Genomic DNA, 56480 nt, shown 5'->3' on the forward strand with positions numbered 1-56480 from the left:
GCATCTTCTTGAGAATGCGCCGAGCTGCGTACAGGCCTACGTACCCACCGCCTACTACGAGGATCCTGGGACGCTCCGTGGTGCTCATGCCATCGAGTATCCACCCGCTCCAGGGGGGTCGCTCGTGCGCCCCTTCACAAGCTTGTGAAGGGTGTGTGCTATCCTCCGCGGCTCGCGTGATCCAGGTCATGGCGCGGAACGGGAACCCGTGTCCACATGATGCCGTTGTCAATGCCGCGTGAGCTGCCTCTCCGGGTTCGGAGGGGCTCCGTGAGGGGTCCGGAACACGCCTTCGCGACGCCTCCGCGAAACGTCCGCACCCGCCTCTTTTGAACACGTTCACACGGGTGTTGAGCCCCCGGAAGGGTCAACCGGGGCGCCCATGTCCTCCGACAGGGCCGAATTCCTTGTGAAGAACTTCACGAACTTTCCCGACGGAGTGTCGCGAGAGCGCGTCGGAGGGGCGCGCGAGGGGCCCGTTCGAGCCCCTCAGGCGCGCTCAAACGGGCTTCGTCCCTGCTCAGCAGAGTGACCAGACGATGCCGTCGAGGATGTCGTGCTCGCTCACGACGACCTCGTCCGCGCCGGTCCGCTCCATGATCGTCAGCAGTACGAGCGCGCCCGCCGCGATCACGTCCACCCGGCCCGGGTGCATCGACGGGACCGCCGCGCGCTCGGCGTGGGTGGAGCGCAGCAGCCACTCGGTGATCTCGCGGACCTTGTCGTACGGGACGCGGGAGTGGTGGATGGCCGCCGAGTCGTACGCGGGGAGTTCCTGCGCGATCGCCGAGATCGTCGTCACGGAACCGGCCAGGCCGACCAGGGTGCGCGCCTCGCTCAGCGGGACCGTCCGCTCGGCGAGGTCGAGGGCCGTCTCGATGCCGGCGCGCATGGCCGCGATCTGCTCGGCGGTGGGCGGGTCGGTGACCTTGCCGTCCACGACCAGGTGGCGTTCGGTCATCCGCACGCAGCCGACGTCGACGGAGCGGGCGGCCTGGACGTGCTCGTCGCCGACCACGAACTCCGTCGAGCCGCCGCCGATGTCCACCACCAGGTAGGGCTTCGCCAGGTCCGCGCGGCCCTTGAGCTCCTTCGTCGCGCCGGTGAAGGAGAACTCGGCCTCCTGGTCGCCGGTGATGACCTCGGGCTCGACGCCCAGGACGTCCAGCACCCCGCGCACGAACTCGTCGCGGTTCTCGGCGTCCCGGGAGGCGGAGGTTGCGACGAAGCGCAGCCGCTCCGCGCCGTGCTCCTTGACGGCGGCCGCGTACTCCCGGCAGGCCGCGAAGGTCCGCTCCAGCGCCTCGGGGGCGAGCCGGCCGGTGCGGTCGACGCCCTGGCCGAGGCGGACGATCGTCATCCGGCGGTCCAGTTCGACCAGCTCGCCCGTGTCCGGGTCGGCGTCGGCGACGAGCAGGCGGATCGAGTTCGTACCGCAGTCGACGGCGGCGACCCGGGTCACCGGGGGTCTTCCTCGATCGGTTTGAAGGCGAAGTGGCCCGCGCCGTCCTCGGACGTCTCCACCTGCCACCCCTCGCCGGCCGGCGGCTGGGCAGGCGTCACGCACGCGCCCTTGCGCCACCACTCCGGGAGCATCGCCAGGGCCTCGTCGCCGAGCGGGTTCACGCCCGGGCCGGCCGCCAGGGAGTGGCCCACCAGCACGTGCAGGCACTTCACCCGGTCCGGCATGCCGCCCGCGCTGGGGAAGTTCTTCAGCTCCTCGATCTCGTCCCGGCGCCGGAGGTAGTCCTCGTGCGCGGCACGGTAGGCGGCGGCCAGCTCCGGGTCGGACCGGAGCCGTTCCGTCATCTCCTTCATCACGCCGTTCGCCTCGAGCGTGCCGATCGCCGAGTTGGCCTTGGGGCACGTCAGGTAGTACAGCGTCGGGAAGGGCGTGCCGTCGGGCAGGCGAGGGGCCGTCTCGACGACGTCCGGCTGACCGCACGGGCAGCGGTGCGCGATCGCGCGCAGGCCGCGCGGCGGGCGCCCGAGCTGCTGCTTGAAGGCCTCGACGTCCGCGTCGGTGGGCTCGGTGCGCGGGGTGGTCGGCGGGGGCGTTTCCATACCTGTCTCTCTAAGTGCACGGTTTCACTGGTGTGTTCACTGCTGGTTCTCGGGTGTCTTCACTGGTCGGAGGCGTCCGACTTGTCGACGCCGTCCCAGACGTTCGAGTACCAGGGGCGGTCGGCCGCCCCGAGGTCGGCGCGGGACTGTCTGGCCGCGTCCGGGTCGATCACGACGTAACCGGTCTCCCCCGGCAGCACGTAGTGCAGCCGCTGCCGGATCTGCTGCTCGGCGTACGCGTCGTCCTGCCAGCGTGCCTTGAGGTCGCGCAGTTGCTCGACGCGCTCGCTGGCCTGCTGCTTCTCGCGCTCCAGGTCGGCGATCTCGGCGCGCTGGGAGACGTACTGGCGCATGGGGTAGGCCAGCGCCACGATCAGCGTGCACAGGACGAGGGCGAGCAGCGCGGCGCGGCCGGTGAGGCGGGAGCGGCGGGCCTGGCGTTTGGTCTGGGAGCGGTAGACCCGGGCCGCGGTCTGCTCCCCGAGCAGCTTGATCCTCGTCGCGGTGGAGAACCGGTCCCGGTCCTTCACGGCCATGTCCTCCGCCTCCCGTCTCCCACGTGCGTACGTCCCCGCACACGGTACGGGACCGAGTACGGGGACGTACGTACGACGCTGCCTACGCGGCTATACGGCGGTGCTGCTGTACGGGCCCTCAGCCCTTGAAGCGGGGGAAGGCGCTGCGGCCGGCGTACACGGCGGCGTCGTCGAGGATCTCCTCGATGCGCAGCAGCTGGTTGTACTTGGCGACGCGGTCCGAGCGGGCCGGGGCGCCGGTCTTGATCTGGCCGCAGTTCACCGCGACGGCGAGGTCGGCGATGGTGACGTCCTCGGTCTCGCCGGAGCGGTGGGACATCATGCACTTGAAGCCGTTGCGCTGGGCCATCTCGACGGCGTCCAGGGTCTCGGTCAGCGAGCCGATCTGGTTGACCTTGACGAGCAGGGCGTTGGCCGAGCCCTCCTCGATGCCGCGGGCGAGGCGCTCGGGGTTGGTGACGAAGAGGTCGTCGCCGACGATCTGGACCTTGTCGCCGAGCTTGTCGGTGATGGTCTTCCAGCCGTCCCAGTCGTCCTCGTACAGCGGGTCCTCGATGGAGATGAGCGGGTACGCGGAGACGAGCTCCTCGTAGTACTCGGTCATCTCGGCGGCCGTGCGGGACTTGCCCTCGAACTCGTACTTGCCGTCCTTGTAGAACTCGGACGCGGCGACGTCGAGCGCGAGACCGATCTGCTCACCGGGGACGTAACCGGCCTGCTTGATCGCCTCGATGATGAGGTCGAGCGCGGCGCGGTTGGACTCCAGGTTCGGGGCGAAGCCGCCCTCGTCGCCGAGGCCGGTGGACAGGCCCTTGGTCTTCAGCACCTTCTTGAGGGTGTGGTAGATCTCGGCGCCCCAGCGCAGCGCCTCGGAGAAGGACTCCGCACCGATCGGCGCGATCATGAACTCCTGGATGTCCACGTTGGAGTCGGCGTGCGAGCCGCCGTTCAGGATGTTCATCATCGGAACGGGCAGCAGGTGCGCGTTCGGGCCGCCCAGGTAGCGGAAGAGGGGCAGGTCGCTGGCCTCGGAGGCGGCGTGCGCGACGGCGAGGGAGACGCCGAGGATGGCGTTGGCGCCGAGCGAGCCCTTGTTGTCGGTGGCGTCCAGGTCGAACATGGCCTGGTCGATCAGGCGCTGCTCGGTGGCGTCGTAGCCGACGAGCTCCGGGCCGATCTGCTCGATGACGGCGAGGACGGCCTTCTCGACACCCTTGCCGAGGTAGCGGTTCGGGTCACCGTCGCGCAGCTCGATGGCCTCGAAGGCGCCGGTGGAGGCACCGGACGGAACGGCGGCACGACCCGTGCTGCCGTCGTCGAGGCCGACCTCGACCTCGACGGTGGGGTTGCCTCGCGAGTCGAGGATTTCCCGGGCTACGACGACGTCGATGGACGGCACGAGCATCTCCTTCTTCGGATGTGACGCTGGAAGTGCGGGGCGCGCAGGCCGTGATGAGCCCTTGCAGAGCCTTGCGACTAGAGCCTAACCGCCCGAGGGACGTCGGCAGCCGACCGACCGCCCTATGGACGGACTGACCCTACCTATTGTTCCAGTCCGGAACAAAGGGGATGGCCGAGAAAGACGGACGGGACATGTCGAACAGGCGACATCGGGATATCGGCATATCGGGATATGCAGAACAGTCGGCATCTCGGAACAGGCGGCATGCCGGGCGGGCAAAGAGAAACCCCGCTCCGGTGCGTACGGGGGAACACGCACCGGAGCGGGGGCCCCGTGGGGACGGGGGGTGACCCTCACGAGGTCTTCAGTGTGCCGACCTGGGTTGTGAGGGCGCTGTGGCTTCTCTGGGAGCCGGTTGTCACTTCAGGTGGAGCTGCTGGCCCGGGAAGATGAGGTCGGCGTCGTCGACGATGTCCTTGTTCAGCTCGAACAGCTTCTGCCAGCCGCCCTCGACCTTGTGCTTCTCGGCGATGGAGCTGAGGGTGTCGCCCTTGACGACCTTGTACTCGCCGTCGCCCTTCTCGACCTTCTGGCCGGTCGGGGTGGTGACCGTCTTGGCGGCGGCCGGACGGTCGGTCGAGCGGGTGGCGCTCTGCTGCTCGGTCGAACGGGTGCCGGCGCTGCTGTCCGAGCTCTCCGAAGAGCCGGAGCTGCTGGAACCGCTGGAGCCGTTCGAGCTGCTCGACGAGGACGAGTCGGAGGAGCTGCCGCCGCTGTAGGCGGCGCCGGACAGGCCGGTGCCGCAGACCGGCCAGGCGCCCTTGCCCTGGCCCGCGAGGACCTTCTCGCCGATGGCTATCTGCTGGGACTTGCCGGCCTGGTCGGCGGTGGAGGCGTAGGCGGTGCCGCCGTACGCGGCCCAGGTGGAGGCGGAGAACTGCAGGCCGCCGTAGTAGCCGTTGCCGGTGTTGATGGACCAGTTGCCGCCGGACTCGCACTGGGCGACGGTGTCCCACTCGGAGGCGGTGGCGGCGGAGGCGTTGCCCGCCACCATCAGCGGGGCGGCGATGGCGACGCCGGTCACGCCGGCCATGGCGGCGACGCGGGTGGCTTTGGACGGACGGCGGTGCTTGCCCTTACCGGAAAACAGCATGGTGGATCCCCTCACCGACGCCTACGAGGTGAGCTGTCGGGTTCGGGCCGGTTGAGTTGCCCGGCCGCGCTCTCGCTTTCACGAGGCACGGCTTCACCCCAAGCCACTCCGGTCAACTGCCCGGTGCGGCACTTACCTTGGGTCCCCCGCTCCTGCCTACGGCGCTTGACGCGACGACTGTTCCCGGGGCGCCGCTGGCAGGATTCGGCGTTGCGACGGCCGGGGCTCGGGTTGCCGAGCGGCCTCGACCGTAGACACGCGATCGGCCGAATTCCAAAGACGATCAGGGCTTCTGAGACTCATCCCACACTTTCACCAAACCGGACATTCGGCGCGAAGCGTGACGCGAACTCCCGCTGTTTTTCTTGGGCTTTGCGCCCTATTAAACCCCTGTGTCGAGGGTCTGACCGGGGACGATGTCGCTCGGGTCGGCGCCGATGAGGTCCTGGTTCTCGGCGTAGAGGGCGCGCCACCCGCCGTCGAGGCCAAGGGAGTCGGCGATGGAGACGAGGGAGTCGCCGGCCTGGACGACGTAGGTGGCCGCGGCATGCCGACCGGTGGAGGCGGCCGCGACATCGGTGCCGTCCGCGCCGCCGGCGGGGGCGGCGGGGGCGGTGGGGGCGGTGGGGGCGGCGGGGGCGGCGGGGGCGGTGGGGGCGGTGGCGCGCTTGGTCGTGACCTTGGCGGCGGCCTCGGCAGCGGTCTCGTCGGCGGTGACGCCACGATGACGGCCGGAGCCGAGGGTGCTGGTGTCGACAAGGCTCCAAGAGCCCACATCCTGGAGCGCCTTGTCCGAGTCATCCCGATTTGGGGTGACTGTGGGCGAGCTGTCGGAACCCTGCGCGTCACCCTTGCCGACGGAGCCGCCCTCACCGGCGGAGGAAGAGGGCGAGGAAGGCGAAGGAGATGAGGGGGACGAAGGGGACCTAGATGGCGAACTCGATGAATCACCGGACGAGTCGGATGATCCGGAGGATTCGGTCGAACCGTCGTCGCCACCCGAAGAGTTCGAGGAGCCCGAGGAGTCGGACGAGTCGGATGATCCGGAGGAGCCTGACGAGCCGGATGACTCCTTGGACAGGTCGGACAATCCGGAGGATATGGACGAGTCGGACGAGTTGTCCGCCACGCCGGTGTCCACGTTCAGCGCGCCGTTCTGCTGGGTGAGCCCGGAGGTCAGCCCACAGGTGCCCCAGGCGCCGATGTTCTCGGCGGCGAGCAGCTTCTGCGCCACGGCGATCTGCTGGTTGCGGCTGGCCAGGTCGGGGCTCGCCGCGTAGTCGAGCCCGCCGTACGTCTCCCACTGCTTCTGGGTGAGGCTCAGGCCGCCGTACTCGCCGTCGCCCTTGTTGGCGCTCCACGAGCTGCCGGTCTCGCACTGCGCCACCTTGTCCCACACCGTGCCGTCGGCGGCGCTCGCGCCGGAGGCGGCGAGCAGCGGGATGGCGATGGCGGAGCCGGTCACTCCTGCCGCGACGAGGAGGGCCGGGGCCTGACGGGGGCGACGGTGACGACCGTTCCCGGAGAGCATGCGAGGGCCTTTCTCTGGACAGCGGTGACCGGCGCGACCAGTGGAACCGAGGCGTCGCGCTGACGAGTGAACGTATCGGCACACGATCACTTGTCACAAGTTAATGCCGCGCAGATCACGTGAAGATCACAAAGTTGAGGGCCGGTCACCTTCCATCCCCCGAATGGTCACACCCCGGCTGACAAGCGATCAGATGTGCGATCAGATACACACCCGTTATGGACCAGATTGCTCCGGAGTGAACTCGACCGGCAACGTCCGCAGGCCGCGCATGATGAGCCCGCCGCGCCACCTCAAGTCGGCCGGGTCCGCCGCCAGTCGGAGGTCGGGCAGCCGGGTGAGGAGGGTGGCCAGCGCGGTCTGGCCCTCCAGGCGGGCCAGCGGGGCGCCCAGGCAGTAGTGGATGCCGTGGCCGTAGCCGAGGTGCTGGTTGTCGCGGCGGGAGAGGTCGAGCGCGTCGGGGTCCGTGAAGCGGGCCGGGTCGCGGTCGGCGGCCGCCAGGACGACGAGGACGGGGTCGCCGGGCGCGATGTCCTGCCCGCCGATGGTGAGCGGCTCGGTCGCGAACCGCCAGGTGGCGAGCTCCACGGGACCGTCGTAGCGCAGGAGCTCCTCGACGCCGGTTTCGAGGAGGGTGCGGTCGCCGCCGTCCTCGGTGAGTGACCGCTGAAGGCGTTCGCGCTGCTCGGGGTGGGTGAGGAGGGCGTAGGTGCCGTTGCCGATGAGGTTGACCGTCGTCTCGAAGCCGGCGAACAGGAGGATGAAGGCCATGGCGGCGGCCTCGTTCTCGGTGAGGTGCTCGCCGTGGTCGGAGGCGCGGATGAGGCCGGAGATGAGGTCCTCGCCGGGGGCCGGGTCGGCGGGGAGCTCCGCACGCTTGCGGTGGATGAGCTCCAGCAGATAGCCGCGCATCTTCTTCACCGACCGCGCGACCCCGCCACGCGGTCCCCCGCCGTGCCGGATCATCATCCCGGCCCAGTCACGGAAGTCGTCCTGGTCCTCGCGCGGGACGCCCAGGAGGTCGCAGATCGCGTAGATGGGGAGCGGGAACGCGAAGTCGTGGATGAGGTCGGCCTCGCCCTCGGCGGCGAACCGGTCGATGAGCCGGTCCGTCAGTTCCTGGACGCGGGACTCGAACTCGGCGACGCGGCGCGGTGTGAACGCCTTGCTGACGAGCCGTCGCAACCGGGTGTGGTCCGGCGGGTCGATGTTCAGCAGATGCGTCATCAGCTCGGCCTTGCGCTCACCGGGGATGCCGGTCTTGCCCTTGGCGTGCGCGGGCTCGTCGTGGTGGGCGGGGTTCTTGGAGAGCCGCTGGTCGGCCAGGGCCTGTTTCGCGTCGGCGTAACGCGTGACCAACCAGGCCTCGACCCCGCTGGGCAGCCGGGTGCGGTGCACGGGCGCGTGCTCGCGCAGCCAGGCGTAGGCGGGGTAGGGGTCGGTGGCGAACTCCCAGGTGAAGAGGTCGGGGGCGGGCGGGGTATCGGCCGGCGCGTCAGTCGGGGGATGGGTCGGGGAGTGGGGCTGGTTGGTCACTCGTCGACGGTAGCGGGGTTCTCGCCGAGCCCCTTCGCCGCGAGGGCCTTCTTGGCGGCGGGGTGCCCCATGTCGGCGGCTTTGCGCAGCCAGAGGGCGGCTTCGGCGGGGTTGTTCTGCTTTTCGAGGAGGAGGGCCAGGCGGTAGGGGGCGTACGCGTCGCCGTTCGCGTACCCCTGCTCGTAGTCCTTGCGGGCCTGCTCCACCAGCCCCATCTTCTCCAGTACGGCGCCGTGGTGGGCGGCGTCCAGCGGGTGGCCGTCGGAGAAGTAGTTCTCGGCATCGTCCAGGGTCTGCCGTGGCTTCTGAGCGTCGTTCAGCAGACGGGCCGCCTCCTTGTCGCCCGCGGCGGTCGCACGGGCGAGCAGCACCTCGGCGACTTCGGTCTCGTGGCACAACAGGAAGAAGACAGCCGCGCTGCGGGCGACCGGCGCGTACCCCTGCACCTCTGCCTCCGCGTAGTAGTGCGACGCCCGGCTCAGGTCACCCCGCCCGAGCAGCAGATCGCCCAGCCGGTGTGCCGCGGCCATGTCGCCCCCGAGCTCGGCCTTGCGCAGCGCCTGTTCGGCCAGCGCCAAGTGGGCCTCGGCGATCAGCCTCATCTCCTGGCCTCCCGGTTTGCCCTCCGCCGCCGCCCGCAGATACGGCAGCGCCTGTTCCGCTTCTCCCCTCCTCAGCAGCAGCTCACCGAGCCGCCCGGACAGTTCCTCCTTGCCCGCGTCCACGGCCTTGCGGAACCAGTCCAGGGCCGTGGCCTCGTCCTCGGCGTCCTCGGCGAGCAGGCCGAGCATGTGCATCGCCTCCGCGTCGCCGGCCTCCGCGCGGACCGCGAAGACGGCGTGCGCGGTCGCCCGTACGGTGCCGTGCACCTCGGAGTCGTACCCCGTGCCGGCCAGTGCGCAGCGCCAGACGGCTGCCGGGACTCCCTTCCCCGACGAGGCTCGCTCGGCGTCGGCGACGAGTGAGCCGTACGCTCGCCAGGTCTCGTCGCTGTCCCCCACTCGGTGCGGTGCCCCGGGCACCAGTAGCCCGGTCACCCCGTGCTGCGGTCGGGCGGCCCAGTCCAGCGCCTCCTGGAACGCCTGCCGTTCCGCCCGCGCCGCCGGCTGCCGTGCCGCGTAACACTGGCAGGCCTCGTGGAGGAGCTGTCGGGGGATGTCCCCGGTGACTCCGCAGCGGGCCAGGTCCGTCGCCGCCCGGATCAGCAGATGCCCGTACAGGTGGCGGCTGTTGGAGAGCCCGGAGCGGTGCCACAGTTCCCAGAGTTCCGAGCCGATGGCCAGGTACTGGGTGACTCCCGTCGCGCCGCGCCGCTGCTCGGCCTCGTCGAGCCGGGCGTCGAACTCGGTGGAGAGCCGGCCCAGTTCCTGGCGGCTCCACCGGGAACTCACCCGCTCCGACCCGGCCAGCCTGAGCACCTGGGACGCCGCTCCCCGCGCGAACCGGTGCTCCTCGTACGCCTCGTCGCTCATCGTGGCCACCACCGGGACGCCCAGCGCCTTCAGCTCGGTCAGCAGGCCCCGGGTCAGACCGTGCTCGCCGAGGTGGTTCTCCAACTCGTCCAGCCACAGCACGTACGTGCCACCCCGGCCGCGCAGCAGGGCGGGCAGTCCGCGCAGGTCCGTGCCGGGGTCGGGCGCGTACACCCGGGTGCGCGGGGCCGCGTCCCGGACGACGGCGGCCCATGCCGTCCTCGACTTGCCGGTGAGCGGTCCGCCCGTGATCACCAGCAGCCCACCCTGCGCGATCCGGCCGCGCAGCCGCTCGTCGATGTCACGGGGGACGTACGGCGGCAGCCCGGGGTCCCCGAAGTGCCGCCCGGTGGGCCGCACGCCGAGCGTCACCGGATCGGCGCCCTCCACCTCTGGCCAACTACCGGGGTCGGGCACCATGAAGACGCCGGGCGGCGAGGCGTAGGTGGTGTGGTTGAGGACGCCCACGGCGAGGCCGTGATACTCCCCGCCGTAGAAGCCGATGGTGTCGCCGGGAGGAAGCCGGGGGACGGCCTCGGGCACTGCCGCTGCCGCAGCCTCCGTCTCCGCCTCAAGCGCCTCCGCAGCCCTGGAGGCCAGCGCTTCCAGCTCGTCCGACCCGTCTTGCCTGCCCATACCAGCCCCCCGCGCCCCGCAGCCAGCTCAGGAGGCCACCGTACTAACCCACCACCCCTTCGGTCGCCCGGATCGCGTCCCGGTAGGCACGGGCCGCCGCCCGCAGAGCCGCCTCCGGGTCCACGCCCTCCGCTTCGGCCCGGGCGGCGAGGGCCAGCAGCTCGTAGCCGATGCCCTCGACACCTATGCCGCCCTCAGCTCCGCTGCCCTCGGCCGTCGGCAGTGGTACGTCCAGGCCCGCCGTCCGGGCGCGTGCGGCCAGTTTCGCGGCGAGGGCCAGGCCGGGCTGGTGGAGGGGGACGCCGTCCGTGACCGACTCCCGTCGCTTCTCGACCGCCTTCATGCGCAGCCACTGCTTCCTCACCTCTTCCGGGGTCGTGGCCGTGGCGTCGCCGAAGACATGGGGGTGCCGGTGGATGAGCTTGGCGACGATCGTGCCCGCGACGTCGTCGACGGAGAACGGTGACTCCTCGTCCTCCTCGGCGATCCGGGCGTGGAAGACGACCTGGAGCAGGACGTCGCCCAGTTCCTCGCGGAGTTCGTCGCGGTCGCCGGCCTCTATCGCCTCGACCAGTTCGTACGACTCCTCCACCGCGTATTTCGCCAGGCCCTTGTGGGTCTGCTGGGAGGACCACGGGCACTCGGCGCGGATGCGGTCCATGACCTGGACGAGGTCGAGGAGCCGGGCACCGGGGAGGTCGTAGGAGGCGGGGAGGAGTTCCAGCTCGGGCATCGACACGCGGCCGGAGCCCGCCAGCCGGGCCAGGCCGTCGGTGAGGGCCGGCTCGCCCTCGCCGGTGGCCACGACCACGACCGTGCGGCCGTCGGCGCAGGCGGCGACCAGTTCCTCGGCGGTCGGGGAGGTCTCCTCGACCGCTGTGCCCGCGTCCCGTAGATAGGGCAGCTGCGGATGCGCGCCGTCCGCGCACAGCACCCGGTCCGCCGTGCGCAGGACCTGCCAGGCGGGCCAGGACAGCAGACCGGGGGCGACGCGGTGACTGGTGGTGAGCAGGACGATGCGGCCGGGGACGAAGGTGCCTTCGGCGTCGGCGGGGCCGTTGGCTACGCCGACTACGCCGGATGCGCCAGATGCACTGGCTTCGCTGGATGCGTTCACACCTCGAACGTAGCCCACACCCGCCGACCGCCTCACGAGTTGTCCACAGGACCGGTAGTTAAGTCATACCGGGCCACTCGTCAGCGCCGAACCGCGCTCGTCACCGCCGTACCGTGCTGGTCAGTACCGCCCGTCCGGGCCGTACACGTCGGGGCCGTACCCGTCCGGGCTGTGCTCGTCCAGGCCGTACCGTCACGTCGTCTGCTGCGTCGGCGCCGTCGCGATCTCGCGGACCCAGGGCGTCTTCGCGTCGACGCGGGCGACCTTCTGCTCGTCCCAAGCGCCGTAGCGCGGGTTGAGGTCGACGCCGAGGGCCTTGGACGCCTTGGACAAGGCGTTCCAGAAGGCGGGCTGGCTGGTGTTCGTGCCGAGTTCGGTGGCGAGTTTCTGGGCCTCCAGTTGGAGGCGGAGGTTCTCGTCGAGGCGCTGCGGCGGGATGCCGTACTGCTGGAGCCACGCCGTCTCCAAGCCCTGCGCGCCGCCCGCCTGCTGTTCCAGGCCGGTCCGCATCTGCTGGACCTCCCGGCGGCTGACGGTGACGCCCGCGTCCTCGGCGGCCCGGTGCAGCACCCGGTCGAGGACCATGCCGTGCAGGGTGTCGCGGGTGAGGTTGCCGGTCTGGGCGATGACCTGCGCGTACTGCGCGTCGCCCTTGACCGCGGAGCGCTGCGCCGTGCGCACCTCTTTCACCCGGTTCTCCAGCTGCGCGACGGTGATCCGCTGGCCGCCGACGACGGCCGCCGCGCCGGGATGCGCGTCGTTCCCGCAGGCGGTGAGGAGGGGGGCCGCCGCGATCGCGGCGGACAGCAGGAGCGCGGTGCGACGACGACGGCGGTGCAAGGGAACCTCCCGGTCGGAGATTGTGCGACGGTGCACAAAGTCTTGCGGTGATCGATGGTAGGCAGTGGGACGGCTGGGGCCAACCCATTCGACCAACGATTCACCAGGACTTCGGGCACCGCCGCGCCCGGCAAGTGTTCCGGCAAGCGTTCCGGCAGCGTTTCTCCGGTTCAGCCGACGATGGCGACCGGGGCGTCCCACGTGTCGCGGTCCACGGTGATCGTGTAGCCGCCGCGGGTCTCCTTGCTGTTGACCATGTACTGGTGGCCGCGGCTGTGGTCGGTGTACTGGGTGGCGCCCCACGGCCAGTCCGTGGTCGTGGTGTCCTTCTTGTCCCACAGCGCGTACCAGAGGTTGCCCGGCAGGTCCGTCTTGTTCGTCGCGGTGGCGATCGCCTTGGCGCTGGAGCTGCTGAAGCCGTAGTAGCCGCCCCGGTACGTCTTGGCGCGCAGCGTCTTGGTGAAGGAGCGGACGTACGCCAGCACGGCGTCGTTGCACGCCTTGTCGGTGATGTCGTACGCCTCCATGTCGAGGTAGACCGGGCTGCCGGCCTTCATGCCGAGCGCGGACGACTTGGCGACGGCGTCCGCCGCGTCGGTGGCGCCCAGGGAGGTGGCCGTGGCGGCGGTGATCTTCTCGGGGCTGGAGCCGGTCTGGCAGGGCGGCTGGGCGCCGACGTAGAGCGGGATGAGCTTCCAGCCAAGCGAGTTGACCGACTTCACCCAGGACGCGGTGAGGTTGGGCTGGTTGCAGCCGCGGTTCTTGCCGCCGACGTAGACGGCGGCACCGCCGTAGTAGCCGTCGGTCTTCCAGGCCTTCATCGCGGCCAGCGAGGGCGCGGTGCAGGCGTCGAAAGCACGGCCGGTGTACGTCTTCTGGGCAGGCCAGGTGGTCGCCGCCATCGAGGTCTGCGCCGCTATCCCGGCCCCCGCGAGGACGGCCGCGCCGGCCACGCCCCACGTGATGTATCTGCGCTTCCTGGACTGCCGGTGCTCGGCCATCCCCCACCCCATCGTTGTCGTTCGTCTGTGCGTAGTCGTTCGTCTGTGCGTACGGCGCATACAGCGCGTACGGCGCGTCGGCGCTGCGTACGGCTGCCTCGCTGAAGTCCCCTGCTTCGGTGCGACGATACGGCGTCGACTCGACGTCCGGCGCCGCAGGCGGATCGCACCGTAACCCGCGGTGCTCCTGTGATCGGAAAACACAAGTCCCCCAATGCCACAAGATTCGCTCATGTCACAGTAAAGAAGCGACGCCCTGGCACGGCCCGCCCGTGTCCTACCCTTGGCCCCTGGTGACTTGGGGGGCGAGAGTTGGGGGGCGACATGACAATGCCGACGACACCGGCGACGACGGCGGAGACCGGTGCGGGGAGACGCCTGGAGGGCGGCTGGTTTCAGCGGCTCGCCTGGACGGTCCTGGTGTGGGGGTCACTCGGCTTCCTGGTCTGGGTGCCCTTCCTGTACGTGGCGATCCGCCGCGGGCTCGCCTCCGACTGGGCGGCCTTCGGCTCGTTCTCGCTGTACGAGTGCGTGATCCTGACGTGGGCGGTGGTCTCGGACAAGGACGACGGTGACGCCTTCCTCGGCGTCGCGGTCCTGGTGACCCTGCTGACGGCGACGGTCCTGCTGCTGTCCGCGGCGTTCGACAAGAAGACCCCGGCCGCGACTCCTGCGTACGGGGCTGGACAGCCGTACGGGGCGGGGCAGGCGAATCCGTATCAGCAGGGGTATCCGTACGGGCAGTAGAGCGGGCCGGCGGGACCGAACCAGCCGCCCACCCGAAGCAACCAGAGCGCCGAAAGCTCTCGGAGCAACCCAGACCGCTCAGCCCGCGTGGAAGCGCTCCGGTGCCTTGGTCGGGTTGCCTCCGGTGGGGAGTTTCTGGTCGGGGCAGGTCTTGAGGACCGTCTCCATCGCGGACTTCTCCGCGGCCGAGACCCACAGCTCGTACTTCTGCTTCACGGCGACCTGCGCCGCGACATACGTGCACCGGTAGGCCTTGCTGGGCGGCAGCCATGTCGCCGTGTCGCCGTCCCCCTTGGAACGGTTGGTGCTCGCGTCGACGGCCAGGAGGTTGAGCGGGTCGTTGGCGAGGGCTATCCGCTTGCTGGCGTCCCAGTACTTGGCGCCCTTCTGCCAGGCGTCGGACAGGGCGACGACATGGTCGATGTCGACCTTGCTGCTGCCGCGCCGGTAGGTCACGTCCTTCCCGGAGTACGGGTCCGACTCCAGCACGCCGTAGGACACCTTGCAGGTGCCGCCGGTGAACTTCACGTCCGCCAGGTCGCGCTTGAGTATGTCGTCACGGGTTATCTGCATGCCCTCCTTCTCTGCCAGAGACGTGAGTGACAGCCGTGTCCTCTCGCTGTGCCTCGCCGTTATCAGTCATGCCAAGAGGCACATGAGCGACATGCTCAGACAGGGAGAGGAATCAATGGTGTTGCGCACGGAGAAGGCTGTCTCACCCACCACCGGAGAGGCCACATGGTTGCTCGTCGACGAGGAGACGTACGAGCCCCATCCCGAGGCACGGGAGTTCTCACTCTATCTACGGGGTGCCGGGCGCTCGCCGCAGACGCAGCGCGCCTACATTCCTCGGATCGGACGCTTCCTCAGCTGGTGCACGGAGCGCGGCACGGACTGGAAGACCGCCGGACTCGGCGACATGACCCGATTCAAGTTCCACGTCGAGCGGACACCGACCAGACAGGGGCAACTGCCGGCAGGGAAGACCGTCAACGCGGTCCTCACCGCCGTGTGCGAGTTCCTCCGATTCTGCGCCGTCCAGGGACACGTGGCCCATGAGGTCGCCGCGCGGCTGAGCGAACCGCGGTTTCTGACCTCCCCGCCGAGCGGCTTCGATCCGGGAGAAGGAGGCCAGCACCTCATGATCAAGGCCCGCGTCCTGAAGGCTCCCGAGATCGAGAAAGCACCAGCAACCCTCACCGAACCCCAGGTCGATCAGGTGCTTGAGGCGGCCCGCACGGCCCGCGACCGACTGCTCTTGACCGTGCTCGTAGAAGGGGGCCTCCGAATCGGCGAAGCTCTCGGGCTGAGGCGGGAGGACATGCACCTGCTGCCCGACTCCACGCATCTCGGTTGCCGAACCCGCGGTGCTCACCTGCATGTCCGGCCCCGACAGGACAACGAGAACGGCGCACGTGCGAAGGCCGGCCGTCACCGGATGGTGCCTGTGACGCAGGGGGCGGTACACCGGTACCGCGACCATCTCACTGAGCGTGAGCAGGTCACCGCAGCCGCCGACTGCGACTACGTGTTCGTCAACCTCGTCGGCGGCGTGATGGGCCGCCCCATGACCTACTCCAACGCGAAACAGGTCATCGAACGGATCGGGAACCGCTGCGGCCTCCGTGCCCGCCCGCACATGATGCGACACACGGCGGCAACCCAGTGGATTCGCAGCGGAGTCGCCCCGGATGTGGTGCAAACCCTGCTGGGACACAGGTCGTCGGCGAGCACGGCTGTCTACCTGCACGCCCAGGACGACGACCTCCGGGCCGCCGTGGACCGTCTCGCACCGGAGATCACCCGATGACGAATGCCATGAGCCTGACCGTCGTCGTCCCGCCTGACGTCAGCGGTCCCGGGTGGCCCGATTGGCTCTCCGAACGCCTCGCCCCTGATTGGCGGGTACGTGAGTGGGACCATGGCAAAGCCCTGTTCACAGCGGATCCGAGCAATCCGGCGACCAAGGTGTTCAGCTGCGTGGTCGCGGCATGTTCCACGCATGTGGCGAGCAACGGAGCCCGCTGTGACGCCTGCCGCAAGGCCCGACGCCTCCAAGGCAATCCAGCGGACTTCGACACGGAGTACCGCCCTGTGGTGTCCCGGCGCAGGCCCAACATCGCGGATGGTGCAATGCCCGGCGTCTCTCAGTTCTCGCTGGCGGGAGTCTCCCCAGCCGTGCGCCACGAACTGCTGCACGCGCTCCAGCAGCGCGACGCGGCCGGAATCAGCCTGGTCCCTCAGTACATCCGTCGCATCGTGGCAGGGCTCCCTTCTGAACTCGATTCTCTGCTGAGACTGAGCAAAGAGTTCATTTCTGAGCTTCCGGCCGCTGCCTCCGGGGTGCTCAACGGCCTTCTGCTCCATGTTCGGCGTGCCCGCGTCGAGTTCGAGGGCGTCGACCCGACCTCCGGTGATGTGTGGGAGTGCGCCCTGGTGGGACTCGCAGCCGGGCGCGGCAGAAAGTACGTCGCTGTCCACGGTGACATCAACTTCCAGCCCGTGCGTCAGCAGTGGCTGCGGGAGTTGGTGAAGGAGTACGGCCGTACCGTCCGTCCCTGCGTTCTGGACCTGCGCCAGACGGTGTACGCAGCGAGCATCGCCTCTTCCGCCCTGGCGAACCGCGCGGCCGGCGAGGCCCCGGAGCGGCTGTCGATGGCGGACATGAATGCCGTGGTGGACATGTTCCGCATCACCAAACGTCCCGAGGACGGGCACGACTACTCGACGAGTCACCGCCGGGCACTGCTGCGTGACTGGCGCACGTTCCTGGAGTTCGCCCGCCAGGCCGGGATGATGGACCACGTTCCCGGGGACTTCGCATTGAACCCCCGCTTCCACACCATCGCCGCCGTCGAGGCGTCCGAAGACGAGATCGGCCGGGCCGTTCCCGAGCATGTCATCGCCCAACTCGACGCGCATATCGCCCTGCTCGGCACCTCGACCTCGTACGAGAGCGGCGGTTGGTCATCCGCCGACTTCGCGCGGATGTACCAGGTGGTCTACGCAGTCCTTCGCGACACCGGCCGCCGACCCGGCGAGGTGACCAGCCTGCGCCGGGGGTGCCTTGAGCGGATCGACAGCAAGCCCACTCTGGTCTACGACAACCACAAACGCCGCCGTCACGGACGTAGGCTCCCCGTCTCCGAGAGCACAGCCCAGGCCATCGGGACATGGCAGAAGGAACTCGACCGGCTGCCCGCTGTGCCCGCCTGCGGGCAGTGGCTGTTCCCCTCTCCGGGACAGCGCAACCGTCCGCGTCGCGGTCATCTGACCACCGCACAGTTCTGCAACAGGATCTTCCGCGACTGGGTGGACGAGCTGATCCCGGATCTTGTAGACGAACGCCTGGACGACAGTGGCGAACCGCTCGCCTACGACCGCACCCAGATCGTTCCTTACGGATTCCGTCACGCGTACGCCCAGCGTCACGCTGACGCCGGAACCCGTCCGGACGTCCTCCGGGAACTCATGGACCACCGGTCCTTGGACGTCACCATGGGCTACTACAAGGTCTCCCTGACCAGGAAACAGGAGGCAGTCAAGACAGTGGCGAGACTCGCCGTCGACCGGCATGGTGCCCCGCGCGGCTTCGAGGACGCCCTGGCCTACGAGGTCGAGAGCGTCGGGGTCCCTTACGGGGGCTGCACCGAGCCGAGCAACGTCAAGGCCGGCGGCGGACACTGCCGCATCCGCTTCCAGTGCGCCGGCTGCGACTTCTACCGGCCCGACCCCTCCTACCTCCCCGCCTTGGAGCAGCAGATCGCGGACCTGCGGGCCGACAAGGAGTCCGCCTTGGCCATGGACGCCGCCGACTGGGTCGTACGCAATCTTGACGACCAGATCCGCGCCTACTCGAAGTCGGCGGACGAGATGCGACGCCAGCTTGAAGCCATGCCCGAGGAGGAGCGAACCAGGGTGGAGGAGGCCTCGCGCGAGTTGCGCAAGGCCCGCTCGGCTGCCGCCTTCATCCCCGTGCAGTCGCTCACTACGCGGAGTACTCCATGACCCGTCCCTCCTCGCACGATGCTGCGGGCCGGGAAGTTCGGGTCCAGCGCCTTCGTGCCGCCCGCGCCCGGGACAGCGCAGCCAAGATCGACCGCTCCCTGAAGGTCATCCACGATCTCCCCGCCTCCGGGCAGCGGATCACCTTCGCCCGTGTGGCCCGTGAGGCATCGGTATCCACCTGGTTCGTCTACAACCAGCCTCCAGTACGGGCAGCCGTAGAGGCCGCCATGAGCGAACAGCGCGGGCAGCGGGGCAAACACACACCACCGGCCAGCAGGCAACAGGTCGCTCCCGCCGGTCTGCATACCGAACTCGCCCTTGCCCGCGAGGAGATCAAGGACCTCAAGAAGGAACGCGACCGGCTACGGGACCGAGTCCGACTGTCTTTCGGCGCCGAGCTGGACGATGTGGGCCGCCGCGAGCTGGTTGAGCGGGTGCAGCAGTTGGAGCAGCAGAACGCAGCTCTGAACCAGGAGCTGTCAGGCGCCCGGAATCGGCTCATCGACCTGGAACAACAGCTACGGGAGTCGGAAGACGCCCTGACCGCCGCCCGGGCCGGCCTCCGCCGCGCAATGCGGGTCGTGCCCTCGACATAGCCTGTGCCGAACTGGCACCCGCTGCGGCTGTCCGTTCTCCCTGTACCGGACAGCCGCAGCAACGCCGACGGCAGCCAAGTTCAAGGTGTCACGACGTTCTGGGACGGATTCAAGTCGACCAGCTGGTCACCGAGATGGCTACGTCGATACAGGACCTGCCGTCCGTCACGCGCCCGGGTGACAAGCCCCGTCGCGTGGAGCACGCGCAGGTGCTGGGACACGGCGCTCGGGGTCACCCGGAGGCGGCGGGCGATCTCAACCGTGGCGAGCGGCTCTTCGAGGAGGGTGAGCAGCCTTGCCCTGGGTACGCCGAGCAGCGGCGCAAGGGCCGTCGTGTCGACGGTCGGCGGCGTGGCCCACAGCGTGGCCACGCCCCGGCTCGGATAGACGAGCCGGGGCGGCTCTTCCGGACCGACCGGAGGCGCCGGCTTGTGCGCGAACACGGACGGCAGGAGCAGCAGGCCCCGACCGGACGCGTCGACACGGTGCCTGCTGATCATCTTGTCGATGTGCAGTACGCCGTTGTGCCAGCGCAGGTTCGGGTGCATGTCGGCGAACAACAAGCGGGCGCCTCCCACCGCGAGTTGCCGCGCGCGATAGGTCATGTCGGCTTCAAGGAGCAGCCGCATCTGCCGCCACTCCGGCTCGATGGCCACCTCCCAGAAGTGCCGCAGAAGCTCGCACACGGCATCGCGAAGTCTGACGACGGATGCGTCGTCGGCGGCAGTGGCGTCCTGCAGGGCTGCTGGAAGCGGGTCGGGAGCGTGCGCGGTCAGCAGGTCATGGCGAACCCGCGCAGGGGACACCTGGCGGACGACGGCCAACTGCTCCTCGAAGGTCGGCGCGAAGCTCGTGGGCTGCGGGGTCAGAAAGTCGGGGATTGTGCGCCTGCGCGCGACCAGCGACATCAGCAGCTCGGTATCGAGCGTGCCGATCCTGCCGAGCACGGACCTGCGCCACGGGAGGTGCAACACGGTCAGCCCCGGGTCCTGCAGCACCCGCAGGCTGAGCAAGGTCTCGTGCACGGGTGACACGGCGAAGCGCGTATCCGCAAGGTCCTCGACGCCGAGCACAAAACTGATCATTAAGCCATACGCTACATCGATTGGCGCCGCAACGTCGATGCAGTGGACTGCCGTCCATGACACGCCCAACTCATGGACAGCACACGGCAATTGTCACTGGCGCGGCACGCGGGATCGGCGCCGCGGTGGCCAGACGGCTGGCGCACGACGGCCTGGCGGTCGGCGTGATCGACCTGAACGAGGCGGACTGCGTCGGGACCGTCGAAGCCATCGCCAGCAACGGCGGATCAGCGACAGCCGTCCCCGCCGATGTCTCCGACGAGACCGCAGTGACGGCCGCCGTCGCCCGGATCGCCGCCGAGCTGGGGCCGCCGACAGTACTGGTCAACAACGCCGGCATCGGTCCCCGTGCCGAGCTTGTCGAGATGAGCACGCAACAGTGGGACATGGTCACCGGGGTCAATCTGCGCGGCCCGTTCCTCCTAACCCGGGCCGTCTGCCCGCACATGATCGCAGCCGGTTGGGGACGGATCGTGAACATGTCGAGCATCTCCGCGGTCGGCGATGCCGCTCGCGTCGACTACGGCAGCGCGAAGGCCGGTCTCATCGGTTTCACCAAGTCGCTCGCCCTCCAACTCGGACGGCACGGCATCACCGCCAACGCCATCGCCCCGGGCTTCGTCGTGAGCGACATGACCAGGGCATCCGCCCGACGCCTCGGCCTCGACTTCGAGGAGTACCGGCGCAACGCGGCGAATTCCATCCCGGTCGGACGAGTCGGCGAGCCGGAGGACATCGCGCACACGGCGTCTTTCCTGGTGAGTCCCGAGGCAGGATTCGTCTCCGGCCAGATCATTTACGTCGCCGGTGGACCGATGGACCGAGGATGAGCCGTCGAATGACCCTGCTCCTGGCCCTGACCTGCGCAGTGGCCGTGGGCAACATCTATTTCCCGCAGGCGATCATCCCCTTGGCTGCCGCAGGACTGCATACATCTCCCGATTCGGCCTCCCTGGCCGTGACCGCCACCCAGGCCGGCTACACGGCCGGAATGTTCCTGCTGGTGCCGCTCGGCGACCGGCTCCCCCACCGCTCATTCCTCGTCACCCTGCTCTCCCTGACCGGCCTGGGCCTGCTCGCCGCAGGCTGCGCCCCGACCCTGCCACTCCTCGTCGCCGCAAGCGCCCTCATCGGCCTCACCACCGTGGCCGCTCAGGTCGTGGGCCCGCTGGCAGCCGGACTGGTGGCCGCCGATAGTCGCGGAACGGTGATCGGCACCCTGCTGAGCGGGTCGATCGGTGGCATGCTGCTTGCCCGCGCTTTCAGCGGTTCGCTCGGCGAATGGTTGGGATGGCGAGTTCCCTACCTGGTGGCCGCGGCCTTGACCCTGCTGCTGGCAGGCGTTCTGGCCCGCACGGTGCCCGTCACAACCCCGTCCTCACATCAGCCGTACCCGGTGCTCCTGGCCGAGTCGCTGCGCCTGCTGCGCGCGGAGCCGGACCTGCGTCGCTCCTGCTTCTACCAGGCGACGGTTTTCGCCGGGTTCTCGGCCGTGTGGACCTGTCTGGCACTCCTCCTCACCGGTCCGGTCTACGGCATGGGCGCCCAAGCCGTAGGACTGCTTGCCCTGGTGGGCGGCGCAACCATGCTCTGCGCCCCGTTCGCCGGACGCCTGGTGGACCACCACGGCCCGGACCCGGTGAACTTCGTCTGCATGCTCACGGTCCTCGCCTCAGTCGCGGTCCTGGCTGCGGGCGCCTGGGGCGACGTACCCGGGCTCACCGCTCTGATCGTGGGTACGCTGCTGCTCGATATCGCCATGCAGTCCGGCATGGTCGCCAACCAGGCCCGGGTCTACGCCCTGCGTCCGGACGCCCGCAGCAGACTCAACACCGCCTACATGACCTGCGCCTACCTGGGCGGCAGCGCAGGATCCTGGCTCGGGGTACGGGCGTACGGCGAGGCCGGGTGGTGGGGCGTGTGTGCACTCGTGGCACTGCTCACGGTGCTGGCCCTGGCCCGCCACATGGTGGCGCTGTGCAGTCGGAGGCCCGGAGTGACGAGAAGCCAGTTACGGACCGCTGCCGAGCATCAGCCGATCCGCCCTCGTTGAGAAACCCGTGCTGCTCGTCACCCGCCGCACTGGCGCAGCATCACCTGCTTGTCCGGTGCAGTAACCGGCATCTGGTACTTGATGGCGACCTGAGCGAACCGGACCGCGTAGGCGCACCTGATTTGCTTGTTGGGCGGCAGCCAGGACGCAGGTCCGGAATCACCCTTGGCCGAGTTGGCTCGCCCCTGGACCGGGATCAGATTGAGCACGTCGTTCGCGAGCTGCTTGCGCTTGTCCTCCGGCCAGCGCGACGAACCCATCTGCCAGCTGTAGGACAGCGGCACCACGTGATCTATCTGTACCTCGGAGGCCTGCTGTTTGCGCCACTCGATGGTCGTCCCGGTGTACGGGTCGTGCAGCGTCATGGTGATGACCACGCAGTCGGAACCGGCTCGGAAACGAAGGTCCTGACCATCACGACGAATAAGATCGTTTCGAGTGTCACAACCGTTCCTCGCCAGCGGCACACCATCAGCCGTGTCCATCCAGGCGTAGCCGAACTCGTCCCGGGCGTAGCCCGTCTGGGGACCCCGCCCCTTCGTGGACAGTTCCTCGATGAGCTTGCGCGCCGCGGCCCTGTCCGCGTCCGTCGTCACGGGCGCAAGCCCCGGCTTCGTACCGTCTGGATTCTTGAGCGGACTGATCGCCCGTCCGTCCGTCGCAGTCGGCCCCGACCCCGTCGAGGAGCTGTCTTCGTCGAGACCCTCACATCCCGAACAGAGGAGAACGGCGGCTGCCACCACGGTCACGGCGCGGAGGAAGTGCGTGCTACCGGCACCCCTGTGCCTCATGTCCCTCTCAGTAAGCACAACCCATCACTCCCTGTATGAGCTGCACAAACGTCTCGGTCGCACGGCGAAGCATAGAGATAACACGGGTGTCGCAGGAGTTCGAGTCCGTGTCCGCCCAGGCGGAGCCGAACGCGTCCCGCGCGTAGCCGGTCTTGGGGGCCCGCCCCTTCACGGTCAGCGACTCGGCCGCCGTGAGAGCCGCGCCGCCGCCAGATGTTCCGCCGGTCGCCTCTCCGCCACCCGCCGTCGCCCCCGCACCGGACGAACCGGAGCCGGATTCGGTGGTCTGCTTGCACCCGGTCGCCGTCACGGCACATATCAGCACGACGGCAGCCGCCGCCCCACCCCTCAGACGCCTCACGCGCCCCACCCCTTTTTCTCGCCTGCCCGCCACCACCCCGCACAGGGCGGATTCCCCCGACGGGGACTGGCACACACCGTAGCGAGGGGGCGCGCGGAGGCAGTCGGGAGGTCCAGACCACAACCGGCTCAAGTGGGCATCTCTCGCATCTCGGGAATATCGTCGGTGTGAGTCACCTCCGGAAGGAGTTCTGGATGGGCATCTTCGACAGGTTCAAGAGCAACAAGGCGACCCAGGACAAGGCCAGGGACATGTCCAACGTCGCGGAACGGAAGGCCAACGAGAAGACGGGCAACAAATACGAGTCACAGGTCGACTCCGCGCAGCAGAAACTGCATGAGCGGCTCGGCATGGACGAGGACCGGCCCGAGAAGCCGTAGCCCGCGGACTCGGCCACAGCCCGCCTCACGGCTCACGCCTCACGGCTCACGGCTCACGGCTCACGGCTCACGGCTCACGGCTCACGGCTCATAGAGGCTGAGCCACCGACGTCACCTCACCTGGCGCACCGGGCCGCCCGCGGAGACCACCCTCCCCGCGGGCGGCTCCATGCCAGGCACCTGGCGATGACGTTGACCCTTGGCGTAGACCTCGGCCTTGACCTTGACATCGGCGTCAGGGTTCGAGCATCTCCTCATGAGTGACATGAGTGACATGAGTGACATGACTGCTACGAACAAGCCCCGCACCGTCGTCGTCACGGGTGCCGGTACCGGTATCGGCCGTGCCACGGCCCATGCCTTCGCCGCGCAGGGAGCGCGGGTGATCGCCGTGGGCCGCAGGGCGGAGCCTCTCGGCGAGACCGCCGGCTACGACGAACAGCGGATCGTCCCGCTCGCCGTGGACATCACGGCCGAGGACGGCCCCGACACCGTCGTCCGTACGGCACTGGAGCGGGGCGGCGGCCGTATCGACGTCCTCGTCAACAACGCGGCGATCGTCGACACCGGGTCCCTGCGGACCTACACCCGCGCCTCCGTCCGGCCCCCGCTCGCCACGAACCTGATCGCGCCCGTCCTGCTCACCCAGGCCGCGCTGCCGGCCCTGACGGCGAGCCGGGGTGTCGTCGTGAACGTGACGACGTCCGTCGGGCAGCGCGGCTGGCCCGGCAACTCCCTGTACGCGGCCGGGAAGGCGGCCCTCGAAGTGCTGACGCGCGGCTGGGCGGTCGAGCTGGCGCCGCTCGGGATCCGGGTCGCGGCGGTGGCGCCCGGCGCGATCGAGACGCCGATCGCCGACCACTGCGGCTACCCGCCCGAGAAGCGTGCCGCGCTCCGGGCGTGGCAACTGGAGCACACCCCGCTCGGCCGGGTCGGCCAACCGGCGGAGGTCGCCTGGGCGATCACCCAACTGGCCTCGCCGCAGGCCTCGTTCATCACCGGCGTGGTCCTCCCGGTGGACGGCGGAGCGGTCGTCGCATGAGACTGACGCGCATGCAGACCCGCATGCAGACGCCCGTACAGCGGCCCGGCCGGCCCCGGCCGCCGCTGCGTATCGGCGAGGTCGCGGAGGCCACCGGCGCCTCGCCGCGCGCCCTGCGCCACTACGAGCAGGCGGGACTCATCGCCGCCGAGCGTGCCGCCAACGGCTACCGGCTCTACGACCCGGCCGTCGTCGTCCGCGTCCGCAACATCCGGCGGCTCGTGGAGGCGGGGCTCACCCTGGACGACGTACGCGTCTTCCTGCCGTGTCTGGACGGCCGGGACGTGACCGCGTCGGCGCCGGGCGGCCGGAATCTTCGGGTCGCGTTGCGGCGGCTGGCGGTCATGGAGGAGCGGATCGTGGCCCAGGTCGCGGTCCGCGACCGGCTCGCCGCCGCCCTGGCCACGGCCCTGGCCGAGGCCGAGGCCGCCGGCGGACCCGGGGGGATCCGGCCGGTGGCCTGACGGCGCGCCCGCGTGGAGCTACGAGCCCAGTACCGTCGCCAGGAACTCCCCCACCCAGCCCAGCAGGTCCCGTCCGACCAGCGGCTTGCCGCCGACCCTCGCCGTCTTCGGGCGGGGGACCAGGATCTGGTGGGCCGCCGGCTTGATGACCGTCCCGGGGTACAGGCGCTGGAGCCGCAGCTCCTGCGACTCGCGCAACTCCACCGGTGCGAAGCGGATGTTGGCGCCCTGGAGGACGATCTCGCCGACGCCACACGCGCGTGCCAGCATCCGCAGGCCCGCCACCAGCAGCAGGTTCTCCACCGGTTCCGGCAACTTGCCGTAGCGGTCGACGAGTTCCTCGCGGACGGCCTTGACGTCCGCCTCGGAGTTGGCGGAGGCGATGGAACGGTAGGCCTGCAGGCGGAGCCGCTCGCCGGGGGCGTAGTCGTGCGGGACGTGCGCGTCGACGGGCAGCTCGATCTTGACGTCGAGCGGCGGCTCCTCCTCGATCTCCCCGGTCTCCAACTGCCGCCGGTAGTCCGCGACCGCCTCGCCGACCATCCGGACGTACAGGTCGAAGCCGACGCCCGCGATGTGGCCGGACTGCTCGCCACCGAGCAGGTTGCCCGCGCCGCGGATCTCCAGGTCCTTCATCGCCACGTACATGCCCGCGCCCATCTCCGTGTGCTGGGCGATGGTCGCGAGGCGCTCGTGCGCGGTCTCCGTGAGGGGCTTCTCCGGGGGGTAGAGGAAGTAGGCGTAGCCGCGCTCGCGGCCACGGCCCACCCGGCCGCGCAACTGGTGCAGTTGGGACAGGCCGAAGGTGTCCCCCCGTTCGACGATCAGGGTGTTCGCGTTGGAGATGTCGATGCCGGACTCGACGATCGTCGTCGAGACGAGCACGTCGAACTTCTTCTCCCAGAAGTCGACGACGACCTGCTCCAGCGACGTCTCCGACATCTGGCCGTGGGCGGTGGCGATGCGCGCCTCGGGGACGATCTCGCGCAGTCGCGCCGCCGCGCGGTCGATCGACTCGACCCGGTTGTGGATGTAGAAGACCTGGCCCTCGCGCAGGAGTTCGCGGCGGATGGCGGCGCCGATCTGCTTCTGCTCGTACGGCCCGACGAAGGTGAGGACCGGGTGGCGCTCCTCCGGGGGCGTGGTGATCGTCGACATCTCGCGGATGCCCGTGACCGCCATCTCCAGGGTGCGCGGGATGGGCGTCGCGGACATGGTCAGGACGTCGACGTTCGCGCGGAGCTTCTTGAGCTGCTCCTTGTGCTCGACGCCGAAGCGCTGCTCCTCGTCGACGATGACCAGGCCGAGGTCCTTGAACTTCGTCTCGGAGGAGAAGAGCCGGTGGGTGCCGATGACGACGTCCACCGAGCCCTCGCGCAGGCCCTCCAGGGTGGCCTTCGCCTCCGTGTCGGTCTGGAAGCGGGACAGGGCGCGGACGTTCACCGGGAACTGCGCGTACCGCTCGCCGAACGTGCCGAAGTGCTGCTGCACGAGGAGCGTCGTCGGGACCAGGACGGCCACCTGCTTGCCGTCCTGGACGGCCTTGAAGGCGGCGCGCACGGCGATCTCCGTCTTGCCGTAGCCGACGTCGCCGCAGATCAGGCGGTCCATCGGGACCGTCTTCTCCATGTCGTCCTTGACCTCGGCGATGGTGGTGAGCTGGTCGGGCGTCTCCGCGTAGGGGAAGGCGTCCTCCAGTTCGCGCTGCCAGGGGGTGTCCGTGCCGAAGGCGTGCCCCGGGGCGGCCATGCGCGCGCTGTACAGCTTGATCAGGTCGGCGGCGATCTCCTTGACGGCCTTCTTCGCGCGCGCCTTGGTCTTCGTCCAGTCTGCGCCGCCCAGGCGGTGCAGGGTGGGGGCCTCGCCGCCGACGTACTTGGTGATCTGCTCCAACTGGTCGGTGGGGATGTAGAGGCGGTCGCCGGGCTGGCCGCGCTTGGCGGGCGCGTACTCGACGACCAGGTACTCGCGCGTGGCGCTCTGCACCGTGCGCTGCACCATCTCGATGTAGCGGCCCACGCCGTGCTGCTCGTGGACGATGTGGTCGCCCGCCTCCAGGGAGAGCGGGTCGATGGTCTTCCGGCGGCGCGCGGGCATGCGCGCGCCGTCCTTGCCGGCCGCCTTCTGGCCGGTCAGGTCGGTCTCCGTGAGGACGGCCAGCTTCAGTACGGAGTCCACGAAGCCGTAGTCGATCGAGCCGCAGGAGACGTGCACGAGGGCGGGGCCGAGGTCGGTCAGGTCGGCGTCCAGGCGGGCCGCGACGCCCTCGCCGCCGAGCACCTCGACGGTGCGGGCCGCGGGGCCGTGCGCCTCGGTGACGAAGACGACGCGCCAGCCGTCGGCGAGCCAGCCCTTGGTGTCCGCGAGGGCCTTCGCGGTGTCGCCCCGGTAGGTCTCGGGGGCGTGCATGCCGAACTGGAGCGTGTCCGCCTCCAGTTCGAGATCCGCCGCGAACGGCGACACCGACCACCACATCATGTCCAGCTCGCGCGCGTGGTCGCGAACGTCGGCGATGGACCACAGGGAGGCCGCGCCGACGTCGATGGGCGCCTCGCCGCCGCCCGCCGTGGCCGCCCAGGACGCCTGCAGGAACTCGTGCGACGTCGCCACGAGGTCGGCGGCACGCGTGCGTACCCGCTCCGGGTCGCAGACGACGGCCATCGCGCCCTTGGGGAGGACGTCGATCAGCAGCTCCATGTCGTCGACCAGCACCGGGGCCAGGGACTCCATGCCCTCGACCGCGATTCCCTCGGCGATCTTGTTGAGCAGTTCGCCGAGTTCCGGGTGCTGTTCGGCGAGGACACGCGCGCGCGTGCGTACGTCGTCGGTGAGGAGGAGTTCGCGGCAGGGCGGCGCCCACAGGCCGTGCGCGGCGACTTCCAGGGAGCGCTGGTCGGCGACCTTGAAGTAACGGATCTCCTCGACGTCGTCGCCCCAGAACTCGACGCGCAGGGGGTGTTCCTCGGTGGGCGGGAACACGTCCAGGATGCCGCCCCGTACGGCGAACTCGCCGCGCTTCTCGACGAGCTCCACGCGCGCGTAGGCGGCGGCCGCCAGGTCGTGCACGATCGCGTTCAGGTCGGCCTGCTCGCCGGTGCGCAGGGCCACCGGTTCCAGGTCGCCGAGGCCCTTGACCTGGGGCTGCAGGACGGAGCGTACGGGCGCCACGACGACCGAGACCGGGCCCGTCTCCGGGTCGTCGGGGCGCGGGTGGGCCAGCCGGCGCAGGACGGCGAGACGGCGGCCCACGGTGTCGCTGCGGGGGCTGAGGCGCTCGTGCGGGAGCGTCTCCCAGGAGGGGTACTCCACGACGCCGTCCGGCGGGAGCAGCGAGCGCAGGGCGGCGGCCAGGTCCTCGGCCTCGCGGCCGGTGGCCGTCACCGCGAGGACCGTGCGGGTGCTTTCGCGGGCGAGGGCGGCGATGGCGAAGGGGCGGGCCGCCGGGGGGCCGACCAGGTCGACGTGCATGCGGTTGCCGTCCGCGGCCGCGGGGATGGCTTCCGCGAGGGCGGTGTCCTTGACGACGGCGTCGAGCAGACCGTGCAGGCTCATGGGGGGCTTTCCGTCCGAGGGGCCGGGGTGCGTCCGGGATGCGGGCGTACCGGGGTCCGGGGTGGGCAACGCGAAGGGCCCGACGCGTGTCACGGGCCGGGGGTGTCCAGAGTACGACGGGGCGGGGACGTTCGCCGGGGGCTGTGGACAACCTCCGGGGCGGGGTGGCTTCGGTGGGGCTTACGGGCCGGTTTTCGCCCCCGCCGCCCCTACCCGTTCCCGTTCCCGTTCCCATCCCTGGGGTCCCTGGGGCTCATCCCTGGGGGCTGCCGCCCCCAGACCCCCGCTTCGGCCCCTAAAGGGCCTCGTCCTCAAACTCCCCCAGAGGGGGGACCCCCAACGGTCTGAAAGACAGACACCCGGCCGGAGACGGCATGAGAAAGCACGCGGACCCGGCGCCGAGAAGCCCCCGTGGCTTCTCGGTGCCGGGTCCGTCCCCCGTGGCCCCCGTCGGCTGGTCGTCTTAGTCCGTCGCGATCGCGTTCAGTACGTTCATGCGGCCCGCGCGGAACGCCGGGATCAGGGCTGCGAACAGGCCCACGAACGCGGAGGCGATGAAGACGCCGATGATGGTCGGCCAGGGGATCTCAAGGACGTTCATGCCCTGGAGGGCGAGGAGCTGTTGGGCGGTCGCGCCCCAGCCCATGCCCAGGCCGAGGCCCAGGAGGGCGCCGAAGAGGGCGATGACGACCGACTCCAGACGGATCATGCGGCGCAGTTGGCGGCGCGAGAGGCCGATCGCCCGCATCAGGCCGATCTCCCGGGTGCGCTCCACCACCGACAGGGCCAGGGTGTTCACCACACCGAGGACCGCGACGATGATCGCGAGGGCGAGCAGACCGTAGATCAGGTTCAGGAGCTGGCCGATCTGGTCCTTCAACTGCTGCTTGTAGTCGCTCTGGTCGCGGACGGTGTACTGCGGGTATTCGTGCAGGGCGGACTTGAGGGCCGTGTAGGCCGTGTCCTGCCGACCGTCCTTCGCGGTGCCGAAGAGCAGCACGTCGAGGGGCATCTTGTCGGCCGGCACGTACTTCGCGACCGTCGCGATCGACGTGTACATCGCGCCCTGGTCGATGACGACGTCATCGCTGGTGATCGCGCGGACCGTGAGCGTCGCCGTCCTGCCGTCCCGGAAGGCGACCTTGACCGGGGAGCCGATCTTGAGGCCGTGGTCCTTGGCGAAGCCATCGAAGACGGACATCGAGTCGGGGCGGTAGGCGTCGGCCAGGTCGCCGGCCACGGTCTCGGTGCGCAGGTCCGTGGCGTACGTCGGGTCGGCCGCGTTGATCGTCTCCTTGGCGGAGGTCTTCCCGTCGGGGGTGATCAGGTCGGCGTCGAGGACCTTGTACTCGGTGACCCGCTCCAGGCCCTGGGTCGACTTGACCGCCTGCACGGCCTGCGGGGTGATGAGCTGCCCTTGGTCGTTCTGGATGATGAAGTCGGTGCCCACGCTCTTGTCGAGCTCCTCGGTGGCCGAGGCGACCATCGACGAGCCGACCACCGACAGGCAGGCGACCAGCGCGAGGCCGATCATCAGGGCCGCGCCCGTGGCGCCCGTGCGGCGCGGGTTGCGCAGCGCGTTGCGTTCGGCCATCCGTCCGACGGGGCCGAAGGCCCGCAGCAGGACCGCGCCCAGGACGCGGACCACGCCGCTCGCCAGCAGCGGGCCGATCACCACGAAGCCGATCAGGCTCAGCACCACGCCCAGGCCCAGCCAGAGCGAGCCCTGGGCCGCCTTGTCGGCGGTGGAGGCCAGGTAGAGGCCGAGGCCGCCGGCGCCGGTGAGGAGCAGGCCGAGGACGGCCCGTACGACGCCGGCCTTGGCGTCGGCCGGGGCGCCGGCGTCGCGCAGTGCGGCCATCGGGGAGACCTTGCCCGCGCGGCGCGCCGGGAGGTAGGCCGCAAGTATGGTGACGACCACGCCCAGGACCATGCCGATCACCGGGGTCGTCCAGGCGACCGTCAGATCGTCGGTGGACAGGTTCATGCCGGTCAGGCTCATGAGCTTCATCAGGCCGACCGCGATGCCGACGCCCGCGCCGACGCCCAGGAGCGAGCCGACGACGCCCAGCAGCAGGGCCTCGGCGAGCACGGACCGGTTGACCTGCTTGCGCGACGACCCGATGGCGCGCATCAGGCCGATCTCACGCGTGCGCTGGGCGACCAGCATCGAGAAGGTGTTGATGATCAGGAAGATGCCGACAAGGAAGGCGATCCCGGCGAAGCCGAGCATCGCGTACTTCATCACGTTCAGGAAGTCGCCCACGTCCGCGCGGTTGGCGTCCGCGGTCTCCTTGGCCGTCTGCACCTGGTAGCCGGCGCCGAGCTCGGCCGCGACGTTCTTCTTCAGTTGCGCGTCGCTGATCCCGGACGCGGCCGTGACGTTGACGTTCGTGTAGACGTCCGCCTCGCCGACCAGCGTCTCCTGGGCGGTCTTCGTGTCCAGGTAGAAGATCGCCGCGCCGGGGTTGGTGACCTGGAAGGCGGCGATGCCGGAGACCTTCGCGGTGTGCGTGCCGATCGCGGTGATCACGCCGATCTCGTCGCCGAGCTTCAGGTGGTGCTTGTCGGCGGTGTCGGCGTCGATCATGATCTGGCCGGAGCCCTTGGGCGCCGCGCCCTCGGTGATCTTCATGGTGCGGGCGTCGTTGCCGTTCCAGCTGCCGACGATGGTCGGGGCGCCGCTGGAGGGCGACAGGCTGTCCTTGTCGGCGTCGACGACGGTCACGGAGGTCGAGAACACCGTCCCCTCCGCCGACTTCACGCCCTGCGCCTTGCGGACCTCGCCGAGCACCGCGGCCGGCATGACCGGCGGCCTGCCGTTGCCGGAGGTCGTCTGACCGGTGTCCGAGGCGCCCTTCGCGCTCACCGTCACATCGGAGGAGGTGGCGGCGAACAGCTTGTCGAAGGTGGTGTTCATGGTGTCGGTGAAGACGAGCGTCCCGCAGACGAACGCCACCGACAGCAGGACCGCCACCGCCGACAGGGCCATGCGTCCCTTGTGCGCGAAGAAGTTGCGCAGAGAGGTTTTCATGACGGTCATGACGTACGCCCCCGCGCGTCGAAGTCCTTCATGCGGTCCAGGACGGTCTCCGCGGTCGGCTTGAGCATCTCGTCGACGATCCGGCCGTCCGCGAGGTACAGCACCCGGTCCGCGTACGAGGCCGCCACCGGGTCGTGCGTGACCATGACGATGGTCTGGCCCAGGTCGTCCACCGAGCGGCGCAGGAAGCCCAGTACCTCGGCGCCCGCGCGCGAGTCGAGGTTTCCGGTCGGCTCGTCCCCGAAGATGATCTCCGGGCGGGCCGCCAGGGCGCGGGCCACGGCCACGCGCTGCTGCTGACCGCCGGAGAGCTGCGTCGGACGGTGCTTGAGGCGGTCCGCGAGCCCGACGGTCTCCACGACCTGGCTCAGCCACGCCCTGTCCGGCTTGCGGCCGGCGATGTCCATGGGCAGCGTGATGTTCTCTATCGCGTTCAGCGTGGGCAGCAGGTTGAACGCCTGGAAGATGAACCCGATCCGGTCCCGGCGCAGCTTGGTGAGCTTCTTGTCCTTCAGCCCGGTGATCTCGGTCTCGTCCAGGTAGATCTGGCCGGACGACACGGTGTCGAGACCGGCGAGGCAGTGCATCAGCGTGGACTTGCCGGACCCCGAGGGGCCCATGATCGCGGTGAACTGACCGCGGGCGATGTCCACGTCGACGTGGTCGAGGGCGACGACCCGGGTCTCCCCGGACCCGTACGCCTTGACGACCTGCCGCGCCCGTGCGGCAACGGCCGTACGCCCTCCAGTGCCCCCGTGCCTGGGAATGGTCACAGCCGAAGTCACGGTACGTCTCCTCTGTCGGAAGTATCGGAAGTAATCGGAGTTAAGTCGGAAGCGGGTGCGTAGCGGGCTGCGCTACGTCGAAGAGTCTGTCGGCGGGAGGGGGTCCGGCGCGCTGGTGCTCGGGCCCGTCTTGCGTGGGGGGTTAACCCCACCTCCCGGCGGTGCGTAGGCCGCCCCCCAGCGGCCTGAAGCCAGGTTAAGGACGGGGCGGGGCCCGTCTCCTCCTCCGGCAGTACGAACCCTCCCCCAGCCGTAGTACGGAGGTACCCCTAGGGGCCGTCCACCGCCGGGTGGAGTCCTCCTCGGGGTTGCCTCCACCCTCGGACGCAGTCAGGCTCCACCCTCCCGTCGCGTGACGGTCAAGCCTCCCCCTGGGTGAAGGGCAAGTGGGAAGCTGGGTTCCGGCAGTTAGGTGCAAGGGGCACGGAGAAACGGGAACTCAGGGTCCCGGGGACACGTGCGACACAGGGAGGGCATCCGGTGGGGGACACACAACCCGCGATACGCGAGGCCGCGCGGCGGAGCGGATCGCAGCGGCGGGGAGCGGTCGTCGCCGCGCTCATGCTGTCCATGGCGCTGGCCGCCCTCGACTCCACCGTCGTCTCCACGGCCGTCCCGCAGATCGTCGGCGACCTGGGCGGGTTCTCCGTCTTCTCCTGGCTGTTCTCCGGCTATCTGCTCGCCGTGACGGTCACCCTGCCGGTCTACGGCAAGCTCTCCGACACCTTCGGCCGCAAGCCGGTGCTGGTCGCCGGGACGGCGCTCTTCCTGCTCGGCTCGCTGCTGTGCGCGCTCGCCTGGAACATGGGCGCGCTGATCGCGTTCCGCATCGTGCAGGGCCTGGGCGGCGGGGCGTTGCAGGGCACGGTGCAGACGCTCGCCGCCGACCTGTACCCGCTGGAGGAGCGGCCGAAGATCCAGTCGAAGCTGTCCACGGTGTGGGCGGTCTCGGCGGTCGCGGGGCCGGGCGTGGGCGGGGTGCTCGCGGCCTACGCGGACTGGCGCTGGATCTTCCTCGTCAACCTGCCCATCGGGGCGGTGGCGTTGTGGCTAATCGTCCGTCATCTGCACGAGCCTCAAAGGGAACGTGAGCCCCAGGCAGAGCACGAGTCCCAGAAGGAGCACGTGCCCCAGGGGGAGTACGAGTCCCAGGGGGAGTACGAGTCCCAGGGGGAGTCCGCGGCGAGAAAGGCGCCACGCGCGCGTGTCGACTGGGCGGGCGCGCTGGCGGTGTTCGCGTGCGGCGGGGTGCTGCTGACCGCGCTGGTGCAGGGCGGGGTGGCCTGGCCGTGGCTGTCGGGGCCGTCGCTCGCCCTGTTCGCCGCGGGACTCGCGCTCGCCGGGCTCGTCGTCGTCATCGAACGGCGGGCCGCCGAGCCGATCATCCCCGGCTGGGTGTGGCGCCGCCGGACGATCGCGGCGGTCAACCTCGCGCTGGGCGCGCTGGGCCTGCTGATGGTGGCCCCGACGGTGTTCCTGCCGACGTACGCGCAGGCCGTCCTGGGCCTGGGACCGGTGACGGCCGGGTTCGTGCTGTCCGTCTGGACGTTGTCCTGGCCGCTGTCGGCGGCCCTCAGCCAGCACGTCTACCGGCGTATCGGCTTCCGCGACACCGCGCTGCTCGGCATCGGCGCGGCGACGCTGGTGCTGCTCGCGTTCCCGTTCCTGCCCTACCCCGGCGCGGCCTGGCAGCCGACGCTGCTGATGCTGCTGCTCGGCGCGGCGCTCGGCCTCTTCCAGCTCCCGCTCATCGTCGGCGTGCAGTCGACGGTGGGGTGGTCGGAGCGCGGGACGACGACCGCGTCCGTGCTGTTCTGCCGGCAGACGGGCCAGACGATCGGCGCGGCGATGTTCGGCGCGGTCGCCAACGGGGTACTGGCCGCGCGGCTGGGCGGCACGGGCGACCTGGACTCGCTCGCCCGCGACCTGGACACCGGCACCGCCCCCGAAGCGACCCGCCACGCGGTCGCCGACGCCGTGCACGCCGTGTACCTGGGCGCGTCCGGCGCGGCGGCCGTGGCGTTCGTCGTCCTCCTGCTGCTCGCCCCGCGCAGGTTCCCGGTACGGGCGGAGTGACGGGACTGAACGACGGGACCGGTGACGGGACCGGGTGACGGGACCGGGTGAAGCCCCCTCTGCCGGCCCCCCGACAGCCGACAGCCAGGGTGTCTACTCCGCTGGCGCTCGCCCCGTCAGCGCGGCCAGGCTGTCGCGGACGTGGTCCATGTGGGCCTGGACGTCGTCCCAGCGCTCGCCGTGCTCGCCCAGCAGCCGTTCCGTCTCCCGCGCGGTGCGCTCCTCCTGGGCGCGCGCCTCGGTGAGGATCTCGGCGGCACGCGCGTGTGCCTCCTCCTGGCTCCGCCGGGCGGACTCCTCGGCCTCGCCGAACGCCTGCTTCGCCTCGGACAGCGTCGCCTCCGCGCGGGTCACCGATCCGGCGTGCCGCGCGTCGAGGGCCGCGGCCCGCTCGGCCGCCTCGCGCTCCGCGGTCGTCCACTGCTCGGCGTGTTCCTTGTCCTGCTCGGCGAGGAGGCCGGCGGTGCGCCGGCGCACCTCGCGCAGCGCGCCCAGGGACTCGCCGCGGTACTCCTTCACCTCGCGCCGGGCGCCGATCCGGACCTCGTCGGCCTCGGCGCGTGCGGCGAGCAGCCGCAGCCGGGCGCGTTCCTCGGCCTCCGCGCGGAGCGCGTCCGCCTCCTCCTGCGCCTCCTGGCGCACACCGAGGGCGCGCGTCTCGGCGTCCGCGACCTGCCCGCACGCCGCACGCCGCGCGCTGTCGCGGACGTCCGCCGCCTCTTCGAGCCCGAGCTGGAGAATGCGCCGTGCGCGCTCCCCCAGGGAGTCGTACGTCTGCGGTACGAGCCCGGTCACGACCTCGCGCAACCGCTCGGCCTCCTCCTCCATCTGCCGGGCGAGCACCGTGAGCCGGGCGGCCCGTTCCCACGCGGCGTCCCGGTCGGCGCAGAGCGCGGCGGTGTACGCCTCGACCTGTTCCGGCCGGTAACCGCGCCTGCGAACGGTCACGAACCCCGGCGCCGACACCGATGCGCTGCTCATCCTGGAACCCCTCGCCACCCGACGGACACGACATGATGATTTCGCGCATATCTTGATGGATCGGGCGTAAGTGTTCATAACGCGACACTCCGCGCGCAGGTCACGGTCAACGCTCGTATCGACCCGGAAGCAAGCCTGAATACAAAAGGGCCGGACCCGGTCAAACGACCGGGTCCGGCCCTCGCTCCACGCGTGTCAGCGGGACGCACGCCTCACAGCAGCCCGTCCCACATCTGCTCCAGCAGCACCGACCACCAGCTCTCCGGCGAACCGAGCGCCGCCGGGTCCAGCGAGGCCAACTGCGCCTGGAAGTCGACGGTCCAGCGCCCCGCCTGCTCCTGGTTCAGCCCGAACCGCAGCCGCCACATCCGCCCGAGCAGCGCCAGGCAGCGCGCGAACTCCGGCAGCCCGGTGTTCACGAACTGCGGCGGTACGGGCGCACCGCCCGGCCCCGCCTCCACGGGCACGGCGACGATGTTCGCCGTCCCGTACTGCACGCAGACCGCCTTGCCGAAGTCGCTGCCCATGACGAGGTACGAGCCCGCGTCCGGGGCCGGCTGCACACCCCGCTCGGCCGCCAGCTCCGCCAGCGTCGGCACCGGACGGCCCGGCTGGGCCTGCGCCCAGAAGAAGGGCCCCATGTCGGCCGGCAGCCCCGCCACGACCAGCGTGTGCGCCACGACCGGCGGCACGCCCTGCCGGGACACCGCGGCCTGCTCGAACCGGAACACCGACGGCCCGAACACCGCCGCCAGCTCCTGCCCGATCGCCTCCGGCGGAACCGGCGGCACCGGCTGCACGGGAGGCAACGGCGCACGCACCGGCGCCGGACGGGCCGGCCCGTCGGCGACCTGGTGCAACTCGCCCTGGTGGGCGAGGAGTTGCTGCATGCCCTGCTGCCGGCTCGCGTGGTCCGTGCCGTACGGCGCGATGCTCGTGATCCGCGCCTGCGGCCACTGCTCCCGGATCATCCGCGCGCAGTACGCGCCCGGCAGCTCGCACGACTCCAGCTCCGTGTGCAGCTCCAGCACCTGGTCCGGCGGCACGTTCATCGCCCGCAGCTCGTGGAAGATCTGCCACTCCGGGTGCGGTGTCCCCGGCGCGGAGCGCCGGATCAACTGCTGCTCCGAACCGTCCTGCGCGCGGTAGCGCAGCACGGCCTGATAACCCGGTCCGACCGTGGGCAACCCCGGCTGCTGCGGGTACCCGTACCCGGGCGGCTGCCCCGGCACAGGCCCACCCGGCGGCGGCATCGCACCGGGCGGCGGCATCGGGGGCTGGTGAGCGCCGGGGGCCATACCGGGGGCGCCCGGAGCCATGCCAGGGGCGTGCGGAGCCATACCGGGCGCGCCCGGAGCGCCCGGGAAACCGGGAGGAGCGCCGGGAGCCTGCGGCGGCGGAGGCACACCGGGGCCACCGGCCGGAGGCCCGGCCAGCATGGTCTGCGCGTGGTGAACGGCACCCTGCGCGCCCCCCGGGGAGCCGTGCACACCGGGCACACCCGGCATACCCGGGGCACCGGGAGCACCCGGGGCACCGGGAGCACCCGGAGCGCCAGGGGCACCCGGAGCCTGCGGCGGCTGCGGTGCACCCCCCGCACCGGGCGGCCCCATCCGACCGGGGTCGGCAAGCATCGTCGCGGCATGGTGAACGCCGCCGGGAGGCGTGCCCCCGGGCGGATTCGGACCGGCGGGCGCGTTCGGCGCACCGGGCTGACTCGGCGCACCCGGCGGATTCGGCGGACCGGGAGGCTGCGGCGCACCCCCCGCCCCAGGCCCCGCCGGACCTGCTGAACCGGACGGACCTCCCGGCCCCGCCAGCCCCTCAGGCCCCAGGGCCGACACAAGCTGCGTGGGCACATAGCCGCCCGCCGGAGTACCGGGCGCCCCCGGTCCCGAAGGCGGCGGAGGAGGCGTGTTCCCCGGCCGCGCACCCGGCATCCCCGGCGCGCCCGGCGGAGGCGGCGGCGCCCCCGCGCCACGGTTACGACGCGGAGGCGGCGCCGCCTTGCTGGTCGCGGCGTCGGCGATGTCACTGGCGTTCGGCGCGAGCGACCGCGCAGGCGCACCCGGACCACCCGGAGCCGAGGAACCACCGGCACCCTGCGGATACCCGTACGAGGACCCACCCGGCCCACCAGGCGCACCCAGACCGCCCGCACCACCCGGCACCGACGGACCACCCGCACCCTGCGGATACCCATACGAGGACCCACCCGGCCCACCAGGCGCACCCAGACCGCCCGCACCACCCGGCACCGACGGACCACCCGCACCCTGCGGATACCCATACGAGGACCCACCCGGCCCACCAGGCGCACCCGGCCCCTGCGGATAGCCGTACGACGACGACTCGCCCGACGGCGGAGAAGGCAGCGGAGACGGCGGCGCGCCCGAATCGTCGAGCGCGGGCGAAACCGCCGTACGCGGGAGTTGGCTGCCGCCCGACATGAGCGCCGTCTTGGCTTCCGGCGCTGCCGTCGGCGGCATCGGCTCGTCGTCGGAACCGCTCAGCGGCGGCGCGAACACGGTCGCGGGCAACGGGACGGAACGGTCGTCACCGGCGTCGCCGTTGGTGTCCGTACCCGCCCACGGCGTCGCCCCGACGGGAGGCACAGGAGCCGCCGGAACAGCGGCCGCACCGGCACCCGGCACCGACCCGGCACCCGGACCCATGGGCACCCCGGCCTGCGTCTGCGGAAGCGAGGGATCGAGCCCCCCGGGCGCACCCGCACCCTCGCCCGAACCCGAACCGAAACCGGAAGCCGAACCCGAGCCGGAGCCCGAACCAAGCCCCCGCCCCTCCGTGATCCCCAGCTTGTCCGCCGCCTCCTGCAACCACTCCGGCGGCGACAACAAGAACGACGTCTGGTTCAGGTCCACCCGCGCCGCGGGCGCCGGCGCCGCGTCGGCGGGGGCGTCGGGACGGCCGTACTCCTCCTCGTACCGGCGGATCACCTCACCCACGGCCACCGCGGGCCACAACGTGGCCTCGCCGCTGTCCCGGGCGATCACCAGCCGCTGCGCGCCCCCGTCCGAACGCGGCCCCTCCGCACGGTCCTCCGCCCACACCACGAACCCGAGGCCGAACTCCCGTACCCGCACCTCACGATGCTGGTACGCCGGCACATCGCCGTTGATCCACTCTTCGGCGCGCTCCTGCGCCTGCGCGAACGTCACCATCGGTCAGCTCACTCCCCCACACCCACGGACGACGACACAGACTGCACAGACGGCCCGGACGACGCGGACGGCACCGGGACGGCCCGCGCGAAACCGCCGTCCACCATCAGGTTCGCCACCGTCTCCAACTCCGGCGGATTACCGGCCAGACGCGACAGGAAGACGTCGAAGTCCGCGCCGCACGGCAGCAGCAGCCGCTCCATGCGCTCCGCCGGCGACCACCCCGGATCCACGTCCCGCACGTCGTCGTACGCGCAGAACCACACCGAACCGGCCCGCTCGCCCTTCACCTTCACGGCCAGCAGCCCGCCCTGCACGAAACCGACGCCCAGGTAGTCCTTCGTCAGATGATCACGCAGACACTTGTTGACATACACGAGGTCGTTGACCGCGGCCTCGTCCCGCACGGTGAAGAACGGCTGGTCCACCAGCAGCCCCAGCTCCGCGTCCAACGCCGTGCCCACCGGCGCGCAGCCGCCCGCCGCCTTCACGAACGACCGGTACGCGCCCGGCAGCCGGTACCCGAGGTCCTCCTCGACGCCCTGCACCTGCTGCTCCGTCACGGCCACGCCCGACTTCGGCAGCCCGAAGTGCGCCGGACGCGTCTCCTGCAACGGCCGTGTGCCCCGCTTCGACTGGTCCACCACCGCCGTCGACACGCCGCCGTGATGCCGCAGCAGCGCCTTCACCTCGACCGGAACCAGTTCCAGCCGCCGCGAACCGACCGCGTGATGCCACGTCCAGCCGTGCGGAGTCGCCACCGCCGGCACCGTGTCCCACAGTTCGTGCCCCGACGCCGCCAGCGCCGCGTTCGCCGACACGTAGTCCGTCAACCGCAGCTCGTCCACGCCGAAGCCCTCCGGCGGATCCGCGATCTCCGCGACCGCCCGCGCGTACGGCGAGAAATCCGGGTAGCCCCGCTCGTCCACCCGCACGCCCCTCGGGTGCCGTGTCGCCCGGACCGGATCCGGGAAATGCACGACCTGCCCGGCGTAGGCGGCGTTCGGCGGCGCGGCTTGCTGCCCGAGCCGACCTGTAGTCATGGCGGTTGCCCCCTGCGGCACTCTGTACGGCCCGCAGCGGCCGGTTCCGCTTCCGGTCCCGACCCACCACGCCCCGTATCGACTGTCTCCAACAATCTCCAACGCGCGTCAACCGCGCGCATCACGGTGCCGACAGCCTATGCGGTACGACGACGGCGGTCATCGGCGCTCCGCTTCCGTGACCAGCCGTCACCCTGCCGTGACAGCCCGCCCAAACCCGGGCGTGTCGCACCGCCCCAGCTACCGCACGCGGCATGGCATTTGGCACCCTGTGACGTCCGGGGGGATGCTCGGGAGGGGATGACCAACATGAACGCGACACAGACGGGGCCACACACCGGCCGGACCGGCGACCCGCACACCGGCCCGCACGCCGACTCGCAGGCCGGCCCACGCGGTGGCCCACACGACGGCCCGTACACCGGTCCCTACGCCGGCCCGTACACCGGTCCCGGCGGCGACCCCCGTATCGGCTGGTCCGCCACCGAGGCCCCGCACGCCCCCACGCTCCGCCACCGCCGCGACGGCATACTCCCGACCGTCGCCGCCGCCCTCTCCGTCCGCGGCGCCACCCTCACCGGCACCGCCGCCCGCGGCGACCAGCCGCCACCCCTGCACCCCCTCGTCCAGGACTTCCTGGACACCCTCACCAGCGACCAGCGCGACCGCTTCACCGGCCGCTGCGCCGAGGCGCTCCTCATCTCCCGTCACATCGCCGCCGCCGACGCCGCCCGCAGCAGACGCTCCGCCCGCAGACCGATGACCAACGGCGAGGCCCGTAAAACCCTGAAACAAGCCAAACTCACCACCCGCCGCATCCGCGAGGACGGCGACCCCCTCCACGGCAGCTTCGCCACCCCCTGCCGCGCCTGCACCGCCCTCAGCGACCACTTCGGCGTCCGCGTCGTCAACCCGACGACGAACGACTGACGCCGGACCTCACACCACCACCCCGAACCACCCCGAACACCACCATCCCGACGAACCACGAACGACGAACCACGAACGACGAACCAAGAGCGACGAACGACGAACGGACGAACGAAGGGCAGATGCACCCCGACCGCACCTCCACCACGCGCTTCCCCGTGACCGTCGACGCCGCCCTGCGCGCCGCCGGCTGGCAACCCGGGCGCTGGGACATCAAGCAGGCCGAGATCTGGGCCGACGCCCTCCGCGAACACACCTCACCCGCCGGCCACCGGCACGCCGTCTTCCCCGCCGCCGTCGAGGCCTGGGCCGAGTTCGGCGGACTCACCATCAACCCCACCGGCCCCGGCCGCCAGGTCGCCCCCACCGCCCTCCACCTCGACCCCCTCCACGGCCTGCACCTCGCCCGCACCCTCGCCGACCTCGGCCGCGCCCTCGACACCGACGTCAGCCCCCTCGGCGCCGAGACCGACACGCACGCGCTCCTCGCCATCGACGCCGCGGGCCGCGTCTACACCCTCGACCACACCGGCGACTGGTACCTCGGCCCCGACATCGACCAGGCCCTCGGCGCCCTCACCGCCGGCATCGAACCCGTCCGCCTGACAGCCGGCTGAGCCCCCGCCCGGCCCCGCCCCGAAAAACCGGCCGGCCTACGCCGCCGCCGGAATCACCGCCGACACCCGGAAGCCCCCCGCCTCCGTCGGCCCCGACACGAACACCCCGCCCAACGCCACCACCCGCTCCTTCATCCCCACCAGCCCGTTCCCCCCCGACGGCAACCCCGCCGCCGACGCCGACCCCACCTCCGGCGGCGGCCCGTTCTCCACCTGCATCGCGATCTCCGCCACCCGGTGCGCCAACCGCACCTGCGTCTTCGCACCCGCCGCGTGCTTGTGAACGTTCGTCAACGCCTCCTGCACCACCCGGTACGCCGTCTGCTCGATCTCCGGCGCATACGACCGCGTCTCCCCCTCCACCGACAGCTCCACCACCATCCCCGCGGCCGCCGACTGCCCCACCAACTCCTCCAGCTCCTCCAGAGAAGGCCCCTCCAGCCCCTCCCCCTCCGCCATCACCGCGGCCACCGTCACCGCCACCAACGGCACCGACGCCGACCGCTCCCGGGGACCGCCACTGCGCAACACCCCGAGCATCTCCCGCAACTCGGTCAACGCCTGCCGCCCCATGTCCCCGACCAGGGCCGCGTTGCGCACCGCCTTCTCGGGATCCTTCGGCGCGATGGCCTGCAACGCGGCGGCGTGCACGACCATCAGACTCACCCGGTGCGCGACGACGTCATGCATCTCCCGCGCGATCCGGGTCCGCTCCTCGCCGCGCGCCCACTCCGCCCGCTCCTCCGCCCGCTCCGCGAGCAGCTGCAACTCCCGCTCAAGGCTGTCCGCCCGCTCCCGCAGACTCTCCATCAGCCGCCGGTGGGCGCCGATGTACAGCCCGAGCAGCAGCGGCGGCGCGGTGAGCCCCAGCGACGTCGCGATCGCGGCGAACGGGACGAACCAGTCCCCCATCGTCGACGTCCCCCGCGCCATGCTCTGCCGCACCCGCACGAACGTCACGATCAACGTCCCCACGAGCTGCATCCCCGCGAGCGAGACGACCATCCGCCGAGGCAGCTCGGACGCGGCGAGCGTGTACAGCCCGACGATGCCCATCAGGAAGCCCATCTGGGCCGGCGTGACGGCGATCGCGACCAGCACCACGGCGATGGGCCACTTCCGCCGCACCACCAGCACCGACCCGGCGAGCAGCCCGAACACGATCCCCACCGCCACCGGGATCCCGGCGTCCCGCGCGAACGGAACCCCCTCCACCGCGCACTCCACGGCGGACACGAGCCCCAGGCCCCAGTCGAACGCCGCGCTACGCCATCTGGTCCACCACAACGGCCCTCCCCGGGCCGCCGCGTCCTCTTCCCCCGTCATGGTCATGCCCCCAGCCTACGGGCGCGCCCCCCGCCTTTTCCGGCGACTTTCCCCGACCGCCCCACACCACTCGCGTAACCGGACACCATCGAAACCCACCGGTATCCCTCGAACTGGTGAACCGCGCCCGTTCGGGGCCGGAAGCAGGCATTCCGGCCGGACGGTATGCGTATGACACATGCAGGCGGCAACTACGGTGACTTCGAGGCGCTACGGGAACGAGCGATTGGCTTGCGGCGGGCGGGGCTCAGCCTTCGGCAGATCCGCGACGAACTCCAGGTCCACAACAAGGACACCCTTCAACGCCTCGTCGAGGGCGAGCCACCCCCGGAGTGGACGAAACGCCCGCGAGCGAAGGACGACCTCCGCGAGAAGGCGCGGGAGCTACGACAGCGGGGCTGGACGTACGACCAGATCCAGGCGGAGCTGGGGTGCTCGAAGAGTTCGGTGTCACTTTGGGTGCGGGACCTGCCCTCACCGCGACGGAGGCCCGCGGACACGACGGCGGCGCGACGCGGGGTGCAGCGGGCGGTCAAGAACCGCGCCGCCGAGCGGGAAGAGCTGAAGACCGAGGCCTACGCCCAGATCGGGCCGGTTACGCCCCGCGAACTGTTCCTGATCGGCGTCGGGCTCTACTGGTCCGAGGGATCGAAGGCGAAGCCGGGTTCCAACCGGCGAGTCATCTTTGTGAACAGCGACCCCACCATGATCAAGGCATTCGTGGCCTGGCTCGACCTTCTCGGCGTCGAACCGGAGCGCCGACGATTCTCCGTCAACATCCACGAGTCGGCAGACGTATCGGCAGCCGAGGCTTACTGGGCAGACCAAGTCGGCATCAACGTCGACGATCTCTTGAAGACGAGCCTCAAGAGGCACAACCCCAAGACCAACCGGACCAACACAGGCGAGGGCTACCACGGCTGTCTCAGGGTGGCCGTGCTCAAGAGCGCCGACCTACACCGTCGCATCGAAGGCTGGTGGTGCGGCATAGTAGGAGGCGCCACTCGGCGACCAGACTAAATGTCCGGTTTAGTCGAATTTATTCCCCTGTGGTGTAATTGGCAGCACTGTGGCTTTTGGTGCCATATGTCCGGGTTCAAGTCCTGGCAGGGGAGCCCTACACGGTCCGGGCCCTGACTACACAGTCAGGGCCCGCTCTCATGTCCGCCGGGAAACGCCCCGGTATCCTTCGGGTGTCCCCACCTCTCCACAGCCGAAGGGCAACTCCGTGAGCGCCATTCGCCCGGCAGCCGTCGTCGTACTCGCAGCGGGTGAGGGCACCCGTATGAAGTCGGCCATACCGAAGGTTCTCCACGAGCTCTGCGGCCGCAGCCTCGTGGGCCATGTGCTGGCCGCCGCCCGCGAACTGGACCCCGAGAACCTGGTCGTCGTCGTCGGGCACGCACGCGAGAAGGTCACCGCGCATCTCGCCGAGGCCGACGCCGCCGTACGCACCGCCGTGCAGGAGGAGCAGAACGGCACCGGGCACGCCGTCCGGATGGGGCTGGAGCAGCTCGGCGGCGGGGTCGACGGGACCGTGGTGGTCGTCTGCGGCGACACCCCGCTCCTCACCGGCGCGACGCTCGGCCGGCTCGCCGCCACCCATCAGTCGGACGGCAACGCCGTCACCGTGCTGACCGCCGAGGTGCCGGACGCGACCGGGTACGGGCGGATCGTGCGGGACGACGTCTCCGGCGCCGTCACCGGGATCGTCGAGCACAAGGACGCGTCCGACGCCGTGCTGGCGATCCGGGAGATCAACTCCGGGGTGTTCGCGTTCGACGGGCAGCTTCTCGCCGACGCGCTGAAGAAGGTGCGCACGGACAACAGCCAGGGCGAGGAGTACCTCACCGACGTCCTCGGGATCCTCCGCGAGGCCGGTCACCGGGTCGGGGCGTCCGTCGCCGCCGATCACCGCGAGATCGCCGGGATCAACAACCGGGTGCAGTTGAGCGAGGCCCGCCGGATCCTCAACGACCGGCTGCTGACCGCCGCGATGCTGTCGGGCGTCACGGTCGTCGACCCGGCGACGACGTGGGTCGACGTGACGGTCACGTTCGAGCGGGACGCCGTCGTGCACCCGGGCACGCAGTTGCACGGCGCGACGCACCTCGGCGAGGGCGCGGAGGTCGGCCCCAACAGCCGGCTGAAGGACACCGTCGTCGGCGCGGGCGCCCGGGTCGACAACACGGTCGCCGACGGCGCCCGCGTCGGCGCCGACGCGACCGTGGGGCCGTACGCCTATCTGCGTCCCGGCACGCGGCTCGGGGCGAAGGGCAAGATCGGCACGTACGTGGAGACGAAGAACGCCGCCATCGGCGAGGGGACGAAGGTCCCGCACCTCTCCTACGTGGGCGACGCGACGATCGGCGAGTACACCAACATCGGCGCGGCGAGCGTGTTCGTGAACTACGACGGACAGGACAAGCATCACACCACCGTCGGGTCGCACTGCCGGACGGGTTCGGACAACATGTTTGTGGCTCCCGTCACCATCGGGGACGGCGCGTACACCGCCGCCGGCTCAGTGATCACGAAGGACGTGCCGCCCGGTTCGCTGGCCGTGGCCCGTGGTCAGCAGCGGAATATCGAGGGTTGGGTGGCCCGCAAGCGTCCGGGCAGCGCGGCGGCGAAGGCCGCGGAGCCCGCCTCTCGCCCGGAGGGAAGCGAAAGCTGACCGGAAACAGGCGCGTCGGACACGGCGTACCGTGATAAGCACACACCCGCACCCCACCAGCCAGGACGGCCCCGTCGCGCCCAGTGGCGCGGTCTCTCGACACCCTTGGCTGAACACCTCTGAGGAGACAGTGCTGTGACCGGGATCAAGACGACCGGCGAGAAGAAGATGATGTTCTTCTCCGGCCGCGCCCACCCCGAGCTTGCCGAGGAGGTCGCCCACCAGCTGGGGGTCGGGGTCGTCCCGACGAAGGCCTTCGATTTCGCCAACGGCGAGATCTACGTCCGCTACCAGGAGTCGGCCCGCGGTGCGGACTGCTTCCTGATCCAGAGCCACACCGCGCCGATCAACAAATGGATCATGGAGCAGTTGATCATGATCGACGCTCTGAAGCGGGCTTCGGCGCGTTCGATCACGGTCATCGTGCCGTTCTACGGTTATGCGCGTCAGGACAAGAAGCACCGTGGGCGGGAGCCGATCTCGGCCCGTCTGATCGCGGACCTGATGAAGACGGCGGGTGCGCACCGGATTCTGACGGTGGATCTGCACACGGACCAGATCCAGGGCTTCTTCGACGGCCCGGTGGATCATCTGTTCGCCCTGCCGCTCCTCGCGGACTACGTGGGCGGCAAGGTGGACCGCAAGAAGCTGACGGTCGTCTCGCCCGACGCCGGCCGTGTGCGCGTCGCCGACCGCTGGTGCGACCGTCTGGGCGCGCCCCTGGCGATCGTGCACAAGCGGCGCGACAAGGACGTGGCGAACCAGGTGACCGTCCACGAGGTCGTGGGCGAGGTCGAGGGCCGGGTGTGTGTCCTGGTCGACGACATGATCGACACCGGTGGCACGATCTGCGCGGCCGCGGACGCGCTGTTCGCGCACGGCGCGGAGGACGTCATCGTGACGGCGACGCACGGTGTGCTGTCGGGTCCGGCGGCGGACCGGCTGAAGAACTCGAAGGTGAGCGAGTTCATCTTCACCAACACGCTCCCCACGCCGGGCGAGCTGGAGGTGGACAAGATCACGGTGCTGTCGATCGCGCCGACGATCGCGAACGCGGTGCGCGAGGTGTTCGAGGACGGCTCGGTGACGAGCCTGTTCGACGAGCAGTGAGCGACTGCCGTTGACGGCTGTGCTTGATCGCCTTGCTTGATCGATTTTTCTGCGGCCTCCCCGCCGAGTAGACTGCCCCAGTTGCTCGGCGAGGGAGGCCGTACCCATGGGTGCGGCGGTCCGTTATCGACGCGCTCTTCGTAGCAGGCCGACGGTTTGGCCGGGTGACCACCTTTCCCCAGTTCTACGAGGAGTGAACATGGCTGAGATCAAGCTGGCCGGCGAGACCCGCAACGAGTTCGGCAAGGGCGCCTCCCGCCGTATCCGGCGTGCCGGCCAGGTCCCCGCGGTGGTGTACGGGCACGGTGTCGAGCCCCTCCACATCACGCTGCCGGGCCACCAGCTCCAGCTCGCCCTGCGCACCCCGAACGTCCTGCTCAGCCTGGAGATCGAGGGCAACACCCAGCTCGCGATCCCGAAGGCCGTGCAGCGCGGCAAGGTCTCGCGCGCCCTGGAGCACGTCGACCTCCTCACCGTGAAGCGCGGCGAGAAGGTCAACGTCGAGGTCTTCGTGCACACCGAGGGCGACCTGGCCCCGGGCGCGTACCTGCTCGAGCACGTGCTGAGCACGCTGACCGTCGAGACCGAGGCGACGCACATCCCCGAGTCGGTCACCGTCTCCATCCAGGGCCTGGAGGCCGGCGCGGCCATCCTCGCCAAGGACATCCCGCTGCCCAAGGGCACCACGCTGGCGATCGACGAGGACGCGGTCGTCCTCCAGGTCCTGGCCGCCCAGGCGGAGGAGGCCCCGGCCGACGCCGACGCCGAGGGCAGCGAGGCCTGATCCTCGGGCCCCAGTCGTTCTGTCAGCCGCCGCCCCTTCAGCTTCGGGGGCGGCGGCTGGCGCGTATCAAGGAGACATGGACGTGACGACCGACGCGAACGCGCCCTGGCTGATCGTGGGGCTCGGCAATCCCGGTCCGGAGTACGCCATGAACCGGCACAACGTCGGTTTCATGGTGGCCGATCTGCTGGCCGAGCGGATCGGGGGGAGGTTCAAGCGCGCGGGGAAGGCGCAGGCGCAGGTCGTCGAGGGGCGGATCGGTCCGCCGGGGACGGGCAGCCGGCGGGTGGTGCTGGCGAAGCCCATGTCGTTCATGAACCTGTCGGGCGGCCCGGTGAACGCGCTGCGCGACTTCTACAAGGTGCCGTTGTCGAACGTCCTCGCCGTGCACGACGAGCTGGACATCGACTACGGCGTGCTGCGGCTGAAGCTGGGCGGCGGCGACAACGGGCACAACGGGCTGAAGTCGATGACGAAGGCGATGACCGCGGAGTACCACCGGGTGCGGTTCGGGATCGGGCGGCCGCCGGGGCGGATACAGGTGGCGGACTTCGTGCTGAAGGACTTCTCGTCGGCCGAGCGCAAGGAGCTGGACTACTTCGTGGACCGGGCGGCCGACGCGGTGGAGGCGCTGGTGCTGGAGGGGCTGGAGCGGGCGCAAACCACGTACAACTCCTGACTTGTCACCCACCGAGGTTGACGGGCCGCCGGGGCGTGGCCAATGATCCCGGCCATGCCTGCCACAGCAGCATCCCCGTCCCATCGCCGTAGGGGTTCCTCCCACAAGGCCCGCGGGACCCACAAAGCCGGCAGAACGCAGAACGCCTCTGCCGTCGCCGCCCTGCGGTTCGGGCGGCTCGCGGCCATGGGCACGGTCGCCGGGCTGATCCTGCTCGCGGGGGTGTGGGGTTCCTGGGGTACGGCGTACCAGGTGATGCTGACGAAGGGGCGGGAGCAGGGCACGGTCGCGGTGACGCGGTGCGGCGAGGACACCTGTGCGGGGCCGTACACGCCGGTGTCGGCGGGGTCGGCGGCACGCGCGCGCGTGGTGCTCGAGAAGTCGGTGGCCGTGCGCAAGGGGCGGACGTACGCGGTGGTGCTCAGGCCGAGCAGCGACGAGGCGGTGCGGTCGGGTCCGGCGGGCATCCTGTTCGCGTGGGTTCCGCTGGGCGGGGCGCTGCTGCTGGCGTCGGTGGTGGTCGCGGGCGGGCTGGGGCGGATCCGGGTCGGGTGGCTGCTGGCGGGGTCGGGGGTGGCGTTGCTGACGGCGGCGTTCGTGACCATCTGACGATCCGAGGCCGGCCGGTGGGACGTGAGGGCGCCCCCGGGTTCGTACGAACCCGGGGGCGCCCTCGTGTCGTTCGGCGCGGGTCAGCCGGTGTTGCGCAGGCCCGCCGCCACTCCGTTGACGGTGAGGAGCAGGGCGCGGGCGAGCAGCGGGTCGGGTTCGGCGCCGGCGGCCGCGGCGTCGCGCTGCCGCTTCAGCAGGGTCACCTGGAGGTAGGAGATGGGGTCCAGGTAGGCGTCGCGGATGGACACGGTCTGCTTGAGGACGGGGGTGGCGTCGAGGAGTTCCCGCTCACCGGTGATCCTGAGGACTTCGGCGACGGTGAGGGCGTGTTCGGCCCTGATGCGGTCGAAGACGTGCTTGAGGTCGTCGGGGACGAGCGTGTCGACGTAGTGCTGGGCGATCCGCAGGTCGGTCTTGGCGAGGGTCATCTCGACGTTGGAGATGAAGTTCTGGAAGAAGTGCCACTGCCCGTGCATCTCCTCCAGGACGGTGTCCCCCTCCTTCCGCAGGCCCGCCTCGCGCAGCGCCTTCAGCCCCGAGCCGACGCCGTACCAGCCGGGGACGATCTGGCGGGACTGGGTCCAGCCGAAGACCCACGGGATGGCGCGCAGTCCGTCGAGCCCCGCGCCGGAGTCGGGCCGGCGCGAGGGGCGGGAGCCGAGGTGCAGGTCGGCGAGCTGGTCGACGGGGGTGGAGGCGAAGAAGTACGGCGGGAGGTCGGGGTCCTCGACGAGGGTGCGGTAGGCGTCGTGGGCGGCGTCGGAGACGACGTCCATGGCGGCGTCCCAGCGGGCGAGGGCCTCGTCGGACTGGCGGGGGGCGGTGTGCAGGGCGGAGGCCTGGAGGGTGGCGGCGACCGTCAGTTCCAGGTTCTCCCTGGCCAGGGAGGGGATGAGGTACTTGTCGGAGATGACCTCGCCCTGTTCGGTCACCTTGATCTCGCCCTCCAGGGTGCCCCAGGGCTGGGCGAGGATGGCGTCGTGGGAGGGGCCGCCGCCGCGTCCGACGGTGCCGCCGCGGCCGTGGAAGAGGCGCAGCCGGACGCCGTAGCGGTGGGCGACGTCGCGCAGGCGGCGCTGGGCGCGGTGGATCTCCCACTGGGAGGTCGTGATGCCGCCGAACTTCGACGAGTCGGAGTAGCCGAGCATGACCTCCTGGACGTCGCCGCGCAGCGCGACGAGGCGCCGGTAGGACGGGTCGGAGAGCATGTCCTCGAGGATGGTGTCGGCGGCCTTGAGCTCGTCGGTGGTCTCCAGGAGCGGCACGATGCCGATCTTCGCCCAGCCGGCGTGCAGGTCGATCAGTCCGGCCTCGCGGGCGAGGACGGCCGCGGCGAAGACGTCGTCGGCGCCCTGGCACATGGAGATGACGTACGACTCGATGACCTCGGGTCCGAACACCTCCAGGGCCCGCTTGACGGTGAGGAAGACGCCGAGCGTCTTCTCGCCGGCCGCGTCGACGGGCGCCGGGGTGGGCGCGAGCGGCCTGCGCGAGCGCAGCTCCTTGGCCAGCAGCTTCGTACGGTACTCGCGGGGCATGTCCGTGTACCGCCAGGATTCCTCGCCGAGGCGGTCGAAGAGCTGGCCGAGGGCGTGGTGGTGGGCGTCGGCGTGTTCGCGGACGTCCATGGTGGCGAGCTGGAGGCCGAAGGCGGCGAGGGTGCGCAGGGTGCGGTTCATGCGGCCGTCGGCGAAGAGTGCGCCGCGGTGCTCGCGCAGCGAGGTCTGGATGAGGGTGAGGTCGCTGAGGAGCTCGCTGGTGCCGAGGTAGTCGCGGTCGGGCTCGTGCGGGGTGCCCTTGGCGAGGCGCTGCTTGGTGTTCTCCAGCTTCTGCCGGATGCAGGTGGCCTTGAGCCGGTAGGGCTCCTCGGCGTTGAGCCGCTTGTAGCGGGGGCTGATCTCGGGCAGCCGCTCCAGGTCGCCCTGGAGGGATTCCAGCAGTTCCTCGGTGGCGCCGGTGTAGCGGATGGAGTTGGAGAGGAAGCCGCGCAGCTCGTCGATCATCTCCAGGGCGTCGTTGATGCCGTGCTCGTGCTGGAGGATGAGGACGTCCCAGGTCACCTGGGGGGTGACGTTGGGGTTGCCGTCGCGGTCGCCGCCGATCCAGGTGCCGAAGGTGAGGGGGCGCGTGTTCTCGGGGAGCTTCACGCCGACGCGCTCCAGTTCGGCGGTGAGGTCCTCCAGGACGTCGCCGACGGCGTTCGCGTGGAGCTCGTCGAGGTAGTAGATGGCGTTGCGGGCCTCGTCGGCGGGCTCGGGGCGGACGACGCGCAGTTCGTCCGTCTGCCAGACGAGGTCGATGTTCTCGGCGAGGCGGGTGTCGTGGCGGCGGCGGTCGGCCTCGATGACGGGGGTCTCCAGGAGCGCGGCGATGCGCCGGAGCTTGTTGAGCACCGACCGGCGCGCGGCCTCGGTGGGGTGTGCCGTGAACACCGGGCGGACGTTGAGGTGGCGGACCGTCTGCTGGACGTGCTCGGGGTCGGCGTCCTTGAGGCGGTCGGCGGTGCGGGCCAGCAGGCCGCCCTCGGCGGCGCGGCGCTCGCGCAGTTCGCGGCCCCGGTGGACCTGTTCGGTGACGTTGGCGAGGTGGAAGTAGGTGGAGAAGGCGCGGACCAGCTTGGCCGCGGTCGTAAGGTCGATGCCACGCAGCAGTTCGGCGGCGGCTTCGCCGTCCTCGCGGGTGAGGCGGCGGACCTTCTCGACCAGGTCGAGGAGCTCGGGACCTTCCTGGCGGACCAGGGTCTCGCCGAGCAGGTCACCCAGTCGGCGGATGTCGGCGCGCAGCTCGGTGCTGGTCGTTGCGGTGGCCTGGCCAAGGTCGTCGGCACTGCTCACAGGTGCGGCTCCTTGCAGTGTTGAAGCTCGTCCGGGAGGGAACCCGGAGGCCGTCCCCGCGGCGGGCGTCGCATGGACGTCGCATGGGGACCGGACATCCGGGAAGAAAACAGAGCGGACCGCGCTGTCCGAACCGTCTCCAAGGATAGGTGTCCGCGAGGACGCGCAGATGGGCGGGCTCTTGCCGCCCGGCCGGGCACTGCCATACTTACGATGCCGTAGGTTACGGAACCGTAGGAATTACGGCACGGTTCCCGCGGTACGGCATCTCCCTCAATCCAAGACCCCCCAGGGGACGCGCATGACCACAGGCTCCAACGTGATCGAAGACCCTTCGCAGGCGCCCGACGACAGCCCTACGCCCCTGGCCACCCTGGGTGGCGAGCAGAAGCGTTCGATCGAGCAGATCACGCTGCTGATCTTCATCGTCGTCCCGTTCCTGGCAGTGCTGGCGGCGGTGCCGCTGGCGTGGGGCTGGGGGGTGAGCTGGCTGGACATCGGCCTGCTGGTCTTCATGTACTTCCTCGGGTGCCACGGCATCACGATCGGGTTCCACCGGTACTTCACGCACGGTTCGTTCAAGGCGAAGCGGCCGCTGCGGATCGCGCTGGCGATCATGGGGTCGATGGCGGTGGAGGGTCCGCTGGTGCGCTGGGTGGCGGATCACCGCAAGCATCACAAGTTCTCCGACGCGGAGGGCGACCCGCATTCGCCGTGGCGGTTCGGGGAGACGGTGCCGGCCCTGATGAAGGGCCTGTGGTGGGCGCACATCGCCTGGATGTTCGACGAGGAGCAGACGCCGCAGGACAAGTACGCGCCGGATCTGATCAAGGACCCGGCGATCCGGGCGATCTCGCGGCAGTTCATCTTCTGGACGATGCTGTCGCTGGCGCTGCCGCCGCTGGTGGGCGGGCTGGTGACGATGTCCTGGTGGGGCGCGTTCACGGCGTTCTTCTGGGGCTCGCTGGTGCGGGTTGCGCTGCTGCACCACGTCACCTGGTCGATCAACTCGATCTGTCACGCGGTGGGCAAGCGCCCGTTCAAGTCGCGGGACCGGTCGGGCAACGTGTGGTGGCTGGCGGTGCTGTCGTGCGGCGAGTCCTGGCACAACCTGCACCACGCCGACCCGACGTCGGCGCGGCACGGGGTGGAGCGGGGGCAGGTGGACTCCTCCGCGCGCTTCATCCGCTTCTTCGAGATGCTCGGATGGGCGTACGACGTGCGCTGGCCGTCACGCTCGCGTATCGATTCGCGCCGGAACACGGGTGAGGACGGTTCCCGGCGGGGGAAGGCGACCGCCGAGGCGGCATGATTGACGTCGTGGCGACCGACTCCAGCAGTACCTCCAGTCCCAGCAGTGATGCGAAGCCGCGGCGCGTGCGACGCACCCGTATGACGGGGGCGGAGCGTCGTCAGCAGTTGCTGGAGATCGGTCGCACCCTGTTCGCGGCGAAGGGTTTCGAGGGCACGTCGGTGGAGGAGATCGCGGCGAAGGCCGGGGTGTCCAAGCCGGTGGTGTACGAGCACTTCGGCGGCAAGGAGGGGCTGTACGCGGTGGTCGTGGACCGCGAGATGCGGCGCCTGCTGGACATGGTCACGTCGTCGCTCACGGCCGGCCATCCCCGCGAACTGTGCGAACAGGCGGCCTTCGCGCTCCTCGACTACATCGAGGAGTACACGGACGGTTTCCGCATCCTGGTCCGCGACTCCCCCATCCCCCAGTCGACGGGTTCCTTCGCCTCGCTGATCTCGGACATCGCGACGCAGGTGGAGGACATTCTGGGCCGCGAGTTCAAGAACCGCGGCTTCGACCCGAAACTGGCCCCGCTGTACGCCCAGGCCCTGGTCGGCATGGTGGCCCTGACCGGCCAGTGGTGGCTGGACGTACGCCGCCCGAAGAAGGCGGAGGTGGCGGCCCACCTGGTCAACCTGGCCTGGCACGGCCTGGACGGCCTGGAGGCCAAGCCCCGCCTGATAGGACACCGCAAGGCGTGACACCCGAAAGGGTGAAGCAATCGCACGCTAGATTAACCTTGTGTCATCATCGGCGCATGACTGAGATCACGATCAGCGCAGCCCGTGCCCAGCTCGGCGACCTGGTCCGGCGCGCCGCCCACAGCCGCGAGACCATCGCCCTCACCGACCACGGGCACGTGGCGGCGCTGCTCGTCTCACCGCAGGTGATAGAGGATCTCGAGGACTCGCTGGCTCTCGCCGACTACCTGCGACGCAAGGCGGAGGGGACGCTCGAACCGGGCATCCCGCACGAGGAAGTCGGACGCATGCTGGGGCTGCGTCCGTGACCTACGGCATCATCTGGGAGCCCGCCGCGACGAACGCGGCCGTACGGTTCCTGAAGGACGACCCGACAGGGCTCGCCGCCGTCTACGAGGCCGTCGACGCACTCGCCGAGTCGCCACGCCCCCTTCACTCCTTCACCTACGGCGTGGACATCCGCCGCCTCCGCGTCGGCGACTACCGGGTCCTGTACCTCATCGACGACGAAGTGATCCGCATCCTGGTCACTCACCTGGGCCGGACGCCGTGACGTCCGGCCCCCGGCACGCCGTCCGGCCGACCGCGCCCGTCAGTGCTTGAAGGTGTCCTTGGCCTTTTCCTTTGCCTGGCGGGCGTCGCCCTTCGCCTGGCCGGCGCGGCCTTCGGCCTCCATGCTCTCGTTGCCCACGGCCTTGCCGAGCATCTCCTTGGCCTTGCCCTTGGCCTGTTCCTTCTTGGCCTTGGCCTTCTCGTCCTTCGCCATCGTCGATCACTCCCGTCACATCAGACATGGACGCCCCCCAGGTAACCCCGAGCGGGGCGCTCAAACGCCGGGTTCCAGGAACTCCAGCCGGTTGCCCACCGGGTCCCACACGTAGCAGCGCCGGTGTCCCGGCAGCCCGGTGTCCCAGGTCACCCGCGTGCCGTGGGACTCCAGCCGGGCGGCGTACGCCTCGATGCCGGTGACCCGCAGCCCCGGATGGGCCTTGCGCGCCGGACGGAAGTCCTCCTCGATCCCCAGATGCAGCCGCACCTCGCCCGCCTCGAACCAGCAGCCGCCCCGCGCGGCGAGTGCGGCCGGCTTGGGGGTCTCGGTCATGCCGAGGACATCGCCGTAGAAGCGGCGCAGCCGGTCCTCGGAGCCGGGCGGCGCCGCGAGCTGCACATGGTCGACGGCGGTGATCATCGCGGGTCCTTCGTCGCCACCGCGAACAGGCGGCAAAACGGCAGGACCGTGCCGTACGGGGTGGGCTGGTAGGCCTTGCGGAGGAGGTCGCGGTATTCGGTGACGAAGGCGGCCTGGGCCTCGGGGTCGTCGGCGAGGGCGTCGAGGGCGGGGCGCAGGCCGGTGCCCTTGGCCCAGTCGAGGACGGGGTCGTCGCCCTGGAGGACGTGGAGGTACGTGGTCGTCCAGACGTCGGTCGCGCAGCCGAGGCGGGCGAGGCGGTCGAGGTAGACGGCGGGGGCGTGGACGGAGTCCACGGGGCGCAGCGCCTCGCTGACGCGGCTCTTCCAGCGGGGCGTGCCGCCGAGTTCGCGCATGAGGGCGTGCAGCGGCGCGTCGAGGTTGTCGGGGACCTGGAAGGCGAAGGTGCCGCCGGGGGCGAGGCCGTCCAGCCAGCCGGGGAGGGCGTCGAGGTGGCCGGGGACCCAGTGCAGGGCGGCGTTCGACACGAGCAGGTCGTACGTCTCCGTCGGCGCCCAGGTGGCGAGGTCGGCGTGGACGAAGTCGAGGCGCGCACCGGCGTGCGCCGCCGCGTCGGCGAGCATCCGGGGCGAGTTGTCGTAGCCGGTGACGCGGGCGGTGGGCCAGCGGTCGGCGAGGAGGGCGGTGACGTTGCCGGGGCCGCAGCCGAGGTCTCCGATGCGGGGCGGGTCGCCGGGCAGGTCGGGGACGCGGGCGAGGAGGTCGGTGAAGGGGCGGGCGCGGTGGCCGGCGTGACGCAGGTACTGGGCGGGGTCCCAGGAGGGGTTGGTCGTCGTCATGGCTCGTACTCTCCCGCCCCACTTCTCTTCATGTCAAGAGACTTGATATGAAGATGCTCGACATCAAGAGACTTCACGTCGACACAACCACTACACTGATCGTCATGGAGGACGAGGTCGATCGGCTGGTCGCAGCGTGGCGCCGGGAGCGCCCGGACCTCGACGTGGAGCCGCTGGAAGTACTCAGCCGGGTGAGCAGACTGGCCCGGCACCTGGACCGCGCCCGCCGGCTGGCGTTCTCCGAGCACCAGTTGGAGCCCTGGGAGTTCGACGTCCTGACGGCGCTGCGGCGCGCGGGCGCCCCCTACCAGCTCTCGCCGGGGCAGTTGCTGACGCAGACGCTGGTGACGTCGGGCACGATGACGAACCGTATCGACCGGCTCACGAAGAAGGGCCTGGTGGAGCGACTGCCGGACCCGAGTGACCGGCGCGGTGTGCTGGTCCGCCTCACGGACGACGGCAAGGACCGCGCCGACCAGGCGCTGGCCGGGCTGCTCGACCAGGAGCGGGCGATCCTGGCCGAGCTGTCACACGTCCAGCGCGGTGATCTGGCCGCCCTGCTACGCCAGTTGACCGCCCCGTTCGACAACATCCCCGGCTAGGTCGACCGGTCCGACCCCGGCCCGGCGCGCGAGTGCGACGGCGGCGAGGGTGGAGTGGACCCCCAGTTTGCCGAGGACGTTCTGCATGTGGGTGCGGACGGTGTGCGGGGAGAGGAACAGCCGGTCGGCGACGGCCTTGCGACCCAGCCCCGCGACCATGCAGCGCAGCACTTCGCGTTCCCTCGGGGTGAGGGACTCGACGAGCCGTTCGCTCTCGGTGCGGTGCTTGCGGGCGGCGGTCAGCTCGCGCAGGACGCCCGTGAGCAGGGCGGGCGGCAGGTGGGTCTCCTCGCGCAGCACGCCGCGGATGACCGTCAGCAGCCGCGACAGCGAGCAGTCCTTCGCCACCCAGCCGGACGCCCCGGCCTGGAGCGCGAGGGCCGCGCGGCGCGGGTCGTCCTTCTCGGCGAGGACGACGATCCGGATGTGCGGCTGCCCGCCGTGGACGCCCGCGACCAGCGAGATCCCGTCGACGAGCCCGTCCTCCCCCACCTCCCGTACGGGTACGGCGGGCCGTATGCCCGGCAGGGCGGCGCCCAGATCGGCGTCGACGAGCAGCACGTCGTAGCGGCGGCCCTCGGCGGCCGCGCGCTCCAGACTGCGCAGTGCCGCCGGGCCGCTGCCGGCCGCGGACACGTCGACGTCGGGCTCGGCCGCCAGCGCCGCGGCGAGCGACTCGGCGAAAATACGGTGGTCGTCGACGACGAGAACTCGGATGCGAACCACGAAACCCCCTTCCCCAGGCTCCTTGGCGGAGCCGGGGACACCCCAAAGGTCCTGAGACGGAGAACGGGGACCGGCGCGGATACGACGCCCGGAGGGGGTGTCATGACCGCACGGCCGCCGCC

Annotated in this window: 49 protein-coding genes, 1 tRNA gene, 2 pseudogenes and 1 riboswitch (1 of these 53 only partly in view); of the genes and pseudogenes, 24 read left to right on the forward strand and 28 right to left on the reverse strand. The window is 70.5% G+C overall.

The annotated features are described in order from the left end of the window. The 12 genes from OG352_RS17490 to OG352_RS17545 form a co-directional block, all read right to left on the reverse strand. Positions 1–88: the start of an NAD(P)/FAD-dependent oxidoreductase gene (locus tag OG352_RS17490; RefSeq protein WP_329218004.1), read on the reverse strand. The gene continues 1310 nt to the left of window position 1, outside the view; the window shows 88 of its 1398 coding nt (coding positions 1–88); it begins with the start codon at positions 86–88; the stop codon falls past the left edge of the window. 432 nt (positions 89–520) lie between these two features. Next, on the reverse strand, positions 521–1462 hold the full coding sequence (locus OG352_RS17495) for a Ppx/GppA phosphatase family protein (RefSeq protein WP_329218006.1): 942 nt from the start codon (positions 1460–1462) through the stop codon (positions 521–523). Further along, positions 1459–2064, reverse strand: coding sequence for a DUF501 domain-containing protein (locus OG352_RS17500; RefSeq protein WP_329218007.1), 606 nt, complete (start codon positions 2062–2064; stop codon positions 1459–1461). The genes OG352_RS17495 and OG352_RS17500 overlap by 4 nt, the downstream gene beginning before the upstream one ends. A gap of 59 nt (positions 2065–2123) precedes the next feature. Next, complete coding sequence (locus OG352_RS17505; protein ID WP_329218009.1) at positions 2124–2600, reverse strand: FtsB family cell division protein; 477 nt, start codon at positions 2598–2600, stop codon at positions 2124–2126. 118 nt (positions 2601–2718) lie between these two features. Beyond that, on the reverse strand, positions 2719–3999 hold the full coding sequence (gene eno / locus OG352_RS17510; protein WP_006382731.1) for a phosphopyruvate hydratase: 1281 nt from the start codon (positions 3997–3999) through the stop codon (positions 2719–2721). A 421-nt stretch (positions 4000–4420) separates the two neighbouring features. Further along, positions 4421–5155, reverse strand: coding sequence for a transglycosylase family protein (locus tag OG352_RS17515; RefSeq protein ID WP_329218010.1), 735 nt, complete (start codon positions 5153–5155; stop codon positions 4421–4423). Positions 5156–5158: 3 nt separating this feature from the next. Continuing rightward, positions 5159–5329, reverse strand: a riboswitch (cyclic di-AMP (ydaO/yuaA leader). A 208-nt stretch (positions 5330–5537) separates the two neighbouring features. Further along, positions 5538–6686, reverse strand: coding sequence for a transglycosylase family protein (locus OG352_RS17520; protein ID WP_329218012.1), 1149 nt, complete (start codon positions 6684–6686; stop codon positions 5538–5540). A gap of 216 nt (positions 6687–6902) precedes the next feature. Continuing rightward, positions 6903–8222: a cytochrome P450 family protein gene (locus tag OG352_RS17525; RefSeq protein WP_329218013.1), complete on the reverse strand. Its 1320-nt coding sequence runs from the start codon at positions 8220–8222 to the stop codon at positions 6903–6905. After that, positions 8219–10330, reverse strand: a complete 2112-nt coding sequence (locus OG352_RS17530; protein WP_329218015.1) for a tetratricopeptide repeat protein — start codon at positions 10328–10330, stop codon at positions 8219–8221. Before OG352_RS17530 ends, OG352_RS17525 begins: the two co-directional genes overlap by 4 nt. 43 nt (positions 10331–10373) lie before the next feature. After that, positions 10374–11465 (reverse strand): nucleoside triphosphate pyrophosphohydrolase, encoded by a 1092-nt coding sequence (locus OG352_RS17535; RefSeq protein ID WP_443072294.1) that lies wholly within the window; start codon positions 11463–11465, stop codon positions 10374–10376. 174 nt (positions 11466–11639) lie between these two features. Beyond that, the gene (locus OG352_RS17540) at positions 11640–12287 is read right to left on the reverse strand and encodes a SurA N-terminal domain-containing protein (RefSeq protein WP_329218018.1); all 648 of its coding nucleotides are present in this window, start codon (positions 12285–12287) and stop codon (positions 11640–11642) included. A 170-nt stretch (positions 12288–12457) separates the two neighbouring features. After that, a complete protein-coding gene (locus OG352_RS17545) occupies positions 12458–13288 on the reverse strand; it encodes a glycoside hydrolase domain-containing protein (RefSeq protein WP_329218020.1) in 831 nt (276 codons plus the stop codon). Positions 13289–13612: 324 nt separating this feature from the next. On the opposite strand from OG352_RS17545, the gene OG352_RS17550 reads away from it, so the two are divergent. Then, entirely contained in the window at positions 13613–14035 is a 423-nt protein-coding gene (locus OG352_RS17550) for a hypothetical protein (protein WP_329218021.1), read from the forward strand. A gap of 78 nt (positions 14036–14113) precedes the next feature. Here OG352_RS17550 and OG352_RS17555 read toward each other — a convergent pair. Beyond that, positions 14114–14599 (reverse strand): annotated as a pseudogene (locus OG352_RS17555) (HNH endonuclease family protein); the annotation flags it as partial. Positions 14600–15176: 577 nt separating this feature from the next. Here OG352_RS17555 and OG352_RS17560 point away from each other — a divergent pair. The 3 genes from OG352_RS17560 to OG352_RS17570 all read left to right on the forward strand — a co-directional run bounded on the left by OG352_RS17560 (position 15177) and on the right by OG352_RS17570 (position 18639). Then, positions 15177–15845: a tyrosine-type recombinase/integrase gene (locus OG352_RS17560; protein ID WP_329223872.1), complete on the forward strand. Its 669-nt coding sequence runs from the start codon at positions 15177–15179 to the stop codon at positions 15843–15845. Positions 15846–16168: 323 nt separating this feature from the next. Continuing rightward, positions 16169–18043 carry a tyrosine-type recombinase/integrase gene (locus OG352_RS17565; RefSeq protein ID WP_329218022.1) on the forward strand — a complete coding sequence of 625 codons (1875 nt, stop codon included), beginning with the start codon at positions 16169–16171 and terminating at the stop codon, positions 18041–18043. Beyond that, a complete protein-coding gene (locus OG352_RS17570; protein WP_329218023.1) occupies positions 18040–18639 on the forward strand; it encodes a DUF6262 family protein in 600 nt (199 codons plus the stop codon). Before OG352_RS17565 ends, OG352_RS17570 begins: the two co-directional genes overlap by 4 nt. 80 nt (positions 18640–18719) lie before the next feature. Here the strand turns inward: OG352_RS17570 and OG352_RS17575 are convergent, their stop codons facing one another. Further along, on the reverse strand, positions 18720–19724 hold the full coding sequence (locus OG352_RS17575; RefSeq protein WP_329218024.1) for an ArsR/SmtB family transcription factor: 1005 nt from the start codon (positions 19722–19724) through the stop codon (positions 18720–18722). Positions 19725–19780: 56 nt separating this feature from the next. Between OG352_RS17575 and OG352_RS17580 the strand changes: the two genes are divergently transcribed. Together OG352_RS17580 and OG352_RS17585 are read left to right on the forward strand one after the other, a co-directional pair. Then, positions 19781–20554 (forward strand): SDR family NAD(P)-dependent oxidoreductase, encoded by a 774-nt coding sequence (locus OG352_RS17580; RefSeq protein WP_329218025.1) that lies wholly within the window; start codon positions 19781–19783, stop codon positions 20552–20554. Continuing rightward, positions 20551–21777, forward strand: a complete 1227-nt coding sequence (locus OG352_RS17585) for an MFS transporter (protein WP_329218026.1) — start codon at positions 20551–20553, stop codon at positions 21775–21777. Before OG352_RS17580 ends, OG352_RS17585 begins: the two co-directional genes overlap by 4 nt. Positions 21778–21794: 17 nt before the next feature. Here the strand turns inward: OG352_RS17585 and OG352_RS17590 are convergent, their stop codons facing one another. Both OG352_RS17590 and OG352_RS17595 read right to left on the reverse strand, forming a co-directional pair. Then, positions 21795–22568, reverse strand: coding sequence for an HNH endonuclease family protein (locus OG352_RS17590; RefSeq protein ID WP_329218028.1), 774 nt, complete (start codon positions 22566–22568; stop codon positions 21795–21797). Positions 22569–22650: 82 nt separating this feature from the next. After that, a pseudogene (locus OG352_RS17595) lies at positions 22651–22929 on the reverse strand (hypothetical protein); the annotation flags it as partial. A 194-nt stretch (positions 22930–23123) separates the two neighbouring features. Between OG352_RS17595 and OG352_RS17600 the strand changes: the two are divergent. The 3 genes from OG352_RS17600 (at position 23124) to OG352_RS17610 (ending at position 24815) form a co-directional block, all read left to right on the forward strand. Continuing rightward, positions 23124–23309: an antitoxin gene (locus OG352_RS17600; RefSeq protein ID WP_329218029.1), complete on the forward strand. Its 186-nt coding sequence runs from the start codon at positions 23124–23126 to the stop codon at positions 23307–23309. Positions 23310–23583: 274 nt separating this feature from the next. Then, positions 23584–24351: an SDR family NAD(P)-dependent oxidoreductase gene (locus tag OG352_RS17605; protein WP_329218031.1), complete on the forward strand. Its 768-nt coding sequence runs from the start codon at positions 23584–23586 to the stop codon at positions 24349–24351. 65 nt (positions 24352–24416) lie between these two features. Beyond that, positions 24417–24815, forward strand: a complete 399-nt coding sequence (locus OG352_RS17610) for a MerR family transcriptional regulator (protein ID WP_329223873.1) — start codon at positions 24417–24419, stop codon at positions 24813–24815. A gap of 18 nt (positions 24816–24833) precedes the next feature. On the opposite strand, the gene mfd is transcribed toward OG352_RS17610, so the two are convergent. The 3 genes from mfd to OG352_RS17625 all read right to left on the reverse strand — a co-directional run bounded on the left by mfd (position 24834) and on the right by OG352_RS17625 (position 32195). Next, on the reverse strand, positions 24834–28367 hold the full coding sequence (gene mfd, locus OG352_RS17615; protein WP_329218033.1) for a transcription-repair coupling factor: 3534 nt from the start codon (positions 28365–28367) through the stop codon (positions 24834–24836). Positions 28368–28830: 463 nt separating this feature from the next. Next, a complete protein-coding gene (locus OG352_RS17620; RefSeq protein ID WP_329218034.1) occupies positions 28831–31410 on the reverse strand; it encodes an ABC transporter permease in 2580 nt (859 codons plus the stop codon). Beyond that, positions 31407–32195 (reverse strand): ABC transporter ATP-binding protein, encoded by a 789-nt coding sequence (locus OG352_RS17625; protein ID WP_329218036.1) that lies wholly within the window; start codon positions 32193–32195, stop codon positions 31407–31409. Before OG352_RS17625 ends, OG352_RS17620 begins: the two co-directional genes overlap by 4 nt. A gap of 480 nt (positions 32196–32675) precedes the next feature. On the opposite strand from OG352_RS17625, the gene OG352_RS17630 reads away from it, so the two are divergent. Further along, positions 32676–34271 carry an MFS transporter gene (locus tag OG352_RS17630; protein ID WP_329218037.1) on the forward strand — a complete coding sequence of 532 codons (1596 nt, stop codon included), beginning with the start codon at positions 32676–32678 and terminating at the stop codon, positions 34269–34271. Positions 34272–34364: 93 nt separating this feature from the next. On the opposite strand, the gene OG352_RS17635 is transcribed toward OG352_RS17630, so the two are convergent. From OG352_RS17635 to OG352_RS17645, 3 genes are all read right to left on the reverse strand, one after another. Next, on the reverse strand, positions 34365–35252 hold the full coding sequence (locus OG352_RS17635; protein ID WP_329218038.1) for a cellulose-binding protein: 888 nt from the start codon (positions 35250–35252) through the stop codon (positions 34365–34367). A gap of 212 nt (positions 35253–35464) precedes the next feature. Beyond that, positions 35465–38434 (reverse strand): SUKH-4 family immunity protein, encoded by a 2970-nt coding sequence (locus OG352_RS17640; protein ID WP_329218039.1) that lies wholly within the window; start codon positions 38432–38434, stop codon positions 35465–35467. Between the two features lie 8 nt (positions 38435–38442). Further along, positions 38443–39477: an SMI1/KNR4 family protein gene (locus OG352_RS17645; protein ID WP_329218041.1), complete on the reverse strand. Its 1035-nt coding sequence runs from the start codon at positions 39475–39477 to the stop codon at positions 38443–38445. Positions 39478–39786: 309 nt separating this feature from the next. On the opposite strand from OG352_RS17645, the gene OG352_RS17650 reads away from it, so the two are divergent. Both OG352_RS17650 and OG352_RS17655 read left to right on the forward strand, forming a co-directional pair. Then, positions 39787–40407, forward strand: a complete 621-nt coding sequence (locus OG352_RS17650; RefSeq protein ID WP_329218042.1) for a YwqJ-related putative deaminase — start codon at positions 39787–39789, stop codon at positions 40405–40407. A 122-nt stretch (positions 40408–40529) separates the two neighbouring features. Then, the gene (locus OG352_RS17655; protein ID WP_329218043.1) at positions 40530–41024 is read left to right on the forward strand and encodes an SUKH-3 domain-containing protein; all 495 of its coding nucleotides are present in this window, start codon (positions 40530–40532) and stop codon (positions 41022–41024) included. A 36-nt stretch (positions 41025–41060) separates the two neighbouring features. On the opposite strand, the gene OG352_RS17660 is transcribed toward OG352_RS17655, so the two are convergent. Further along, entirely contained in the window at positions 41061–42356 is a 1296-nt protein-coding gene (locus OG352_RS17660) for a sensor histidine kinase (RefSeq protein ID WP_329218045.1), read from the reverse strand. Between the two features lie 165 nt (positions 42357–42521). Between OG352_RS17660 and OG352_RS17665 the strand changes: the two genes are divergently transcribed. From OG352_RS17665 to OG352_RS17695, 7 genes are all read left to right on the forward strand, one after another. Beyond that, positions 42522–43370, forward strand: a complete 849-nt coding sequence (locus OG352_RS17665) for a hypothetical protein (protein ID WP_329218047.1) — start codon at positions 42522–42524, stop codon at positions 43368–43370. A 23-nt stretch (positions 43371–43393) separates the two neighbouring features. Further along, positions 43394–43465: transfer RNA gene (locus OG352_RS17670), tRNA-Gln, on the forward strand. A gap of 113 nt (positions 43466–43578) precedes the next feature. After that, entirely contained in the window at positions 43579–45027 is a 1449-nt protein-coding gene (gene glmU / locus OG352_RS17675) for a bifunctional UDP-N-acetylglucosamine diphosphorylase/glucosamine-1-phosphate N-acetyltransferase GlmU (RefSeq protein ID WP_329218049.1), read from the forward strand. A gap of 135 nt (positions 45028–45162) precedes the next feature. After that, positions 45163–46137: a ribose-phosphate diphosphokinase gene (locus OG352_RS17680; protein ID WP_329218050.1), complete on the forward strand. Its 975-nt coding sequence runs from the start codon at positions 45163–45165 to the stop codon at positions 46135–46137. Positions 46138–46336: 199 nt separating this feature from the next. Continuing rightward, a complete protein-coding gene (locus tag OG352_RS17685) occupies positions 46337–46921 on the forward strand; it encodes a 50S ribosomal protein L25/general stress protein Ctc (protein ID WP_329218051.1) in 585 nt (194 codons plus the stop codon). 76 nt (positions 46922–46997) lie between these two features. Further along, positions 46998–47600, forward strand: coding sequence for an aminoacyl-tRNA hydrolase (gene pth, locus OG352_RS17690; RefSeq protein WP_329218052.1), 603 nt, complete (start codon positions 46998–47000; stop codon positions 47598–47600). A gap of 54 nt (positions 47601–47654) precedes the next feature. Then, on the forward strand, positions 47655–48209 hold the full coding sequence (locus tag OG352_RS17695) for a hypothetical protein (protein WP_443072295.1): 555 nt from the start codon (positions 47655–47657) through the stop codon (positions 48207–48209). 83 nt (positions 48210–48292) lie between these two features. On the opposite strand, the gene ppc is transcribed toward OG352_RS17695, so the two are convergent. Beyond that, positions 48293–51046: a phosphoenolpyruvate carboxylase gene (gene ppc / locus OG352_RS17700; protein ID WP_329218055.1), complete on the reverse strand. Its 2754-nt coding sequence runs from the start codon at positions 51044–51046 to the stop codon at positions 48293–48295. A gap of 301 nt (positions 51047–51347) precedes the next feature. On the opposite strand from ppc, the gene OG352_RS17705 reads away from it, so the two are divergent. From OG352_RS17705 to OG352_RS17720, 4 genes are read left to right on the forward strand one after another with little or no spacing between them, the layout of a single operon-like run. Then, positions 51348–52358, forward strand: coding sequence for an acyl-CoA desaturase (locus OG352_RS17705; protein WP_329218056.1), 1011 nt, complete (start codon positions 51348–51350; stop codon positions 52356–52358). Further along, a complete protein-coding gene (locus OG352_RS17710; protein WP_329218058.1) occupies positions 52355–53041 on the forward strand; it encodes a TetR/AcrR family transcriptional regulator in 687 nt (228 codons plus the stop codon). Before OG352_RS17705 ends, OG352_RS17710 begins: the two co-directional genes overlap by 4 nt. A gap of 56 nt (positions 53042–53097) precedes the next feature. Continuing rightward, positions 53098–53349: a type II toxin-antitoxin system Phd/YefM family antitoxin gene (locus tag OG352_RS17715; RefSeq protein WP_329218060.1), complete on the forward strand. Its 252-nt coding sequence runs from the start codon at positions 53098–53100 to the stop codon at positions 53347–53349. Beyond that, positions 53346–53594, forward strand: coding sequence for a type II toxin-antitoxin system RelE family toxin (locus OG352_RS17720; RefSeq protein ID WP_329218062.1), 249 nt, complete (start codon positions 53346–53348; stop codon positions 53592–53594). Before OG352_RS17715 ends, OG352_RS17720 begins: the two co-directional genes overlap by 4 nt. A 39-nt stretch (positions 53595–53633) precedes the next feature. Here OG352_RS17720 and OG352_RS17725 read toward each other — a convergent pair whose 3' ends face one another. The 3 genes from OG352_RS17725 to OG352_RS17735 are packed head-to-tail and all read right to left on the reverse strand — an operon-like array spanning position 53634 to position 55030. Beyond that, the gene (locus tag OG352_RS17725) at positions 53634–53807 is read right to left on the reverse strand and encodes a CsbD family protein (RefSeq protein WP_093776953.1); all 174 of its coding nucleotides are present in this window, start codon (positions 53805–53807) and stop codon (positions 53634–53636) included. Between the two features lie 60 nt (positions 53808–53867). Continuing rightward, positions 53868–54230 (reverse strand): VOC family protein, encoded by a 363-nt coding sequence (locus OG352_RS17730; RefSeq protein WP_329218063.1) that lies wholly within the window; start codon positions 54228–54230, stop codon positions 53868–53870. Next, complete coding sequence (locus OG352_RS17735) at positions 54227–55030, reverse strand: trans-aconitate 2-methyltransferase (RefSeq protein ID WP_329218065.1); 804 nt, start codon at positions 55028–55030, stop codon at positions 54227–54229. The genes OG352_RS17730 and OG352_RS17735 overlap by 4 nt, the downstream gene beginning before the upstream one ends. A gap of 104 nt (positions 55031–55134) precedes the next feature. Here OG352_RS17735 and OG352_RS17740 point away from each other — a divergent pair, with 104 nt between their 5' ends. Then, complete coding sequence (locus OG352_RS17740; RefSeq protein WP_093776957.1) at positions 55135–55632, forward strand: MarR family winged helix-turn-helix transcriptional regulator; 498 nt, start codon at positions 55135–55137, stop codon at positions 55630–55632. Here OG352_RS17740 and OG352_RS17745 read toward each other — a convergent pair. Beyond that, complete coding sequence (locus tag OG352_RS17745; protein WP_329218066.1) at positions 55591–56358, reverse strand: response regulator transcription factor; 768 nt, start codon at positions 56356–56358, stop codon at positions 55591–55593. The two genes, OG352_RS17740 and OG352_RS17745, sit on opposite strands and share 42 nt — an antisense overlap. Between the last annotated feature and the right edge of the window lie 122 nt (positions 56359–56480).

It is taken from the genome of Streptomyces sp. NBC_01485, assembly GCF_036227125.1.
Classification (GTDB): domain Bacteria; phylum Actinomycetota; class Actinomycetes; order Streptomycetales; family Streptomycetaceae; genus Streptomyces.

What these genes read in the sequence shown, in the direction of transcription:
- OG352_RS17650 (WP_329218042.1), top strand. Translation starts at nt 39,787, where the DNA reads ATGAACGCGACACAGACGGGGCCACACACCGGCCGGACCGGCGACCCG.
- OG352_RS17575 (WP_329218024.1), bottom strand. Translation starts at nt 19,724, where the DNA reads ATGATCAGTTTTGTGCTCGGCGTCGAGGACCTTGCGGATACGCGCTTC.
- OG352_RS17500 (WP_329218007.1), bottom strand. Translation starts at nt 2,064, where the DNA reads ATGGAAACGCCCCCGCCGACCACCCCGCGCACCGAGCCCACCGACGCG.
- OG352_RS17635 (WP_329218038.1), bottom strand. Translation starts at nt 35,252, where the DNA reads ATGAGCAGCGCATCGGTGTCGGCGCCGGGGTTCGTGACCGTTCGCAGG.
- OG352_RS17715 (WP_329218060.1), top strand. Translation starts at nt 53,098, where the DNA reads ATGACTGAGATCACGATCAGCGCAGCCCGTGCCCAGCTCGGCGACCTG.
- OG352_RS17505 (WP_329218009.1), bottom strand. Translation starts at nt 2,600, where the DNA reads ATGGCCGTGAAGGACCGGGACCGGTTCTCCACCGCGACGAGGATCAAG.
- OG352_RS17695 (WP_443072295.1), top strand. Translation starts at nt 47,655, where the DNA reads ATGCCTGCCACAGCAGCATCCCCGTCCCATCGCCGTAGGGGTTCCTCC.
- OG352_RS17545 (WP_329218020.1), bottom strand. Translation starts at nt 13,288, where the DNA reads ATGGCCGAGCACCGGCAGTCCAGGAAGCGCAGATACATCACGTGGGGC.
- OG352_RS17565 (WP_329218022.1), top strand. Translation starts at nt 16,169, where the DNA reads ATGCCCGGCGTCTCTCAGTTCTCGCTGGCGGGAGTCTCCCCAGCCGTG.
- OG352_RS17735 (WP_329218065.1), bottom strand. Translation starts at nt 55,030, where the DNA reads ATGACGACGACCAACCCCTCCTGGGACCCCGCCCAGTACCTGCGTCAC.
- OG352_RS17660 (WP_329218045.1), bottom strand. Translation starts at nt 42,356, where the DNA reads ATGACCATGACGGGGGAAGAGGACGCGGCGGCCCGGGGAGGGCCGTTG.
- pth (WP_329218052.1), top strand. Translation starts at nt 46,998, where the DNA reads ATGGACGTGACGACCGACGCGAACGCGCCCTGGCTGATCGTGGGGCTC.
- OG352_RS17590 (WP_329218028.1), bottom strand. Translation starts at nt 22,568, where the DNA reads ATGAGGCACAGGGGTGCCGGTAGCACGCACTTCCTCCGCGCCGTGACC.
- OG352_RS17725 (WP_093776953.1), bottom strand. Translation starts at nt 53,807, where the DNA reads ATGGCGAAGGACGAGAAGGCCAAGGCCAAGAAGGAACAGGCCAAGGGC.
- OG352_RS17530 (WP_329218015.1), bottom strand. Translation starts at nt 10,330, where the DNA reads ATGGGCAGGCAAGACGGGTCGGACGAGCTGGAAGCGCTGGCCTCCAGG.
- OG352_RS17640 (WP_329218039.1), bottom strand. Translation starts at nt 38,434, where the DNA reads ATGGTGACGTTCGCGCAGGCGCAGGAGCGCGCCGAAGAGTGGATCAAC.
- OG352_RS17620 (WP_329218034.1), bottom strand. Translation starts at nt 31,410, where the DNA reads ATGACCGTCATGAAAACCTCTCTGCGCAACTTCTTCGCGCACAAGGGA.
- OG352_RS17600 (WP_329218029.1), top strand. Translation starts at nt 23,124, where the DNA reads ATGGGCATCTTCGACAGGTTCAAGAGCAACAAGGCGACCCAGGACAAG.
- OG352_RS17710 (WP_329218058.1), top strand. Translation starts at nt 52,355, where the DNA reads ATGATTGACGTCGTGGCGACCGACTCCAGCAGTACCTCCAGTCCCAGC.
- OG352_RS17515 (WP_329218010.1), bottom strand. Translation starts at nt 5,155, where the DNA reads ATGCTGTTTTCCGGTAAGGGCAAGCACCGCCGTCCGTCCAAAGCCACC.
- OG352_RS17730 (WP_329218063.1), bottom strand. Translation starts at nt 54,230, where the DNA reads ATGATCACCGCCGTCGACCATGTGCAGCTCGCGGCGCCGCCCGGCTCC.
- OG352_RS17605 (WP_329218031.1), top strand. Translation starts at nt 23,584, where the DNA reads ATGAGTGACATGACTGCTACGAACAAGCCCCGCACCGTCGTCGTCACG.
- OG352_RS17655 (WP_329218043.1), top strand. Translation starts at nt 40,530, where the DNA reads ATGCACCCCGACCGCACCTCCACCACGCGCTTCCCCGTGACCGTCGAC.
- OG352_RS17740 (WP_093776957.1), top strand. Translation starts at nt 55,135, where the DNA reads ATGGAGGACGAGGTCGATCGGCTGGTCGCAGCGTGGCGCCGGGAGCGC.
- OG352_RS17665 (WP_329218047.1), top strand. Translation starts at nt 42,522, where the DNA reads ATGACACATGCAGGCGGCAACTACGGTGACTTCGAGGCGCTACGGGAA.
- OG352_RS17560 (WP_329223872.1), top strand. Translation starts at nt 15,177, where the DNA reads ATGATCAAGGCCCGCGTCCTGAAGGCTCCCGAGATCGAGAAAGCACCA.
- OG352_RS17550 (WP_329218021.1), top strand. Translation starts at nt 13,613, where the DNA reads ATGACAATGCCGACGACACCGGCGACGACGGCGGAGACCGGTGCGGGG.
- OG352_RS17705 (WP_329218056.1), top strand. Translation starts at nt 51,348, where the DNA reads ATGACCACAGGCTCCAACGTGATCGAAGACCCTTCGCAGGCGCCCGAC.
- OG352_RS17585 (WP_329218026.1), top strand. Translation starts at nt 20,551, where the DNA reads ATGAGCCGTCGAATGACCCTGCTCCTGGCCCTGACCTGCGCAGTGGCC.
- OG352_RS17520 (WP_329218012.1), bottom strand. Translation starts at nt 6,686, where the DNA reads ATGCTCTCCGGGAACGGTCGTCACCGTCGCCCCCGTCAGGCCCCGGCC.
- OG352_RS17645 (WP_329218041.1), bottom strand. Translation starts at nt 39,477, where the DNA reads ATGACTACAGGTCGGCTCGGGCAGCAAGCCGCGCCGCCGAACGCCGCC.
- mfd (WP_329218033.1), bottom strand. Translation starts at nt 28,367, where the DNA reads ATGAGCCTGCACGGTCTGCTCGACGCCGTCGTCAAGGACACCGCCCTC.
- OG352_RS17685 (WP_329218051.1), top strand. Translation starts at nt 46,337, where the DNA reads ATGGCTGAGATCAAGCTGGCCGGCGAGACCCGCAACGAGTTCGGCAAG.
- OG352_RS17570 (WP_329218023.1), top strand. Translation starts at nt 18,040, where the DNA reads ATGACCCGTCCCTCCTCGCACGATGCTGCGGGCCGGGAAGTTCGGGTC.
- OG352_RS17580 (WP_329218025.1), top strand. Translation starts at nt 19,781, where the DNA reads ATGACACGCCCAACTCATGGACAGCACACGGCAATTGTCACTGGCGCG.